Source organism: Photobacterium proteolyticum (assembly GCF_001939735.1).
GTDB lineage: Bacteria > Pseudomonadota > Gammaproteobacteria > Enterobacterales > Vibrionaceae > Photobacterium > Photobacterium proteolyticum.
In genome coordinates, this window is record NZ_MJIL01000048.1 from 115,343 (window position 1) to 173,013 (window position 57,671).

General features: G+C 51.1%; 49 protein-coding genes and 1 other annotated feature (2 of these 50 running past the window's edge). Of the genes, 14 read left to right on the forward strand and 35 right to left on the reverse strand.

The features are described from left to right. Positions 1–913: the 5' portion of a murein biosynthesis integral membrane protein MurJ gene (gene murJ / locus BIT28_RS04980; RefSeq protein WP_075762539.1), read on the reverse strand. It extends 647 nt beyond the left edge of the window; only the first 913 of its 1,560 coding nucleotides appear in the window; it begins with the start codon at positions 911–913; the stop codon falls past the left edge of the window. A gap of 209 nt (positions 914–1,122) precedes the next feature. Between murJ and rpsT the strand changes: the two genes are divergently transcribed. Then, positions 1,123–1,383, forward strand: coding sequence for a 30S ribosomal protein S20 (rpsT, locus tag BIT28_RS04985; protein ID WP_075762540.1), 261 nt, complete (start codon positions 1,123–1,125; stop codon positions 1,381–1,383). Between the two features lie 69 nt (positions 1,384–1,452). Here rpsT and BIT28_RS04990 read toward each other — a convergent pair whose 3' ends face one another. The 4 genes from BIT28_RS04990 to nhaA all read right to left on the reverse strand — a co-directional run bounded on the left by BIT28_RS04990 (position 1,453) and on the right by nhaA (position 4,301). Next, the gene (locus tag BIT28_RS04990) at positions 1,453–1,767 is read right to left on the reverse strand and encodes an ArsR/SmtB family transcription factor (RefSeq protein WP_075762541.1); all 315 of its coding nucleotides are present in this window, start codon (positions 1,765–1,767) and stop codon (positions 1,453–1,455) included. Between the two features lie 107 nt (positions 1,768–1,874). Continuing rightward, entirely contained in the window at positions 1,875–2,762 is an 888-nt protein-coding gene (nhaR, locus tag BIT28_RS04995; RefSeq protein WP_075762542.1) for a transcriptional activator NhaR, read from the reverse strand. A 113-nt stretch (positions 2,763–2,875) separates the two neighbouring features. After that, positions 2,876–3,142 carry a hypothetical protein gene (locus BIT28_RS05000; protein ID WP_075762543.1) on the reverse strand — a complete coding sequence of 89 codons (267 nt, stop codon included), beginning with the start codon at positions 3,140–3,142 and terminating at the stop codon, positions 2,876–2,878. 1 nt (position 3,143) lies between these two features. After that, positions 3,144–4,301 carry a Na+/H+ antiporter NhaA gene (gene nhaA, locus BIT28_RS05005; RefSeq protein WP_075762544.1) on the reverse strand — a complete coding sequence of 386 codons (1,158 nt, stop codon included), beginning with the start codon at positions 4,299–4,301 and terminating at the stop codon, positions 3,144–3,146. A 483-nt stretch (positions 4,302–4,784) separates the two neighbouring features. Here nhaA and BIT28_RS05010 point away from each other — a divergent pair, with 483 nt between their 5' ends. Continuing rightward, on the forward strand, positions 4,785–5,927 hold the full coding sequence (locus BIT28_RS05010; RefSeq protein WP_075762545.1) for a Na/Pi symporter: 1,143 nt from the start codon (positions 4,785–4,787) through the stop codon (positions 5,925–5,927). Between the two features lie 128 nt (positions 5,928–6,055). On the opposite strand, the gene BIT28_RS05015 is transcribed toward BIT28_RS05010, so the two are convergent. The 5 genes from BIT28_RS05015 to rppH form a co-directional block, all read right to left on the reverse strand. Beyond that, positions 6,056–6,907 (reverse strand): thymidylate synthase, encoded by an 852-nt coding sequence (locus BIT28_RS05015; RefSeq protein ID WP_075762546.1) that lies wholly within the window; start codon positions 6,905–6,907, stop codon positions 6,056–6,058. A gap of 113 nt (positions 6,908–7,020) precedes the next feature. Further along, entirely contained in the window at positions 7,021–7,827 is an 807-nt protein-coding gene (gene lgt / locus BIT28_RS05020; protein WP_075762547.1) for a prolipoprotein diacylglyceryl transferase, read from the reverse strand. Between the two features lie 66 nt (positions 7,828–7,893). Next, positions 7,894–8,697, reverse strand: coding sequence for a sulfite exporter TauE/SafE family protein (locus BIT28_RS05025; protein WP_075762548.1), 804 nt, complete (start codon positions 8,695–8,697; stop codon positions 7,894–7,896). 9 nt (positions 8,698–8,706) lie between these two features. Next, positions 8,707–10,962 (reverse strand): phosphoenolpyruvate--protein phosphotransferase, encoded by a 2,256-nt coding sequence (gene ptsP / locus BIT28_RS05030; protein ID WP_075762549.1) that lies wholly within the window; start codon positions 10,960–10,962, stop codon positions 8,707–8,709. A gap of 25 nt (positions 10,963–10,987) precedes the next feature. Next, positions 10,988–11,509, reverse strand: coding sequence for an RNA pyrophosphohydrolase (gene rppH / locus BIT28_RS05035; RefSeq protein ID WP_075762550.1), 522 nt, complete (start codon positions 11,507–11,509; stop codon positions 10,988–10,990). Between the two features lie 809 nt (positions 11,510–12,318). Between rppH and mutH the strand changes: the two genes are divergently transcribed. Then, on the forward strand, positions 12,319–12,990 hold the full coding sequence (gene mutH / locus BIT28_RS05040) for a DNA mismatch repair endonuclease MutH (protein ID WP_075762551.1): 672 nt from the start codon (positions 12,319–12,321) through the stop codon (positions 12,988–12,990). Here mutH and BIT28_RS05045 read toward each other — a convergent pair. Further along, on the reverse strand, positions 12,982–13,284 hold the full coding sequence (locus tag BIT28_RS05045; RefSeq protein ID WP_075762552.1) for a DUF6482 family protein: 303 nt from the start codon (positions 13,282–13,284) through the stop codon (positions 12,982–12,984). The two genes, mutH and BIT28_RS05045, sit on opposite strands and share 9 nt — an antisense overlap. A 192-nt stretch (positions 13,285–13,476) precedes the next feature. Here BIT28_RS05045 and BIT28_RS05050 point away from each other — a divergent pair, with 192 nt between their 5' ends. After that, on the forward strand, positions 13,477–14,511 hold the full coding sequence (locus BIT28_RS05050; RefSeq protein ID WP_075762553.1) for an NADP(H)-dependent aldo-keto reductase: 1,035 nt from the start codon (positions 13,477–13,479) through the stop codon (positions 14,509–14,511). A gap of 113 nt (positions 14,512–14,624) precedes the next feature. Here BIT28_RS05050 and BIT28_RS05055 read toward each other — a convergent pair whose 3' ends face one another. The 8 genes from BIT28_RS05055 to xerD form a co-directional block, all read right to left on the reverse strand. Continuing rightward, positions 14,625–14,870 carry a hypothetical protein gene (locus BIT28_RS05055; RefSeq protein ID WP_075762554.1) on the reverse strand — a complete coding sequence of 82 codons (246 nt, stop codon included), beginning with the start codon at positions 14,868–14,870 and terminating at the stop codon, positions 14,625–14,627. A 465-nt stretch (positions 14,871–15,335) separates the two neighbouring features. Next, a complete protein-coding gene (locus tag BIT28_RS05060; protein ID WP_075762555.1) occupies positions 15,336–16,673 on the reverse strand; it encodes a sigma-54-dependent transcriptional regulator in 1,338 nt (445 codons plus the stop codon). A 229-nt stretch (positions 16,674–16,902) separates the two neighbouring features. Then, entirely contained in the window at positions 16,903–18,177 is a 1,275-nt protein-coding gene (locus tag BIT28_RS05065; protein ID WP_075762556.1) for a dicarboxylate/amino acid:cation symporter, read from the reverse strand. A gap of 546 nt (positions 18,178–18,723) precedes the next feature. Further along, on the reverse strand, positions 18,724–20,232 hold the full coding sequence (gene lysS, locus BIT28_RS05070; protein WP_075762557.1) for a lysine--tRNA ligase: 1,509 nt from the start codon (positions 20,230–20,232) through the stop codon (positions 18,724–18,726). Positions 20,233–20,263: 31 nt separating this feature from the next. Then, positions 20,264–21,362 (reverse strand): peptide chain release factor 2 gene (prfB, locus tag BIT28_RS05075; protein ID WP_139310439.1). Its coding sequence is split into 2 segments (ribosomal slippage): positions 20,264–21,286 and positions 21,288–21,362, totalling 1,098 coding nucleotides; the frame shifts between segments, so codons are not numbered across the junction. Between the two features lie 235 nt (positions 21,363–21,597). Then, positions 21,598–23,322 (reverse strand): single-stranded-DNA-specific exonuclease RecJ, encoded by a 1,725-nt coding sequence (gene recJ, locus BIT28_RS05080; protein ID WP_075762558.1) that lies wholly within the window; start codon positions 23,320–23,322, stop codon positions 21,598–21,600. Positions 23,323–23,443: 121 nt separating this feature from the next. Beyond that, on the reverse strand, positions 23,444–24,166 hold the full coding sequence (gene dsbC, locus BIT28_RS05085) for a bifunctional protein-disulfide isomerase/oxidoreductase DsbC (protein WP_075762559.1): 723 nt from the start codon (positions 24,164–24,166) through the stop codon (positions 23,444–23,446). 163 nt (positions 24,167–24,329) lie between these two features. Further along, positions 24,330–25,226: a site-specific tyrosine recombinase XerD gene (gene xerD / locus BIT28_RS05090; protein ID WP_075762560.1), complete on the reverse strand. Its 897-nt coding sequence runs from the start codon at positions 25,224–25,226 to the stop codon at positions 24,330–24,332. A 252-nt stretch (positions 25,227–25,478) separates the two neighbouring features. On the opposite strand from xerD, the gene fldB reads away from it, so the two are divergent. Continuing rightward, positions 25,479–25,997, forward strand: coding sequence for a flavodoxin FldB (gene fldB / locus BIT28_RS05095; protein ID WP_075762561.1), 519 nt, complete (start codon positions 25,479–25,481; stop codon positions 25,995–25,997). 79 nt (positions 25,998–26,076) lie between these two features. Here the strand turns inward: fldB and brnQ are convergent, their stop codons facing one another. After that, positions 26,077–27,387, reverse strand: a complete 1,311-nt coding sequence (gene brnQ / locus BIT28_RS05100; protein WP_075762562.1) for a branched-chain amino acid transport system II carrier protein — start codon at positions 27,385–27,387, stop codon at positions 26,077–26,079. 392 nt (positions 27,388–27,779) lie between these two features. On the opposite strand from brnQ, the gene BIT28_RS05105 reads away from it, so the two are divergent. Together BIT28_RS05105 and srmB are read left to right on the forward strand one after the other, a co-directional pair. Further along, a complete protein-coding gene (locus BIT28_RS05105) occupies positions 27,780–28,496 on the forward strand; it encodes a tRNA1(Val) (adenine(37)-N6)-methyltransferase (protein WP_075762563.1) in 717 nt (238 codons plus the stop codon). 183 nt (positions 28,497–28,679) lie between these two features. Next, complete coding sequence (gene srmB, locus BIT28_RS05110; RefSeq protein WP_075762564.1) at positions 28,680–29,936, forward strand: ATP-dependent RNA helicase SrmB; 1,257 nt, start codon at positions 28,680–28,682, stop codon at positions 29,934–29,936. Positions 29,937–29,996: 60 nt separating this feature from the next. Here srmB and yaaA read toward each other — a convergent pair whose 3' ends face one another. After that, entirely contained in the window at positions 29,997–30,770 is a 774-nt protein-coding gene (gene yaaA / locus BIT28_RS05115) for a peroxide stress protein YaaA (RefSeq protein ID WP_075762565.1), read from the reverse strand. A 109-nt stretch (positions 30,771–30,879) separates the two neighbouring features. Further along, the gene (locus BIT28_RS05120; RefSeq protein WP_075762566.1) at positions 30,880–32,310 is read right to left on the reverse strand and encodes an alanine/glycine:cation symporter family protein; all 1,431 of its coding nucleotides are present in this window, start codon (positions 32,308–32,310) and stop codon (positions 30,880–30,882) included. 682 nt (positions 32,311–32,992) lie between these two features. Here BIT28_RS05120 and BIT28_RS05125 point away from each other — a divergent pair. Beyond that, a complete protein-coding gene (locus tag BIT28_RS05125; protein ID WP_075762567.1) occupies positions 32,993–33,175 on the forward strand; it encodes a DUF3545 family protein in 183 nt (60 codons plus the stop codon). An 84-nt stretch (positions 33,176–33,259) separates the two neighbouring features. Here BIT28_RS05125 and BIT28_RS05130 read toward each other — a convergent pair whose 3' ends face one another. The 4 genes from BIT28_RS05130 to nfo all read right to left on the reverse strand — a co-directional run bounded on the left by BIT28_RS05130 (position 33,260) and on the right by nfo (position 35,886). Further along, positions 33,260–33,793 carry a hemerythrin domain-containing protein gene (locus BIT28_RS05130; RefSeq protein ID WP_075762568.1) on the reverse strand — a complete coding sequence of 178 codons (534 nt, stop codon included), beginning with the start codon at positions 33,791–33,793 and terminating at the stop codon, positions 33,260–33,262. A gap of 122 nt (positions 33,794–33,915) precedes the next feature. Next, positions 33,916–34,596, reverse strand: a complete 681-nt coding sequence (gene ung / locus BIT28_RS05135; protein ID WP_075762569.1) for a uracil-DNA glycosylase — start codon at positions 34,594–34,596, stop codon at positions 33,916–33,918. 103 nt (positions 34,597–34,699) lie between these two features. Further along, positions 34,700–34,834: a hypothetical protein gene (locus tag BIT28_RS30170; protein ID WP_281251552.1), complete on the reverse strand. Its 135-nt coding sequence runs from the start codon at positions 34,832–34,834 to the stop codon at positions 34,700–34,702. 206 nt (positions 34,835–35,040) lie between these two features. Further along, a complete protein-coding gene (gene nfo, locus BIT28_RS05140) occupies positions 35,041–35,886 on the reverse strand; it encodes a deoxyribonuclease IV (protein ID WP_075762570.1) in 846 nt (281 codons plus the stop codon). Between the two features lie 361 nt (positions 35,887–36,247). On the opposite strand from nfo, the gene grcA reads away from it, so the two are divergent. After that, entirely contained in the window at positions 36,248–36,625 is a 378-nt protein-coding gene (grcA, locus tag BIT28_RS05145) for an autonomous glycyl radical cofactor GrcA (RefSeq protein ID WP_075762571.1), read from the forward strand. Positions 36,626–36,913: 288 nt separating this feature from the next. Further along, complete coding sequence (locus BIT28_RS05150) at positions 36,914–38,098, forward strand: dicarboxylate/amino acid:cation symporter (RefSeq protein WP_075762572.1); 1,185 nt, start codon at positions 36,914–36,916, stop codon at positions 38,096–38,098. Between the two features lie 131 nt (positions 38,099–38,229). Here BIT28_RS05150 and thrC read toward each other — a convergent pair whose 3' ends face one another. The 3 genes from thrC to thrA are packed head-to-tail and all read right to left on the reverse strand — an operon-like array spanning position 38,230 to position 42,937. Next, positions 38,230–39,516, reverse strand: a complete 1,287-nt coding sequence (gene thrC / locus BIT28_RS05155) for a threonine synthase (protein WP_075762573.1) — start codon at positions 39,514–39,516, stop codon at positions 38,230–38,232. 2 nt (positions 39,517–39,518) lie between these two features. Beyond that, positions 39,519–40,475: a homoserine kinase gene (gene thrB, locus BIT28_RS05160; RefSeq protein WP_075762574.1), complete on the reverse strand. Its 957-nt coding sequence runs from the start codon at positions 40,473–40,475 to the stop codon at positions 39,519–39,521. Positions 40,476–40,477: 2 nt separating this feature from the next. Continuing rightward, on the reverse strand, positions 40,478–42,937 hold the full coding sequence (gene thrA, locus BIT28_RS05165; RefSeq protein ID WP_075762575.1) for a bifunctional aspartate kinase/homoserine dehydrogenase I: 2,460 nt from the start codon (positions 42,935–42,937) through the stop codon (positions 40,478–40,480). Between the two features lie 84 nt (positions 42,938–43,021). Further along, positions 43,022–43,134: a sequence feature (Thr leader region), on the reverse strand. A gap of 287 nt (positions 43,135–43,421) precedes the next feature. Between thrA and aceK the strand changes: the two genes are divergently transcribed. Continuing rightward, positions 43,422–45,137, forward strand: coding sequence for a bifunctional isocitrate dehydrogenase kinase/phosphatase (gene aceK / locus BIT28_RS05170; RefSeq protein WP_075762576.1), 1,716 nt, complete (start codon positions 43,422–43,424; stop codon positions 45,135–45,137). Positions 45,138–45,315: 178 nt separating this feature from the next. Next, positions 45,316–45,777: a hypothetical protein gene (locus BIT28_RS05175; protein ID WP_075762577.1), complete on the forward strand. Its 462-nt coding sequence runs from the start codon at positions 45,316–45,318 to the stop codon at positions 45,775–45,777. A gap of 50 nt (positions 45,778–45,827) precedes the next feature. Here BIT28_RS05175 and BIT28_RS05180 read toward each other — a convergent pair whose 3' ends face one another. Together BIT28_RS05180 and BIT28_RS05185 are read right to left on the reverse strand one after the other, a co-directional pair. After that, positions 45,828–46,331: a putative 4-hydroxy-4-methyl-2-oxoglutarate aldolase gene (locus BIT28_RS05180; protein ID WP_075762578.1), complete on the reverse strand. Its 504-nt coding sequence runs from the start codon at positions 46,329–46,331 to the stop codon at positions 45,828–45,830. Between the two features lie 37 nt (positions 46,332–46,368). Then, positions 46,369–46,773, reverse strand: coding sequence for a DUF3293 domain-containing protein (locus tag BIT28_RS05185; protein WP_075762579.1), 405 nt, complete (start codon positions 46,771–46,773; stop codon positions 46,369–46,371). A gap of 391 nt (positions 46,774–47,164) precedes the next feature. On the opposite strand from BIT28_RS05185, the gene arcA reads away from it, so the two are divergent. Beyond that, a complete protein-coding gene (arcA, locus tag BIT28_RS05190) occupies positions 47,165–47,884 on the forward strand; it encodes a two-component system response regulator ArcA (protein WP_036816827.1) in 720 nt (239 codons plus the stop codon). Positions 47,885–47,965: 81 nt separating this feature from the next. Here the strand turns inward: arcA and BIT28_RS05195 are convergent, their stop codons facing one another. The 4 genes from BIT28_RS05195 to mnmL form a co-directional block, all read right to left on the reverse strand. Further along, a complete protein-coding gene (locus tag BIT28_RS05195; RefSeq protein ID WP_075762580.1) occupies positions 47,966–48,577 on the reverse strand; it encodes a hypothetical protein in 612 nt (203 codons plus the stop codon). Then, positions 48,574–50,940, reverse strand: coding sequence for an aerobic respiration two-component sensor histidine kinase ArcB (gene arcB, locus BIT28_RS05200; RefSeq protein WP_075762581.1), 2,367 nt, complete (start codon positions 50,938–50,940; stop codon positions 48,574–48,576). Before arcB ends, BIT28_RS05195 begins: the two co-directional genes overlap by 4 nt. Before the next feature lie 134 nt (positions 50,941–51,074). Beyond that, entirely contained in the window at positions 51,075–52,955 is a 1,881-nt protein-coding gene (locus BIT28_RS05205) for a diguanylate cyclase domain-containing protein (protein ID WP_083651736.1), read from the reverse strand. A 146-nt stretch (positions 52,956–53,101) separates the two neighbouring features. Further along, positions 53,102–54,034 (reverse strand): tRNA modification radical SAM protein MnmL/YtqA, encoded by a 933-nt coding sequence (gene mnmL, locus BIT28_RS05210; protein WP_075762582.1) that lies wholly within the window; start codon positions 54,032–54,034, stop codon positions 53,102–53,104. A 616-nt stretch (positions 54,035–54,650) separates the two neighbouring features. Here mnmL and gltB point away from each other — a divergent pair. Then, on the forward strand, positions 54,651–57,671 hold the 5' portion of the coding sequence (gltB, locus tag BIT28_RS05215) for a glutamate synthase large subunit (RefSeq protein ID WP_075762583.1). The gene runs 1,527 nt beyond the window's last position; the window shows 3,021 of its 4,548 coding nt (coding positions 1–3,021); its start codon is at positions 54,651–54,653; the stop codon falls past the right edge of the window.

The window sequence follows — 57,671 nt, forward strand, 5'->3', positions numbered from 1 at the left end:
CATGCTTGCGAGACAGGGCCGGCAGGATCACCGTGGCTATCGCAATCCCGAACAGCCCGAGCGGAAACTCCAGCAAACGGTCCGAGTAATACAGCCAGCTAATCGAACCAGTCATCAGGAAACTGGCAATGAAGGTATCAAACAGCAAGTTGATCTGGCTGACCGACACCCCGAACAGAGCCGGGATCATCAAGGTACGAATCTTTGCTACTCCGGGATCGTTCCATCCCCATTGTGGCTTGACCAGCATTCCCTCTTTATATAGGAAGGGGATCTGGAACAAAAACTGGATCAGGCCGCCCAGAAAGACCCCGATAGCCAGGCCGATTTCCGGCTGCTCCAGATTGGGGGCCAGAAACCACGCACAGCCAATGATCGCGACATTGAGAAACACCGGGGTAAAAGACGAAACGGCAAACTTACCCAAGGTGTTGAGAATCGCCCCGGACAAGGCAACAAAGGTAATGAACCATAAATAAGGAAAGGTAATTTTCAGCAGCAGGCTAGCCAGCTCGAACTTGGGGGCCGACGGTCCGTCATTTAACCAGTCAATAAACCAACCGGCACCGAACAGGGCCGTCACAACTCCTGAGCCCAGCACGCCAAACAGGGTCACGACTGATACGATAACCCCCAGGGTACCCGAGGCCCGCGCAATCAGCTGCCGGGTCTTGTCCATATCTTCAGAAGCATGGCTTTCTGTCAGTACCGGAACAAATGCCTGGGAAAAGGCTCCCTCGGCAAACAGACGACGTAAAAAATTAGGGATTTTGTTGGCAAAGAAGAAAACATCCGCCGCGGCTCCTGCTCCCATCAGGTTAGCCACCACCACATCTCGCACCAAACCCAGCACCCGAGAGACCAAAGTCATGGTGCTGACTATCAGTCCTGAGCGCAAAAGACGCTTACTCACAAAAAAAACCTCATAAAGATAGCCCAGAAAGGTGACTTACAGGGCGAAAAGCTGGTAAAATCTGCCGCCATATTAACCGTGTTAATCCGCAAGTGCCAACTCTGTTGGTTAGGCGGTTATTTGCACAAATCATTTGACAATCTTTGGTTTTGCAGGCATAGTCCTCGGCCTTAAATTGTCACCGTACCAAGAATTTGGGAGTTACACCCTTGGCAAATATCAAATCTGCTAAGAAACGTGCTATCACTTCTGAGAAACGTCGCCAGCACAATGCTAGCCGTCGTTCAATGATGCGCACTTTCTTCAAAAAAGTTATCGCTGCTATCGAAGCTGGCAACAAAGAAGCTGCTTCTCAGGCGTTCGCTGAAATGCAACCTGTTATGGACCGCATGGCAACTAAAGGCCTGATCCACAAAAACAAGGCTGCACGTCATAAAGCACGTCTAGCTGCGAAAATCAAAGCTCTTTAATTGAAGAGTTGCGATTGAGCATTAAAAAAACCGGCATCAGCCGGTTTTTTTATGTCTGAAATTCAAACCTTACGCTTCATTGGTATTTTCTGCACTGCAATACATTTTATGAAGCAGCTCGATCATCGCCCGAACTTCTTCGCTCTTTAAGCGATAGTAAACCGTCTGAGCCACTTTTCTGGTCTCAACCAATCCGTCTCGACGAAGCCATGCCAAATGCTGAGAGAGTGCAGACTGGCTCAAGCCCAGCTTGTCACTCATCATTCCCACGGACATTTCCCCTTCCAGCAAGTAGCACAGAATAAACAAACGTCGTTCATTCGCCATGGCTTTCAGCAATGCTACGGCCTTGGGAGCATTCTGCTCCATCTGCTGCAGTTCCATTCTTCCACCATTATTAAAATTAAGTTAATGCTAATGTACTTAATTTATGCCGGGTTTACTAGCCATCAATGTTGAATTTCCGTGCTAACAGCCGGAAATTAGCAACATTATTTAAACATCTTGCCGAAATCTGCCTCACAGATCTTCTTTACCGCCGGATGCATGATCATCCTCTCGGCAAAAATCACATAATACTCTTCCTTGATCTCCTTCACCCGCTTCACCTCACAGATGGTATTGGATTCAACAATCTCCATGGCATAGATAGAAGGCGCAACGAACATAGATTGGTGGTAGGAGCCGAACGCCTTCATCAGCGCGGCATCGTCAAACTCGCCGAGAATGTTCGGAGTGATCCCCTGCTGATCAAACCAGTGATGCAACTTACGGCCCATGGCGGTACGGCGCCCCGGCACCAGCAGCTTGTAATCTTCGATACAGGCAGGAAAGTTAAGCGCCTTGGCAGGCTTGGAGCAGAAAAAACTCATGGTCGATTCACCGAGCTTTTTGCTATACAGACCTGGGCTTTGGGTCGAGTCCACCGGGCAGTCTGACAAGATCATATCCAGCTTGTGCTGGGAGAGCTGCTCCAGCAACATCTCGTGGGTCGACTCATAACAGCGAAGGTGAATCCGCTCGTCTTCCGGGACCCCTTCCAGCAAGATCTTGCTGACAAGGCGCTTGGAGAGCGCATCGGCTACCCCCACTTCCAGCAACTGGTTTTCACGCTGGGTATAGTTAACGATATCCAGCATCTCGTAGCTCAGGTCAAACATCTTGTCGGCATACTTAAACACGAGCTGCCCCAGCTCGGTCGGCTCGATGTTCCGTCCGACGCGTTTGGTCAGCTTGCCCTTGAGCCTTTCTTCCAGTGCCCGGATCTGACCGGTTACCGTCTGCGGGGCCAGAAACAAGGCGTCCGCGGCTTTGGTTACCGAGCCCTGCTTGCAAACCATCCAGAAATAATAGAGGTGGTTGTAATTTAGATGAGACATCCTGTTTTGCTAACTTCCCAGATATAAAAAACCCCAGACGCGCAGCTTACGCTGTGCCTCCAGGGTCTTCAACTATAATCATCGCGGGAATGATTAAGCGAGCAAATATCTCGTCAGTTTGTCGACTGAATCGACTTTTTCTCAAACTGGACAGTCTTACGGTAGCGCTCTCCTACACGTTGCTCCAGCGCGCGTGAACGGAATGTCTCTTCCTGTTCAATCATCGCGGTGTCTTCAACGCTAGCCTTACCATGGCTAAGACCGGCCAGGTAGGCCTGACAAACTTCCGTATTACTGTTATTGATGCAACTGTCATAATCAGGTGCCGCGATGGCAGCTGAAGATGTCAGTAATGCAACGGTTAGAAGATAACGCTTCATATTATGCCTCCGTTTTTGGCAGAGAACGGCTCAGTAAGAAATAACCCAATACCGCTGATAACGTTGACCCCAACAGGATCCCTAGACGCGAGTAGGTGCTGAAGTCATCTGGTGCGCCGACAAAAGCCAGCGACGAGATAAAGATAGACATGGTAAAACCGATACCACATAGCACTGATACTGCCGAAATATGCGTAAAGCCGATGCCGTCAGGCAGCTTCGCAATTCCGCTCTTCACCGCCAGGTAGCTCGCCGAGAAGATCCCCAGCGGCTTACCAACGAGTAGACCAAGAGCAATACCAAGCGGCAGCATTGATGTCAGGCTTTCGATCGATACACCTTCCAGCGAGATACCGGCGTTGGCAAAAGCAAACAACGGCAGAATCAAGAAGGCCACATATGGGTGCAGAGCATGCTCCAGGTGCTTAAGCGGCGAGTGCTTCTCAGAGCTACCATCCTCACCCGAGAGCGGTATCGCAAAGCCAAGTACAACACCGGCCAACGTGGCATGTACACCAGATTTCAACACACTGAACCACAGAATCAGACCAACGACTATATACCAGGACAACTTGGTAACATTCTTGGCATTCATAACAAACAGTGCTGTCGTCGCCGCGAAGGCCACAGCCAATGCGATAGTAGACAGGTCGCTGCTGTAGAACAGCGCAATAATGACGATAACACCAAGGTCATCAATAATCGCCAGCGCCAGCAAGAAGGCTTTTAGCGATACAGGCACACGCGGCCCCAGCAGTGCCATCACACCTAGCGCAAAGGCAATATCGGTCGCGGCAGGAATTGCCCAACCTTTGGCTGCCATAGGATCAGAAAAGTTAAAGGCAAAATAAACCAGAGCCGGTGCAACCATTCCACCAACAGCAGCAATCGCTGGGAAGATCGCTTTCTCTTTTGTATTTAGTGCGCCTTCGATTAGCTCACGCTTTACTTCCAAGCCAATCAGCAAGAAGAAAATAGCCATCAGACCGTCGTTGATCCAATGCGATACAGAGAGACCTGCAACATAGGAATGCAACGTCCCGTTGTAAAGAGGCTCCAATGGCGAGTTCGCAACCATCATTGCGATCGCAGCAGCGATAATCAAAATAATGCCGCCGGCGGACTCTAATTTCAGAAAATTACGAATTGCATCGGTCATCGACCGTAACTCCTTTACATGAAACAAATATCACAACGAATGTGTAAATTTAGTTTAGTCGTCACACTACTGATGTGGGAAATCGTTTGTTTAGAGATTAAGACTCGGAAAAACCGAATTATTAAAGCTATAACAAAGTAATATCCGCATAATAGATTTTAAGCTGTCATAAAGCGTCTTATTTCCTACTGCCAATTTGCTCAATAGATGGAAAAAATAGCTAATTTTCACTCATTGAAGAGCAAAATATCTCGTTTATCACGATTTTCAAATAAAACACATAAACAAAATAAAAACAGCAACTTAACCCTCAAGGTAAAGAAATAATTACACTTCACCATCGTCTTTCTGGTCACAAAATAAGCACAAATTCACTTTATGACAGACAGTGTCATATTTCTGAAATATTCGATCTCTACCATCGCCTCCAGATTTCAAATAAATGAAACCCAAACGACATCTTCTTGTCATGGAGAAATGATTATGACTACCCAAGCCACTACTGCTGAGCCAATGAACAGCTCTATGCGCTGGGTCCGCTGGGCAAACCTGGCGTTCATGCTGTACGTTCTACTTGTTGCTGTCTCAATGGTCAGCAGCGGCTTTAAATGGTCGGTAGGCGAACAGGCTAAAACGCTGTTTGAATTTGCTTCCCACCCTATCGCCGGTCTGATGATTGGTCTGGTGGCAACATCGCTTATTCAGTCGTCCAGTACTGTTACTTCAATCATCGTCGGCCTTGTTGCTGGCGGCCTGCCGGTTGAGACGGCAATCCCAATGGTAATGGGTGCCAACATCGGTACAACCCTGACCAACACCCTAGTTAGCCTTGGCCATGCACGCTGCAAGGATGAGTTCCGTCGTGCGTTTGCAAGCGCAACAGTCCACGATTTCTTCAACCTGCTTGCTGTTGTGATCTTCCTGCCACTAGAAATGATGTTCGGCCTGCTAGACAAAGTATCGTCATGGCTGGTATCGCCTATGATGGATGCAGGCGATATGAGCATGAAGGGACTTAACTTCATGAAGCCACTAACCAAGCCTGCCGTGGAAGTCGTAAAGGGTCCGCTGGAAACATTTGGTAACATGGGTGGCGTCGTTCTGATTTTCATCGGTATTGCTCTGATCTTCGTAGCAATTACGGCAATGGGCAAGCTAATGCGTAGCCTGATGGTTGGCCGTGCCCGTGAAATCCTCAAGAGCGCAATCGGTCGTGGCCCGCTTCACGGTATCGCCTCTGGTTCCATCGTGACGATTCTGGTTCAGTCTTCTTCTACGACGACCAGCCTGATGGTACCGCTAGTAGGTACAGGAGTACTGAAGGTACGTGATGTGTATCCTTTCACCCTGGGTGCCAACATCGGTACGTGTATCACAGCCCTGCTGGCTGCAACGGCAATCTCTGGCGACAATGCGGTATTTGCCCTGCAAATTGCTCTGGTACACCTGTCATTCAACGTGCTGGCGACCCTGTTTATCTTTGGTATCCCGCTGCTACGCGAGCTACCACTGAAAGCCGCTTTCTTCCTGGGTGAGCTGGCGACCAAGAACAAAATGGCCGTTGCCGGTTACCTTGGCCTCGTCTTTGTTGCAATTCCGAGTACTATCCTGGCAGTGACGGCCTAAGTCCTCGCAACTGCTACCAACGGTCCATCAAAAAGCCCCGCATTGCGGGGCTTTTTGTTGTTCTGCATTTCTGTTCCGGGCAAGCAAAGTATTTCAGCAGCGAGTTTTTGTTACCCCGGGAAACAGTTTTATACAGAAAAAGGGTACCTGATTGGCTCGTGATGCTGGTAGCCCACCACTTCAAAGTCATCCATCGTCACCCATGTTTCCAAATCTTCCAGCGTTTTGATGTCTGGGTTGATATTCAGCTGAGGTGAAGGAAACGGCTCGCGTTTAAGCTGGACATCTCGCATAAGCTCCAGTTGGTCTTCGTAGATGTGGGCGTTGATGATCTTGTGGTAAGCCTGACCCGGCTTCTTGCCCGTGATCTGTGCCATTAATGCCAGCAGGGTATAGACCTGGATCTGGTTGAAGTTCAGGCCGAGCGGCACATCGCAAGATCGCTGGTAGCTGGTCAGGTACAGAGTATCACCCAGTAGCGAGAACGTGTGGGTGTGCATGCACGGGCGCAAACACCCCATCTCAAATTCGCCCGGGTTATAGAATGTCAGGATCTCGCCGCGGTCATCAATGCCCCGGCTGAGATCGTCGACAATCTTGCGCAGCTGATCGATGGTCGAGCCATCCGGCTTGCGCCAGCTCCGACCCTGAACCCCGTATACCCGGCCCATGTCATCGTGCCCCTTGCGGTGCGGGTTGTTCAGCCACGTCTGGTTGTCATTGGCATTCATGTCCCAGGTCTTGGTTCCCAAGGCCCTGAAGTCGGCGGCGTTGTCATAGCCGCGAATATAACCCAGCAACTCTGCAATAGCCGCTTTCCAGTAGCTCTTGCGAGTTGTGATCAAAGGAAACTGGTTATTTGCCACGTCATAGGTCAAGTCAGCATTTACCACCGTCAGGCAACGCTTACCGGTTCGTTCATTCTCAATCCATACACCGTCATCGACAATCCGCTGACACAGATCCAAATATTGTTTCATCATCCTGCCCGTTAATTTCTCAGCTGTACCAGTAAGGTACAATTGCGCTTAATATTATCAGAATACAAAAAAGGCAGCACCCTTGAGTACTGCCTTGGTCAAAACGTCTGCGCTTACGCGGTGGTATTTCTCGGCTGCGTCTTATACGCCCACAGCATCATCAACAAGCCACCAATCACCATCGGCAAAGACAGGATCTGCCCCATGCTGATCCAGCCGCCAAACAGCCCCAAATGGGCATCCGGCTCACGGAAGTACTCGACGATAAAGCGGAAGCTGCCGTAACCGAACAGGAACAGTCCCGACACCGCACCGGCAGGGCGCGACTTGCGAATAAACAGATTCAGGATGATCAGCAATACCAGGCCCTCGAGGAAGAACTCATAGAGCTGGGACGGGTGGCGCGGTAGCGGTCCGCCAGTCGGAAACACCATGGCCCATGGTACATCCGTAGTACGTCCCCACAATTCACCATTGATAAAGTTGCCCAAGCGACCAACCCCCAGACCAAACGGCACCAGTGGTGCGACAAAGTCTGCTACGTTGAAAAAGGTTCGCCCGTGCTTATAGGCATACCAGAACATCGCGGTAATGACACCAAGCAACCCACCATGGAATGACATGCCGCCCGTCCATACCTTAAACAGATAGAGCGGATTATCCAAAAACAGGTCGAAGTTATAAAAGAGCACATAGCCGATACGCCCACCAAGGACGACACCGAGGAAGCCTGCAAACAACAGGTCGCTGACCTGCTCCCGGGTCCAGCCGCTGCCCGGCTTGTCCGCCCGGCGGTTGGCCAGCCACATGGCAAAGACAAACCCCAGCAGATACATCAAGCCGTACCAGCGTATCGCTAGCGGGCCAATCTCAATCAAAATCGGGTCAATGTTTGGAAACGTCAAATAACCTTGGCTCATTCAATCTATCTCAGAAAGCAGGGAGGAAAGAAAACGCACCGTTTGCGCTCTTCCCGTCCTAATCAATTATCCCAAAAACATCTCCAAGCTGATAAACAGCAAGAAGACGGCAAATATCTTTTTCAATGTCATGGTCGGCAAACGGCTGACCAAAGCAGCACCATAACGGGTCGTGATCATTGAGGTCATTACAATACCAAGCAATGCCGGAAGATACACATAGCCAATACTCATCGGCGGCAGCGTCTCGTCACCGAGGCCAGTAGTAATAAATCCCAACATTCCCGCTACCGCAATCAGTGCCCCCGACAATGAGGCACTGCCGATCGCGCGGCGCATTTCAACACCATGCAAGCTGAGGTAAGGCACGGTCAACGACCCTCCGCCAATCCCGGCCAGACTCGACACAACCCCAATGACCCCGCCACTGCATACCGTCGCCATTGGCCCGGGCAGAGGACGCATACTGGTAAATCGCATCGACGCCAACATTTGCAATGCCAGCAGCAGCACAATTACTGCAAAAATTCTCGGCAACAGTGCCGTCGGCACCAGCTCGGCAATCACGCTACCGCCAAGGCCGCCGATAATCACCCCCGGCGCCAGTGTTTTCACAATCGAAAAATCAACATTTCCCAGTCTGATGTGATTACGGGCCGACGAGCCGGAGGTCAGTACAATACTGGCCAGCGAGGTTGCCAGTGCAATATGCATTACCAGCTCACTGCCGATCCCTGCCCGAGGCAACAGCCATACCAGTGCAGGCACCACCACCAGTCCGCCTCCGATACCGAGCAAACCAGCCAGCAAGCCAACGCCACTGCCTAGGACCAGGCACATGGCAAACAACCATAACGCATTATCTATCATTTTAACCTACTACTTACCGGCACGGATAAAGCCCCCCAAACCGCGCTCGTCAACAAACTCCGTTGTTTGGGCACGTACATCATCAGCGAATGTCGCCTGCAAAGCAAATTGGCTTAACTGCTCCATTTCGCTCACCGAAATATGTCGCAAAATATACTTAATCCGGGCAACATTGCGGGTGTTCATACTCAGTGAACGATAGCCCATTCCCACAAGCAACAGCGCTCCAATCGGATCACCGGCCAGTTCGCCACAGACACTAACCGGGATATTCAACCCCCGGCTGGTATCGATAATATGCTTCATGGCATGGAGCACGGCCGGATGCAATGCATCATAGACACTCGCAACCCGGGAATTGTTCCGGTCAACGGCGAGTAAATATTGCGTCAGGTCATTGCTGCCGACCGAAATAAAATCGACCTTTCCTTTCAGCGCCGACAACTGGTACAAAATCGACGGAACCTCGATCATGATACCGATCCTAGGCCGCTTCAGTACCTGCCCTTGCTCTTCGGCATATTTCGCCACTTCGACAAAGGCACGCTCGATCAAGGCCTTCGACTCATCCAGCTCGGCAATGCCGGATATCATCGGGAGCAAGATATCCATATTCTCCAGGCCGATACTGGCCTTGAGCATGGCCCTGACCTGGATCAGAAAAATTTCGGGATGATCGAGCGTAAAGCGGATTCCACGCCAGCCCAAAAAAGGGTTATCCTCTTCAATAGCCAGGTACGGCAAAGGCTTGTCGCCCCCGACATCCAGGGTCCGCATCACCACCTGCTTATCACGGTAGGTCGATAAGATAGCCCGGTACTGTACCGTCTGCTCTTCTTCCGACGGAAAGCTACGCTGCAACAGGAAAGGCACTTCGGTTCGATACAGCCCGACCCCATCAACGCCCTGATTCACAGCAATACTGGTATCTGCGCTCAAACCTGCATTCAGATGTATATGAATCCGTTGATTATCCTGGGTATAGGATGCCTTGCCGATTTCCTCCTCGACCGTTTTGGTCAGCTCGTCTTCTTCCTTGAGCAACCGGTTATATTCTGCGAGAACATGCCGGCTGGGGTTAACCAGAAAGTCCCCCCGGTACCCGTCAACAATAACCTTGCAGTTGTGCACTTTCTCGGGAACAAAGTCGACTCCCATAATCGCTGGCAAACCCAGCGCCCGCGACAGGATCGCGGCATGAGAGTTGGCAGCACCTTCCTGGGCAACAACCGCTGCCAGTTTGTCCCGCGGAATACTGGCCAGCATAGCCGCTGTCAGCTCGCGGGTCAGCAAAACAATCGGCTCATCCCACTGGTGCTCGGTGACATCATCATTATAAAGGAAAAACAACAGGCGCTGGCCCAGCTCGCGTATATCCTGCGCCCGCTCTTTGAGGTAATCGTCTTTCATGTTGGCAAAGCGGTCGGAATATGCCTCGACCACCTGACGGATCGCCCACTCAGCCTGATCGCCGGCGGCAATTTTGGCAAACAGATCTTTGCGCAGCATCGGATCATTGAGCAGGTGGCTGAACAGGTCAAAGATAGCCAACGTCTCTTTGTGTAAGTCGCTGTCAAAACGCTTACGCAACCGGCGGAATTCGGCACTGGCAAGCTCAATCGCGATGCTTAGCCGTTCCTGCTCTGCCTCCAGATCAAGGCAGGATGCCGGTGAGACCTGTTCCAGCCGAGGCTGGTTATCATCCCACCAGGCACGGGCTACCGCCACCCCGGTCGAGGCAGCCGAGCCAATCAGGTGTAGGCCGTCACGTTGATCCGGCCACATTCCCTGGGCCTTGGCATGGGCAAGGATCACCGCCAGCTGCGCCGCCAGCGTAACCATAAAAGACTCTTCGCTTTCATCAAATTCGCGTCGCTGCCGCTGCTGGATAACCAAAACACCCAGCACCTGGCGCTGGTGAATAATGGGAGTGCCAAAGAAAGAACCAAAAGACTCCTCGCCAATACCGGGAAAGAGTTTGAAATGGGGGTGATGTCGGGCATCGGCAACATTGATAGGTTCAGCGCGGCTGCCGACCAGCCCCACCAGCCCTTCACCGAAAGCCAGCTGAATCTGGTAGTGGGGCTTGGTGAGTCCCTGCGTCGCCATCAGGGTATACTGCTGTCGCTCGTGATCGGCAATATAGACCGAACAACAGTCTGTCTTCATTGCCCGGCAGGTACTGACAACAAGCTGATCGAGCGCTTCAATCAAACTTGGGGCGCTTGCGACTTTTTCAACAATTTCTCTTAGCTGCGTCAGCATAGTAAACCTTATCCGGTATCCTGAGTTATCCCCGCTTGCCTCTGCGCTTCATCTTGCGCTCTTTTCTCTCTTTGAAAGGCATGGCCATTGCCGCGAACTCCTTAAGCGCTCGCCGGTAGACATCTCGCTTAAAAGACACGACCTGTCGAACCGGGTACCAGTAACTCACCCAACGCCAACCATCAAACTCAGGCGTGCTGCCACGCTGCATATTCACCTTTGACTCATCACATTCCAGGCTGAGCAAAAACCATTTTTGCTTTTGCCCGATACAAACAGGTTTAGAATCCCACCTTACAAGACGCTTCGGTAATTTATAACGTAGCCAATGCCGGCTTGACGCCAAAATTCGGACATCTTTCTTGGTAAGCCCTACTTCCTCATACAGCTCGCGGTACATGGCTTGTTCTGGGGTTTCCCCCTCATCAATGCCGCCTTGCGGAAACTGCCAGGAGTGTTGTCCATATCGTCGAGCCCAGAATACTTGGCCATGGCTATTACAGATCACAATCCCTACATTAGGGCGGTATCCATCGCCATCAATCACTGGACGACCTCAAGTATAAATCTCTATTAGCAGTGATTTTTTCACAGACGATGCAATGGGTAAACAAACATTCTAATTAATAACCGTTTTTTCCTACCTAGCACTCAGTTTCTGGATAACTTCGAATAGCCGAGGAGTTTATAAACAGACAAATGAGACCTATGCCACATTTATACACGCTTTCTGTGGATAGATTTGTGCAGAAGCTCTATTTCAGCCTGATTCAAGCCAGCTTTTGTTTCGTGCCATTTTAAAACACACATCAGAGACAACAGATAAAAACATATAAAAACAACAAATTAAATAATCACACAAAACAAAGAAACCATGATATTGAATGATCATCCACACCGAAAAAACAGATCGGTCAAAGATCAACCAACAACGCGTTTATCCACATCTCCCGCAGCCAACTGCTGATTTATCACCCAGCACAACGGACAAAATACCAACAAACACCTGGATAAATAACCAGATGGCGAGAAATTAAAATATTTATCCAATTATCCTGTGGATATCTTTGTGAAAGATCCTTACATTTTGCTTGTATAACCCTCTTACAACTAAGCCAAGCAGCAAACTGCAGTCAATATAGCTAATTTAAAATTGATATTTTTCAATATCTTAAAAGAATCCCCCATAACCTTATGTGATGATCATCCACTCCGGGCCATTAGGATCGTGCATAAATTGACCAGCCTTTTATTCACAGTTGCCCAATCCTTTCCCATACTCTTATCAGCATAGAGAGGCTATGCTAGTATGCTCGGCATCAGCGACTATTCACCTTAGAGTACCTTCGTACCGATATGCGTCCAACTCCCCAGACAGAGCAAGAACTCCTTAGCCGCGCCCATGAGCTGGCAGGGTTGTCACTCGGCGAACTCGCCCAGGAGGCAGGTATTATCACCCCTCCCGATCTAAAGCGAGACAAGGGCTGGGTCGGTCAATTGCTGGAGTGGCACCTCGGCGCCACCGCTGGCAGCAAGCCCGTGCCGGACTTTATCGAGCTGGGTATCGAGTTGAAAACGATCCCGATCGGCTATAACGGCAAGCCGCTGGAAACCACCTTTGTCTGTGTGGCCCCGCTCATTGGCCTTCAGGGCCTCAATTGGGAAAATAGCCATATCCGCCATAAGCTGGCCAAAGTACTGTGGATCCCTGTGGAGGGTGAGCGGGATATTGTGCTGGCCGATCGCCGCGTTGGTTCTCCCTTGCTTTGGAGCCCATCCCCGGACGAAGAGCAGCGCTTACGCCGGGACTGGGAAGAATTGATGGATATGATCGTGCTCGGCCATGTCGAGAAAATTACAGCACGCCATGGCGAGATCCTGCAGCTTCGGCCAAAGGCAGCCAACAGCAAGGCGCTAACCGAGGCCTATGGTGCCGACGGACAACCGATAAAGACCCTGCCCCGCGGCTTTTATCTCAAGACCCACTTTACCGCAGAGCTGCTGGAACGTTATTTCATCTTACAGTGAAATTGTCATGTCTTCCCGGCAGTCAGAAACCTTTCCGTCCGGAGAAAACTCATCATAGGGATCCGTCACCCGCAGTATCACCGAGGTGATCCCCAGCGGACGGAGAAGATCCTTGACCTGCTCGATGGACTGGAAGCGGACCATTTCGTCGTTATCGTCCTTCAACGGCTCAAGCTGATGCTTAAACTCCACTTCCATCAGATAGTCCGAGCAACCGGCATAGCTGGTCACAATGCATTTAGGGACTTTGCCATCATCAACTTTAAGCCAGTGCTTCAACTGCGATAGTTTCATTATAGCTCCTCGGATCCTTACCCTGACGATCAAACATTATTGTTATATCAGTCTATAACTATGTGCCACGTTAACCATATCGGCAAGGTGAAACCGATAGCTTCCCCAACAAGCCCAGCATCAATGCCGGCCTTCTCACCCACGGACAGACAGGTTATATTCAATAGATAGCAATCAGTCCAAGGAGGGCTTATGGAATATCATCGACTCCCCCACTCATCGCTCGACGTCAGCAAAATCTGTCTCGGCACCATGACGTTTGGCGAGCAGAACAACGAATCGGAAGCGCACAGCCAGCTAGATTTCGCGTTTGAACGCGGTGTCAACTTTATTGATACCGCCGAGATGTATCCGGTTCCGCCGACGGCCGACACGCAGGGACTGACCGAAACCTATATCGGTAACTGGCTAGCCAAATCCGGCAAGCGAGACAAAGTGGTACTGGCCACCAAAGTGGCCGGCCCAAGGGGACTTCCTTATATCCGTGACAATATGGCACTGGACCGCCGCAATATTCACGATGCCGTCGAAACCAGCCTCAACCGGCTGCAAACCGACTACATCGATCTCTACCAGCTTCACTGGCCGCAACGGGAAACCAACTGCTTCGGCAGCCTGAACTACCAATACGCCGACGATCACTCCGGCGTAACGCTGACCGACAGCCTGGAAGCCCTGGCCGAGCTGGTCCGAAGTGGAAAAATCCGCTATATCGGACTCTCCAATGAAACTCCGTGGGGCGTCATGTCATTTCTTCGCCTGGCCGAGAAGCACAACCTCCCCCAGGTCGTCACTATCCAGAACCCGTACAACCTGCTTAACCGCAGCTTCGAGGTCGGGCTGTCGGAAATAAGCCATCACGAAGGCGTCGAACTGCTTGCCTACTCCCCCTTGGCATTCGGTACGCTAAGCGGCAAATATCTCAATGGCGCACGGCCGGACGGTGCCCGTTGCACCCTGTTCGAGCGATTCTCTCGCTACTTTAATCCGCAGGGGCTAGCCGCCACCCAGGCCTATATTGATGTCGCCAACAGGCACGGCCTGGATCCTGCCAAGATGGCACTCGCCTTCGTCAATCAGCGTCCTTTCGTCGCATCGACAATTATAGGTGCCACCAACCTCGAGCAGCTTGAGGCCAATATCGACAGTATCAGCCTCACGCTCGGCAGCGAGGTACTAGCCGATCTGGAAGCTGTCGGGATCACTTACTCCAATCCATGCCCGTAGGCACCTCCGTTTAATCCTTTAGAAATGCAAAGCCCCCGTCAGACGGGGGCTTGATAATATATGCTTTAGCAATTACGCCTTGCTCGCTACGCTGTTAGAACAAGGCGTTACCGTTATGTCACGAGTCTAGACTTATACTCTCGCCTAAGGTGACGGATCATACGACCGGCCTTATCGGACAACAGATAGTTGTCCACCCGGTAGTCTTTACCCACACCGATATCTTGCAGCAAGTGCTCAGACAGGTGAGGGATATCCAGACGGATCCGGCGGTGTGCGCGACGCCAGGCGGCATCCTCACGATGGACATCAAGACGAATTAACAAAACTGCGATACGTAAATAGACAGATTGGCGCATAGTAGTGCTCTCCATTAAATAGATAATAGGAGGGACACGGATACTGCCGTAGTAAGCTGACAACTTGACTCGCCGCGACAGATATCCGCGGCCCATTTACACAGCGAATTGCTGTTAGTGGTTGGTGTGCTTCAAGAGATCACCAGCAGGACGCAGACATTTCAAGATACTGATAGTCATCATGTTTTCCTCCTGGTAATAAATAAGAAAGGGATAAAGTTGGAGTAATTTTAACCAGCTAAGCGAATAAAACAAGCATATATTAGCACTTAATTGCATAAAAATACTTTATGCTGAGATAGCAGCCCCAAACATGGATATCCGCCGGAGATAGCGCCTTTCTGGTGAATAAAGCAGCATAAAACAATCACTGCTTTTTATACAAAAGGGAGGTTTACCTTTATCCTCAATCGATTAAGGCTAGCAGCAAACAATAAAAGCGCCCAGAGGCGCTTTTGGCAATCATCAGCTTTGTCGAAAATGCCGAGGAGGCGGCACCAGGTCATGCTTGTTCAGCAACCGATACATCGTCGCCCGCGATACCCCCAGTTCACGGGCAGCGGCAGAGATCTGGCCTTTGTTATTTTCCAGTACCGATAACAACGCACAGCGCTCAGACTCCTCACGAATCGTCTTCAGACTCTGCTTGTCATCGCTCAGCCGCGGGAGATCCAGATGATCGACTTCAATAACCTTGCTCTCCGCCAGCAGTATCGCCCGCTTCAGCTGACTGATCAGTTCACGGACATTGCCCGGCCACGGATAGCTCAATATCAGTTTCTGCGCTTCGTCCGACAAGGACTTGGCCATACTGTTATATTGGCGGGCAAACTTCAGCAACAAGTACTCCGCTAGCAGCACGATGTCTTCCCCTCTATCCCGGAGAGCCGGCACAGCCAGGCCGAGGACGTTCAGGCGATAATACAGATCCTCGCGTATTTTACCTTCGGCCAGTAACTCTTCGAGCGTATGACGGGTTGATACAATCAGGCGAAGATCCGATGTTACCTGCCGCCCGCAAACTGTCGTAAAGCAGCCATCCTGTAATAAGCGCAATAGCTCTTGCTGGCGCTCATCATCCAACATGGAGATTTCATCAAGAAATAATACCCCTTTATCGGCGGCCCCGAAGCAACACCGACCTGCATTGCTTAGGCTTCCCTCGTCAATCAACCAGGACGCATTGACTGATTCGCAGCTAATGGTAACAAAGGCTCCCTTGGCCCGAGTCGAGGCCTGATGGATCGCCTGGGCTACCAGCTCTTTGCCCGTCCCAATTTCCCCCTGCACAAATACCGGCATATCAGCGGCAGCCATACGTTTCACCTGATGGCGAAGCTTTTTCATAACGGCAGTATTGCCCTGCAGCCCATGCTGGCCGAACTGTCCCAGCTCCGGCCATACCTTGCGTTCAAGTCTCAGCATCCCCAACTGGTGGCCGATGGTTTTGAGCAGTTGGGACTCAGGGACAGGAGAGGTAAAATAGTCGATACAGAAGTTAACGATAAACTGACAGGTCGCCTCGGTATCCAGTTGCTCTTCACGGACCAGAGCCAGCCAGCGTGCCTGCTTGTTGCGGTTTACCACCCCGGCAATACCATTGAGGCTAAAATTATCCAGCGTCAGATCAACCACCCCTATACAGGGGCCCACCTCCAATAGCAGCGACTCGGCAGTTCGAAGATCACTGCAGCGATAGCAACGCCAGCCCGCCTGTTCCAAGGTCGTAATCCAGGGTATATTGTCCCCTCCTAGAACGATTAATGTTCCCAGGGCTGAAGCTCGCTTCAATTCTGTCTTCATTCCGTTACCGCCTTTCCATCTGCCAGTACCCAAACATCAAATCCGGTTGCGAACGGCTTTGGCCTATCGTTGTAAAAAACTCTGCTTATTTGATGATAAGTCGCTCTCGCAAAATAATGCAACTCGTTTACTATTATAATCAATATCTTGGCAATGGTTTCACATTATTTATCGTCCCAAAACGCAAAAAGCGCCCGAAGGCGCTTTTAAATCATCATCTTACTGTGAGTTAACTCACTGTTACCGTCTCAGGCTGAGCATCGTTTGCTTCGACACCAATCTCATTTTCGCTCTTTGCAACAATGGTATTGACAGCGGTATCACCGACTACGTTCGAGCTGGTACAGAACATATCATTGATACGGTCAACAGCAGCAACAATCGCCAGGCCTTCAGGTGGCAAACCTAGTTGGTGAAGCAGTACGCCGACCATTACTACACCGCCGCCCGGTACACCACCTGCACCGATAGACAGAAGCAAAATGGTCAGTCCCAGAGTAAACAGGTCAGCGCTGTTGATTGGCTGGCCGAACGCATTCGCGACAAAGATAGTGGCCAACGCAATGTAGATAGACACACCTGACATGTTCATGGTCGCACCTAGCGGCACACCGAAACCTGCAACAGACTTAGATACACCAATCTTGTCTGTCAGGGTACGCATTGTCACAGGAATCGTCGCGTTAGAACTTGCCGTTGATAGCGAGAACAGGATTTGCTCGCGAGTATGACGCAGGAACTGAGCCGGCTTGATACCCGTTGTCAGGCCAACCATCATTGGATAGAAGAAGAAAATCCAGAATACCAGCATCGCAACAACCAGCGCGACATACCCAGCTACCGACATCAGCGTATTGGCATCCAGCGTTGCACCTAGCTGAATCATCAGGGCAAATACACCATATGGTGCCAGACCCATTACCAGGCCAACCAGCTTCATCATGATTTCGTTTGCCATCTTGAATGTCTTGATGGCAGGGCCACCACGGCTATCAAGCGCCTGAATTGCAAGACCTGTCAGAATCGCCATGAAGATAATCTGCAGCATATCTCCACTTGCAAAAGCTTGTACTGGGTTACTTGGTACGATGTTAACAATCAGTGAGAAAATATCGGGTGTTTCAGTGGTTGTCAGAGTAACCGTTTCTGATACCGTCCCGGCAAGGTTCGCGTCAGCGCCTGGCTGGAAAATCATCCCAACCGTCAGTGCTGCGGTGATCGCAATAATGGTATTAATAATGTAAAGACCAAAGGTTTTACCACCCAAGCGACCAAATGCCGTAATGTCTTTCAGATCAACGATACCGCAAACGATCGAGACATATACCAATGGCACAACCAGTAGTTTGATCAGTGATACGAACATACCGCCAGCACCTTCAGCCAGGCCAAGTACATAGGTATCCATCAGTGTCACGCCGTTAAACAGGTACTGAATCGCGGTACCTATAATCAGGCCAGCAAATAGGCCTGCGAATATTTTTCCTGATAGCGATTTCTTCATCGTCCATCTCCAGTAGGTTGTGCTTGTTAATGTTTCGCTTACTTCCTGTTCCCACTGTTCCTCGTGGGTTGGGCGACATTTTACACAGTTAAATCCAACTGAAAAGAACAAATTTTACAAATAAACTACAATTAAAACACAAAATTAAACACTATTAGATCAGACAAATCACAGCACAACAAACTAATCCATTTAGATATCTGTAACTTATAGGCACGAGGAATAGAATAAAATTCGCAGAATATCATTCTGTTAAGACGGTTGAAAAATACTGTTAATGTGAATCCAATCACACACAATAATCCACTATAGGAATAAAAAGTGAACATTTTCCACTATTGGAAATTGGAGGGAAGGGAAATAGCCAATGACGCTATACGGAATTTCATGAGGATCCCTTTTAGTTATTGATTGCGTGTATTATTTGGATGCAATGATACACAAACACAATGCAACAAGGGACACTTGACAGTATAAATTGCTGATACACTACATAAAAAAAGCCACCTTTACGGTGGCTTTCGATAATTAAGCTCAGCTTAGCGCTTACTGGCCGTTCTGCGGACGCATTGCCGGGAACAGAATCACGTCACGGATAGTGTGCGTGTTGGTGAACAGCATCGCCAGACGGTCGATACCAATACCCTGGCCCGCTGTCGGCGGCAGACCGTGCTCCAGTGAAGTGATGTAGTCAGCATCGTAGAACATTGCCTCGTCATCACCTGCATCTTTCGCTTCTACCTGTGCCTTAAAGCGCGCATCCTGGTCCTCTGCATCGTTAAGCTCAGAGAAGCCGTTCGCCACTTCACGGCCGCCAATGAAGAACTCAAAGCGGTCAGTGAAAAACGGATTGTCATCGCTACGGCGTGCCAGTGGCGAGATATCTGCCGGGTAGCCCGTGATGAAAGTCGGCTGGATCAGTTTAGGCTCAGCTGTTTCACCGAAGATTTCCTCAAGCAGCTGACCACAAGTCCAGAAATCTTCTACTTCAACGTAAACAGACTTGGCAATAGCAACCATCAGCTCGCGGTTCTGCAGATCTTCTTCTGTCAGCGCCTGGATTTGCTCATGGTTCGGGTTATAGTGCTTGATTGCCTCGAACATGCTCATACGAGTGTATGTGCCGCCAAACTCAACCATTTCGTCACCGTAAGGCATAGACGTCGAGCCCAGTACCTCTGTCGCAACGGCTGACAGCATCTCTTCGGTCAGATCCATCAGATCTTTATAGTCCGCGTACGCCATATAGAATTCCATCATAGTGAATTCCGGGTTGTGACGTGGCGACAGACCTTCGTTACGGAAGTTACGGTTGATTTCGAACACGCGCTCAAAGCCACCAACAACCAGACGCTTGAGGTACAGCTCAGGAGCAACACGCAGGTACATATCGATATCCAGCGCATTATGGTGAGTGATAAACGGACGTGCTGTTGCCCCACCCGGGATCACGTGCATCATCGGTGTTTCTACTTCCATGAACTGCTTAGAGACCATGAAGTTACGGATAGCCGTTACCAGCTTAGAACGGATGATGAAAGCGGTACGAGACTCATCGTTCACAATCAGGTCAACATAACGCTGACGGTAACGCATTTCCTGATCCGTCAGGCCGTGGAATTTCTCAGGTAGAGGACGTAGCGCCTTAGTCAGCAGCACGTACTCGTTCATGTTCACGTAAAGATCGCCTTTACCTGACTTATGAAGTTCACCTTTCACACCGATGATGTCACCGATGTCCAGACCTGAATATTTCTCTTTCAGCTCTTTCTGAACCGTTTTATCTGCATAAGCCTGAATGCGGCCAGACACATCCTGAATCGCCAGAAATGGGCCACGTTTAGCCATTACACGGCCAGCAATTGCAACCACGTTGCCCGCTTCCGCCAGTTCTTCTTTAGATAACTCGCCGAATTTAGCCTGCAGGTCTGCCGCTAGGCTATCGCGACGGAAATCATTCGGGTGGCCGTTTGCCTTACAGTTGTCGCGGATCATATCCAGTTTCGCGCGACGTTCGGCTATCAGCTTATTCTCATCTTGTACTTGATCTGTCATGGTGAACCCTTAAATAGTTAACCGAACTCGGTTACAGACCTGATTTCAGGCTAGCTTCAATAAAACGGTCTAAATCGCCGTCTAGTACCGCTTGGGTATTTCGATTTTCTACCCCGGTACGTAAATCTTTAATTCGGGAGTCATCCAGAACGTAAGAACGGATCTGACTGCCCCAGCCGATGTCAGACTTAGAGTCTTCATTGGCTTGCTTCTCAGCATTTTGCTTTTGCATCTCAAGCTCGAACAGCTTCGCTTTCAGCTGTTTCATCGCCTGATCCTTGTTCTTGTGCTGAGAACGGTCGTTCTGGCACTGCACCACGGTGTTGGTCGGAACGTGAGTAATACGAACCGCCGATTCGGTGGTGTTAACGTGCTGACCACCCGCACCTGACGCACGGTATACATCAATACGCAGATCGGAAGGGTTGATCTCGATAGCGATGTTGTCATCCACTTCCGGGTAGATAAACGCTGAGGCAAATGAAGTATGGCGACGGCCGCCCGAATCAAATGGCGACTTACGAACCAGGCGGTGAACACCGGTTTCCGTGCGCAGCCAGCCGTAGGCATACTCACCGCTGATGCGGACCGTCGCAGACTTCAAACCTGCCACTTCACCTTCAGAGACTTCAATCACTTCTGTCTTGAAGCCCTTGGCATCAGCCCAGCGCAGGTACATGCGCAGCATCATCGATGTCCAGTCTTGCGCCTCGGTACCGCCCGAGCCCGCCTGAAGATCGATATAACAATCAGACTCGTCATGATCGCCGGCAAACATACGGCGGAACTCCAGCTTGGCCAGCTTGGCTTCCAGCTCTGCCAGTTCCGGTTCGATCTCGTCAAACGTTTCCTGATCGTTTTCTTCTACCGCCAGCTCAAGCAGACCTTCGACGTCTTCAACGCCCTGATCCAGCTGATCGATAGTATCAACCACAGCCTCCAGGGCTGCACGTTCTTTACCCAGAGCCTGAGCACGTTCTGGCTCATTCCATACATCTGGTTGCTCTAGTTCTGCATTGACCTCTTCTAGACGCTCACTTTTGGCATCATAGTCAAAGGTACCCCCTAAGGACATCAGTACGTGCTGACACATCCTCAAGTCGGTTTTTAATAGGATTAATCTCGAACATTGCCACTCTTCATAGCCGAAATGGACGTAACCGGAGGATTCTATCGAATTGTTGATAGAATATACAGAGCAGAAGAAAGGTTATCGGTGAATTTATTTTATAAGCACGGTCACAGAAACAGTGTCGTCACCAGCTTGAAATATTTTCTTTACCCGCTAGGGCATCAGAAAAAGAGTGAATGGGATCACAGGGCAGAAAACCGGCTTTCTACCCTAGGCTAATTACTACTGCAATGCTACTGCGCCTCGATATGTTCAACCATCAACTGAGCGCTGCAGTTTCCCCGGAACTCATTGACATCCAGGCGATATACCAGCTGAACCTGCTGGACAGAGGCATCCGGCCAGCGACGGATATCGATATTGAAAGCAATCCCGTCGATAACATTGCCACCGTCAATAGGCTCTAGCATCATTTTGAGATGCTTGCCCCCCACCAGTTTCTGGTGCAGAAGGCGAAACTTACCGTCAAACATCGGCTCGGGAAACTGCTGTCCCCACGGACCGCCCGAACGCAGCAGCTCGGCCGTTTGCAGATTAAGCTCGTTGCGATTCAGCTCGCCGTCAGTCAACAACACGCCCTTCAGGGCATCTTCATCCAGCTCGTTACGCACCGCCTGATCGAACGCCTTGCTAAAGACCGCCAGCTTATCTTCGGGAATGGTCAGCCCGGCCGCCATGGCGTGGCCGCCAAACTTGGTGATCAGTCCCGGGTTTTGGGTATCAATCAAATCAAGAACGTCGCGCATATGCAGGCCGGGAATCGAACGACACGACCCTTTGATATCGCCGCTTCCGGCATCGGCAAAGGCAATCACCGGCCGGTGGTACAACTCCTTGATCCGAGATGCCAGGATGCCTATCACGCCCTGGTGCCAATCGCGCTGGAACAGTGCCAGGCCATAGGGCATATCTTGCTGGTTGAATTTAAGGCGCTCACAAATAGCCAGTGCCTCTTCTTTCATACCATGTTCGATTTCCTTCCGGGTCTGGTTGAGGGCATCCAGCTCCGAGGCCATTCGCCGCGCCGCCTGGATATTGTCGCAAAGCAACAGCTCGACCCCGAACGACATATCGTCAAGCCGGCCTGCCGCGTTGATCCGCGGCCCGAGGGCAAAGCCCAAATCACTCGAGACCAGCCTGGCCGGATCCCGGTTGGCCACTTCTATCAGCGCCCGGATACCCGGTCGGCACTTTCCGGCACGGATACGCTGCAGCCCCTGATGGACCAAAATACGATTGTTGCCATCCAGCGCCACCACATCGGCCACCGTCCCCAGTGCCACCAAATCCAGCAGTTCAGCCAGGTTAGGCTCAGCAATCCCCTGTTGGGCAAACCAGTCCCCCTGTCGCAGCTCGGCCCGTAAGGCCAGCATCAGGTAAAACGCCACCCCGACGCCGCAAAGTGACTTGGACGGAAAATCGCACTCGTGCAAATTTGGATTAACAATCGCATCGGCCTGCGGCAACTCACTACCCGGCAAGTGGTGATCGGTCACCAACACCTGCATTCCCTTAGCCTTGGCCGCAGCGACTCCCGAAATCGAGGAGACGCCGTTATCCACCGTCATGATCAGCTCGGCCCCCCGCTCCTCTGCCTGGGCGACCACCTCCGGGCTCAACCCGTAGCCATCATCAAAACGGTTAGGAACCAGGTAGTCGACATTACTACAGCCCAGCATCTTTAACGCCAGTACCGACAATGCCGAACTGGTTGCGCCATCAGCATCAAAATCACCGACGATAATAATTCGACGGTTATCCGCCAGTGCCGACACCAGCAGCTTGACCGCCGGTTCAATACCGTGGAGCCGGTTAAAGCCCAGCAATCCCCGGGCACCACGCTCAAGATCAGCGTCTCCGGCCAAACCTCGGCTGGCGTATATCCGCTTCAGAAGCGGGTGGATAGCATCGGAAAAACCGGCGGTATCTGCCGGGGGACGGCGTTTTATTTCAATCATAACAAGGCTAAGTCTATGCTGGTTTTTGAGGGGTTAATGCTAGGCATTATAGGCGCTACGCCAAATATAAAAAACCCGAATTCGATTTCTCGAATTCGGGTTGTTTGATCGGTTAATACAGCTAGCTACGGCTGTCCAGCATCTTTCGCAACATACCCGCAGGCTGATAGCCCGGAAGCATCGTCCCGTCTTCCAGCACCATTGCCGGTGTCCCGCTGACGCCCATCGCTACGCCTAACTGATAATGCTTGCGCACAAGATCTTCGCGCTGGGCAATGCCGGTAATATCGAACTGACCATTTTTCGCCTCGTCCATTGCCTTGGCAGTGTCTTTGGCTCCCCAGATAGCACTCATTTCCGCAAAGTTGCGTGAGCGCTCGCCACCACGCGGGAAGGCCAGGTAACGGATGGTAATACCGGCATCGTTATAGGCCTGCATTTCGTTATGCAGCTTGCGGCAGTAGCCACAGCTGGTATCGGTAAATACAGTAACGACATATTTCTCGTCTTTGGCCGGGTAGACAATCATCTCGCCTTCCATACCTGCCAGCTTGGCCTTGTTCAACTTGGCCATTTTTTGCTCGGTCAGATTGACCGGCTGGGCACTATCGTTATGGTATAGCTGACCTGCAAGGAAATAGTTACCATCATCAGAAACATAAATAATTCCGCGGTCTGTCACCACCTCGTTCAGACCGGCAAGCGGCGATGGTGTGATAGAGACCGGGGCCAACCCCAGGCCACTGAGTTTCGTCTTGATTGCAGCATCATCAGGCTTAGCCGCTGCTGTAAAAGCAGTCAGTGCTACAGCAGTTGCAAGAATCGTACGGCCAAAAAAGTGCATTCGACTATTTCCTTTCAGCAAAATTATGGATAACCAATAAGACCAGTAAGAGTCCAAAAATCTTTCAGAGTTCAAATAATAAATCGACTCTTCCAGTATAACGACCCCAGGTAATAAGCAACCAGTATATCGTATTTTATCGCTTTCCCCCTACGGATGATTATTACGCCCGCGGGTGATGGGTTTCATGCAGCTGCTTGAGACGCTCTGTCGCCACATGGGTATAGATTTGCGTCGTCGAGAGATCGCTGTGGCCAAGCAGCATTTGGACTACCCGCAGATCAGCCCCGTAATTGAGTAAATGTGTGGCAAAAGCATGGCGCATTACATGGGGAGAGAGCTTGTCCGAGTCGATACCCGCCAGTACAGCATAGTGTTTGATCCGGTGCCAGAAAGTCTGACGCGTCATCTGCTTGGCACGCTTACTGGGAAAGACGACATCGGAGCTTTTCTCGCCCAGCAGTTGCGGACGGCCACTCTCGATAAACTGTTCAATCCAATCAACGGCATTTTCCCCCATCGGCACCAGCCGCTCTTTGCCGCCTTTACCAGTGACGCGCACCACGCCCTGGCGCAGGCTGACATTTTCCATCGTCAGGCTGACCAGCTCGGTCACACGCAGTCCGGTGGCATAGAGCAACTCCAGCATCGCCTTGTCCCGTAGTTCTATCGGATCGTTGGGATCGGGTGCATCCAGCAGCGCATCCACCTGCTCTTCGCTGATATCTTTCGGCAGACGCTTGGGCAGTTTCGGACTGACCAGCATCGCGCTGGGATCATCCTCGCGAATTTTCTCCCGGTGGAGGTATTGGTACAGCCGCCGAATGGCTGACACCATCCTCGCCCTGGAAGTCTGCTTATAGTCAGCATCAAACAACCATTGCTGGTAACGCTGCAAATCATCGACCGACACCTTTTCCAGGCTCAGTTTTTCCTGCTCGATCCAGCGGCACAGCTTGCTCAGGTCATTGCGGTACGAAGCCAGGGTATTGTCAGATAGCCCCCGTTCCATCCACATTGCATCAAGAAAGCGTTCAATGAGCGTTTCGTCGTTTTCCACCACAACCTCTAACCAATCGACTAATCCATCCAACTAACACATGGATAAATACACAGTAGTTTGTGCCATAGTAGTCTATTTCAGGACAAAAGTAACTTGTCATTTAACCACGAATTCCCAGGCACCTAGATTGACAAAACCGCTTATTCCCAGCCTGACGCCAGCAGGCCCTACACAGCATTAGTCAACGGGCGCTAACCTAGGTAAAATCCACGCTATTGTTCTAATGCAAAAACCAACTGGACTAGCAGCATGAAAATTGGCTTATTTTACGGCTCAACCACCTGTTACACCGAAATGGCATCAGAAAAAATCCGTGACTGTATCGGCGCGGAGCTGGTCGAACTGCATAACATCAAGGAAGCAGCGCTCAGCACCATGAACGATTTCGACATGCTGATCCTGGGTATCTCGACGTGGGATTTCGGTGAGCTGCAGGAAGACTGGGAAGCCGTCTGGGAGCAGCTTGACGGGCTGAAACTGGAAGGCAAGACAATTGCCCTGTTCGGGCTCGGCGATCAGGAAGGCTATACAGAGTGGTTCCTCGATGCGATGGGCATGCTGCACGACAAGCTGGTTCCTACCGGTGCACACTTTGTCGGCTACTGGCCCAACGAGGGTTATCAGTTTGAAGCCTCAAAGGCCCTGACCGAGGACCACAAGTTCTTTGTCGGCCTGGCTCTGGACGAGGACAGCCAGTATGAACTCAGCGACGACCGTATCACCCAGTGGTGCGAGCAAATCCTGACCGAGTATAGCGAAACCCTATAACCTTGTTCTCCAGATAAAAAAACGGGATGCCATGGCATCCCGTTTTTATTGATACAAGCTGCGTTGATACTGGCTGCAATTAAGCAGTCTGAACGTTTTGCTGCTTAGCCTCACCGCCAATGAAGCGGGAGATAACCAGTGCTGCTGTAGTCGGTAGTACCCAAGCCATACCAAAGTCAAACAGTGGCAGAATGTTCAGCGCCGACATATCGATTCCCATGAACTTCGCCGCGTCGATCAGGCTGAAGATAAAGGAAACAAGCAGTACGATACGGTAGGCCGCACGCGGATTTGGCATCCACTTGCGAACGAACGTCAGCGCAACCAAAGCGACCGCTACCGGGTACAGCGCAAACAGTACCGGAATTGACAGCGCAATCAGCTGGTTCAGGCCAACGTTAGCAATCACGGCACACACGACAGCCAGGATCACAGCCCACTTCTCGTAAGACAGCTTGGTCAGCGAGCTGAAGTAGTCAGAACACGCACTGATAAGGCCGATAGCCGTTGTCAGACAGGCAAGCAGCACGATGGTAGACAGGATCATCTGACCAACCGGGCCGAACAGTGCCTGAACGTACACCGCCAGGATAGCACCGCCGTTGTCAGCACCCGCCGCTACTGCCGAGCTGGTTGCGCCCAAGTAGAATAGCGAGATGTAGACAAACGCCAGACCTGCCGCGGCAATCACACCGGCATAGATCAGGTAGGTACAGGTTGCCTTCTCGTCAGTGATACCCTTCTTGCGGATAACATCAACAATCAGCATACCGAACATCAGTGCCGCAAAGGTATCCATGGTGTTGTAGCCTTCAAGGAAACCTTTGGTGAATGCCATCTCGGCGTAGTCACCCTGCGCCGCCAGGATCTCGCCCTGTGGGTTAACAAACACGGCAATTGCCAATACCACCAGCACAGCAAACAAGGCCGGCGTCAGGAATTTACCGATCATGTCAATCAACTTGCCGCGAGACCATGCAAAGAACAGTGCAACAGCAAAGAAAATCACAGAGAAGACAGTCAGGCTAGTCTGTCCGGCGTCGGCAATAAACGGCTTAACAGCCATTTCGTATGCCACAAGACCTGTTCGCGGTGCTGCAAAAGCGGGACCAATAATAATGAAGATCAGCACGGCCATCAGGGTTGCCACTTTCGGCGGCAAGTCGCGAGTCAGTCCATTCCAGCCACCACCGGCAACCGCAACGGCAATAATAGCGATAAGTGGCAGACCTACCGCGGTAGATAGGAAACCGAACATAGCCGGTAGCATGTTTTCACCAGCAGACAAGCCTGCCTGAGGTGGAAAAATGATGTTACCTGCGCCTAAGAAGAACGCAAAGGTCATAAAACCCAGCGCCAGTATATCTGTAATCTTGAGTGATTTATTCAAACTGCACCTTCCACTCGATGTTTGTATGATGTGTTTACATATTTAGAATTATTTGTCACAAATTACTTATTGCTAAATGTGACATGTATCGCAGCATAATGAAGAAAAAGAGAACAATAAGCAACCACCCAGTGAAAAACACCACAATCTTTGGCTACCAACCTTAAAAACCAGCACAACAAACCAAAAACAAAACCCAGCAGGGCATATAAAACTAACAAAATAAGAATATAAAAAAGATAAAAAATAGCATTAATAGCTAGGCAACAACAAATTAACAAAATTAAAAAACTCTACCGTTACACACTTAGTGGCTATAATGCTGCTCTCATGCGACCAGCAGCCAATATACCGACTGCTCAGGTGAAATGGCTTAACTTAGTGGAGATAAAATGGCAAAGGGCTTTACTTTCAAACAGTTCCACGTTGATGATTTTGGCTGCGGGATGCCAGTCAGTACCGACGGGGTGCTGCTGGGAGCCTGGGCAGAGCTCAGCCAGCACGGCCAGATCCTCGATATTGGCACAGGCAGCGGTCTGCTGGCATTAATTGCCGCCCAGCGTACCGCCGCTAGCGCCCCACAGATCGTGGCTATCGAAATTGATCCTACGGCCGCCAAGGCCGCCAGTCAGAATTTCATCCTGTCACCATGGTCAACGCGTCTGGAATGTATTGAGCAAGATGTCGAGAGCTGGGCAGCCCGGCAGCCAAGCGGCAGCTTTAATACTATCGTCTGCAACCCGCCGTATTTTAACTCGGGCTTGAAAGCTGACTGCAAATCAAGAGCGACAGCCCGTCATACCGACAGCCTGTCCCACCCGGCACTACTGGCTACGATCCGCCACTTGCTCTGTGATACCGGCTCGGCCAACCTGATCCTTCCCGAGCACGAAGGCCACCAGTTAGTCAAACTGGCACCAGCATACCAGCTATCCTGCCGCCGGCTATGCGAAGTCCGCAGTACGGAGAAGAAACCTGTCAGCCGTCTGCTCATCACCCTCTCTCGCCAGCCGGGCGACCGGGAGACTGAGCAGCTCTCCATCCATCACCAGGGGCAGTATTCCGAGCAATTCTCCGCCCTAACCCGTGATTTTTACCTTAAGCTTTGACCATCTTGCCGGGGCGCCTGCGGCAAGATGACTTTTATTCCGAAGTTTTTATACTTTAATCGGTGATACTTGCGGCAATAATCTCTATAATGCCGCCCCTTATATCAATGCCTCGTACCATTACTCTCCGCATGTTTTCGAGTAATGGCTGGCGTTAGTCTTAGTCCCGAGGAGAGATGACTGGTGAGAGACTTTACCGAATTAGAGTTAGATAGCGAGCTATTAACAGCGATTGAAGAAATCGGCTATAACCGTCCGACCGTCGTTCAAGCCCAGGCCATCCCTCATGCCCTGGACGGTAGAGACGTTCTTGCTTCCGCTCCGACCGGTACCGGAAAAACGGCCGCCTTTCTTCTGCCTATGCTTCAGCATCTTCAGGACTTCCCGCGCAAAAAGCCGGGACCTGCCCGTGTACTGGTACTAACCCCGACCCGAGAGCTGGCGATCCAGGTAGCCGATCAGGCCCGTGCCCTGGCGAAATATACCAACCAGAAAATCTTCACCATCACTGGCGGTATCTCCTACGACGAGCATGCGGAGCTGCTAGGCAAGACTCAGGACATCGTGGTAGCCACGCCGGGACGCCTGATGGAATACATCGAGGCCGAACGCTTTGACTGCCGGGCGATTGAATGCCTGATCCTGGACGAAGCTGATCGAATGCTGGATATGGGCTTCGGCAAAGTTGTCGAGCGCATCAACAACGAATGCCGCTGGCGTCGCCAGAGCCTGTTGTTCTCGGCCACCCTCGAAGGCAAGGGCGTACGCGAGTTCTCGACCACAATTTTGACCGATCCTGTGGAAGTCAACGCCGAGCCGTCTCGCCGCGAGCGCAAGAAAATTCACCAGCTCTACCTGCGCTGTGATGATATGCCTCACAAGCTGGCATTGCTTGAGAACATCCTCAACCAGCAGGCCGAGCGCAGCATCGTCTTTATCAAAACCCGTGAGCGCCTGGCTGCATTGCGTGATCAGCTGGCAGCCATGAATATCAAATGCAGCTGGATCCAGGGTGAAATGGCGCAGGCTTCGCGCAACAATGCGATTGCCCGCTTCCGCGATGGCGAAGTCAACGTTCTGCTGGCAACGGATGTCGCCGCCCGTGGTATCGACCTGCCGGACGTAAGCCATGTCATCAACTTTGACATGCCGCGTACTGCCGACGTCTACCTGCACCGTATCGGCCGTACCGCCCGCGCAGGTAAGAAAGGCAATGCAATTTCGCTTATCGAGGCGCACGATCAACCAATGATCGAGCGTGTCGGCCGTTATATGAAGGAAGAAGTGCCGGAGCGATTTATCAGCGGATTACGCCCTGCAAGCAAAAAGGCGAAAACGGTGAAGAAGAAAAAGGTGAAAGTCGACAAGAAGCTCAAGGCAGCCAAACAGAAGAAAGTGGCCAAGAAGAAAAAGAAAGCAGCAAAACCAGACAGCAAATAAACAGAAAAGGCAGGGAATTCCCTGCCTTTGCTTTATCTGGCAAGTCATCGAGGCTGCTCGCTACTGCTCCTCGCGCTTGAAGACCAGCTCTTTGTCTGTCGATTCCGCCGGTACAAAATAATACCCAGCCACATCAAACTGCTTCAGATCTTCCACCGAGTTAATCTTATTATCAATAATATAGCGGGCCATCATGCCACGCGCTTTCTTGGCATAGAAGCTAATCACCTTGTAATTGCCGTTCTTGCAATCCTTGAATACCGGGGTGATCAGCTGGGCATCCAGCTTCTTCGGTTTCACCGACTTGAAGTACTCGTTCGAGGCCAGGTTAACCAGTATCTTGTCACCCTGCTCGGCCAGCGCGGCATTCAGCTTGTCGGTAATGATATCGCCCCAGAACTGGTACAGGTTGGTGCCTCGCGGATTGGCAAGCTTGGTTCCCATTTCCAGGCGATACGGCTGCATCAAATCCAGCGGGCGCAGCAACCCGTACAAGCCTGATAGCATGCGAAGATGCTGCTGGGCGTAGGCAAAACCTTCTTCAGTCAGGGTTTCTGCTGCCAATCCGGTATAGACGTCACCTTTGAAGGCCAGAATAGCCTGACGTGCATTCTCGGTCGTAAACTCCGGCTGCCATTCAGCAAAACGGGCCGCATTCAACCCGGCGATTTTGTCACTGACCTTCATCAGGCTGGCTATGTCCATCGGTGTCAGTTCCCGGCACACCTCGATAAGCTCGGCTGCATGATCGGTAAGCGCTGGCTGGGTATAGGTCTGTGTTGCCAGAGGCGATTCGTAATCAAGTGTTTTTGCTGGAGAAACCACAATTAACATAAGGCTTTATTCCCATTAAGGCTAACTGCACGAAAGATTAACACTGATGCAAAAAAAAACCACGCGATAGTCGCGTGGCTGTGGTTATTTTTCTGATAGGCAGGGCCAATCAGCGTTTGTCAGACTGATCCCAAATCCCTTCTTCCAACTGGGCATGCAGCTCCGGATAGTCGTTACTATCGAACGTCGGCACTTTACCCAGCGACAACTGCTTGTTGTAGTCCCGGGCCAGCTTTACCACGGTGCCCGACAACAGCACGATGGCAATCAGGTTGATGATTGCCATCATCCCCATTGAGACATCGGCCATCGCCCACACGGTCGGCAGATCCGCCACGGCACCAAACATCACCATCCCCAGTACCACGATCCTAAATACCGTCAGGCCCGCTTTATGGTTATGCTCGAGGAAGATCAGGTTGGTTTCGGCATACGAGTAGTTGGCGACCAGCGAGGTGAAAGCAAAGAAAAAGATCGCAACGGCAATAAAGACCGAGCCCCAGCTTCCGACCTGCGAGCTAAGCGCACGCTGCGTCAGCTCGATACCGGTGATTTCGCCGTGTGGTACATACTCACCAGACATCAGAATAATCGCGACGGTTGCCGAGCAGATCACTATGGTATCCATAAAGACCCCGAGCATCTGCACATAGCCCTGCGAGGCCGGGTGAGGCGGGTAGGGTGTCGCAGACGCCGCAGCATTGGGCGCCGAACCCATACCGGCTTCATTGGAGAACAAGCCACGCTTCAGACCATTGATCATGCCCTGGGCAATGGAGTAGCCCAGCGCACCCGAGGCCGCTTCTTCGAGGCCAAAGGCACTGCGGAAAATCATCAGTAAGACATCAGGCAGCTTGCCAAGGTTGGTAAACATAATAAAGAGTGCCAGCACCAGATAACACAGCGCCATTGCCGGTACCAGGATCTCTGCGGTACGCGCTATCGCCCGCAGGCCGCCAAAAATGATGACTCCTGCCATCAGCACCAGCACCACGCCGACATAAGTCGGATTCCAGCCAAATGCCACATTCATCGCCAGGGTAATGGAGTTGGCCTGTACCGAGTTAAACACCAAGCCGAAAGCAATGATCAGGAAGATCGAGAACACCACCCCCATCCAGCGCATGCCGAGACCTTTCTCCATATAGTAGGCAGGCCCGCCCCGGTAGTTGCCGTCATCATCACGTGTCTTGTACAGCTGTGCCAGCGCACTCTCGGCAAATGCCGTTGCCATTCCCAGCATGGCAATCAGCCACATCCAGAAAATGGCACCCGGTCCCCCGAGAGTCAGAGCCACCGCAACCCCGGCCATATTGCCGGTTCCCACCCGTGCAGCCAGACTGGTACACAGTGCCTGAAAGGAAGAAATCCCTGCCTTGTCCGATTTACGGCTGTTCTTCATGACGCTGAACATATGGCCGAAATGCCTGAACTGAATAAACCCCAAGCGATAGGTGAAAAAAATACCCACCCCAATCAGCAGGTAGATGAGCACGGAGCCCCATAACAGATCGTTTAGAAAATTAATCTGGCTTGACACGTATACCCCTCAAAAATGATAGAAAGGACTATTTCCAGCACGTTTTCCAATGGTGCTGAATATAATCAAAAAAATAGTAGGGTTGCCTGTTTTTACAACCTTCGTCGTTCTTTTTTATGCGGTAATTGACAGGTAGACAATTCGCTCAATCTCACGATTATGCGCTACCTGAATGCAGCTCATCAGTGTTGTATCACTGCAGATGGCATATGATCATGCAAAGATATTGGTGAAAAATCAATATGCACAGCTGGAATACAAGCGCATTAACGCCTTACCGATAAGCACTATATTCAAATGCTTAAATGAAAATTATTAACAATTTCAATGAATAGTGACAACACCACTACCCTGCCCTAGCACGCCATTTTCGCCTTTTCGTTATCCTGCCGCATATTCTCCTGTCCAGTACCAGTTAAACTTGCTTGTACGATGGATATTGGCTGAGAAAGCAATAATACTCTCCAGGCACAGTCCAATTTGGACAGCCTGAAAAGCACTTCTTTTCCTTCGATCATTTGAGTTCAAAATCGACCATTTTTTAATCAACCAGGTGCTAACTGCGAAGTAGCACTCATAAAAAGTTCATAAATACATAACAAATGCGAAACAGGTCAATTTTATTTTAATTGCCGATATGATATTTAATTAGTGACCAATCTGGTAAGGAAAGAGGTGCTTTATGGATAGCTTTGCATTCGATGACATTCTTGCAACAGATACACCGCGCCGTGCTGCACGCAGCAAACCCGTCAAGCGTAAGTGGCGTGAAATTGAAGCTCTCAAGGACAAGCAGAGACTTCGTAAAGAATTAGAAGATATTGATATGTTCCGCGACTATTCCGACGATATCGATATCAGTTAATTCACTCTTCGACACTAAAAAGCACCGGTTTTTTGCCGGTGCTTTTTTCTATCCGCTCAGAGAGCCTGTCTGAACTTTAGCGAACTACACGCTCAGTCGTTCTGCCAGGTTGCGGTAACGCTCTGACACCTTGTCTCCGAATAGCGGATCACAATCGCACTCTTGGTATTCAGCCGATACGGCAATCCAGTCTTCAGCCGTAAACGTTTTGCGGATCAAAGGAAGAACATGTTTTTCCTCAAACTCCAGGTGGGCTTTTTGCCTTGCCACGAAAGTATTGAGTTTCTCGGCAAAGACATCAAGGGGGATCACCGCATCCATCAAGATCATGTCCACGGCATCGGCGAACTCATGGGTTAGCTTGGCCAGTTCCTTATGTTCGGCTTCCAGGCTTTGCATTTCGCCACAACTTGCATAATGGGACTGATAATAGCGATACAGCAGATCTTCTTTCGGGTGATGGCAACACTCAGCGTGCTTTTGCAAATATTCGACGATGTCTTTAATCAAACTGTAATTCACCGGTTGGCCATTCTGAATCGCAACCAGCTTCTGCTTCAGAATGTTCAGCAGCCGGTTAATATAGCCATGCTCGGTATGAATGCTTTCCAACATCATAGCTCCCTCCCAAATATTCTTCCTTAAACATTATTTTGAGTGTAAGCCGAAGTGGGCAAAGTCGCTTTGATCCTGATTATTTAACAATCAATTTAGTTACAAAAAGTTCACATTCCACCCAATCAGATACAATCATCTAACTTCCAATCTATTGCTGGTTTATTCATCTGCCCAAGCAACATATTGGTCTGGGAGAAATGCTTGCAGCCAAAGAATCCGCGATAAGCTGACAGCGGAGAGGGGTGAGCAGAGGTCAGGACATGGTGTTTGTCAGTGTTTATTCTCTTTCCCTTTTTCTGTGCATGCGATCCCCATAACAGAAAAACCACCCCGTCAAGCTGTTGATCCAACTCTTCAATTACCCGGTCGGTAAACGTCTCCCAGCCAATTTTGGCATGTGAGTGCGCTTTGCCCTGCTCGACGGTGAGAACAGTGTTCAGCAGCAACACGCCCTGGCGTGCCCAGTGCTGAAGATAACCATGCTGGGGTATCGAAAAGTCAGGGAGATCGGTGGCCAGTTCTTTATACATATTGGCCAAGGAAGGCGGTGTTTTGATACCGGGACGTACAGAAAAACTCAAGCCATGGGCCTGATCCGGACCATGATATGGATCCTGACCGAGTATAACCACTTTGACATCTTCAAACGGCGTGGTATCAAAAGCACTGAAAACATCTTGCTCGGGAGGAAAGATCACTTTCCCGGCTGCACGCTCGGCAGCGACAAACTGTTCGATATGCTGAAAATACGGCAGCTCTCGCTCCTGGCGAATAAGCGCCTGCCAGGTCATCACTTGGTTCATGGCTTGCTCCTGATACTAAACTAAGCCGCTTATTTTAATCCCCTTTCAGCGAATAATAAAATACGGCCACCCCTCAGGAGCAATCACTCAGCCCCCTCACAGCCTACTTCTGCTCGGGCGTATGATGGTTATGGTGTTGAGTCGGTGTCCGCCAGTGACCTCGCCCCTGAACAGGGCGGTTCGCCTGGGGAAACCGCATTGTATGGCCAATATACAAGATCATCATGTCGGTATTCATAATAGCCTCCAAGGCCTTTCTACAAATAAAATTAGGTTCATACCAAGCTATGAAAGATCGATGCCAAAAAATCAACAAAGAGAAATAGCTCTTACTAATCAATTATTTGTATTTATGGCAACTATATTTAATACCGAAGCGGACCGCACCCAATACGGGCAAATGCTCGATTTAGGTGCGACCGCGTACTGCAAAAAGATGCCGGCCTATTGCGGCACAAACGAGCGAAGCGTATTGATCTCTTGCTGCCAGATCTCCGGGTTAATGGTCTCTAAGACCAGCGGAATACCGTCAAAACGCTGATCCTGCATCAGAAACCGAAAACAGTCCCAGCCAATCTCTCCTTCACCAAGGCTATGGTGACGATCAAGCCGGCTTCCCAGCCCTCCCTTAGAATCATTCAGGTGCATACCGCGCAAATAATTCATACCAACCACCTGGTCAAACTGAGCAAACGTTGCTTCGGTTGCCGCTTCGGTACGCAGATCATAACCGGCGGCAAACGTATGGCAGGTATCGATACACACCCCGACCCGTGTCTTGTCTTCGACCTGCTCAATGATTTCGGCGAGGTGTTCAAATCGCCAGCCCAGGTTACTGCCCTGACCGGCGGTATTCTCAATCACGGCAACAACGCCAGGGACTTCCTGATGGGCTAAATTAATAGACTCTGCAATCAATGCCAAACAGTCACGCTCAGAAATCTTCTTTAGATGGCTCCCCGGGTGGAAGTTAAGCAGGGTCAGCCCCAGTTGTCGGCAGCGCTGCATTTCATCAATAAACGCATTACGTGACTTTTCCAGCTTCTCTGTTTCCGGCGCCCCTAAGTTAATCAGGTACGAGTCATGAGGCAAAATGGCATCCGGTGAAAATCCGTATTGCTGGCAACGTGCCTTGAACGCCAGGATCGTGTCCTCTTCCAACGGCTTTGCCACCCACTGGCGCTGATTTTTGGTAAAAAGTGCAAATGCATTTGCGCCTATGTTGGCGGCATTTTGCGGGGCATTAAATACCCCACCAGCGGCTGATACATGCGCCCCAATTAACTTCATTGCTTTACCTTCTACTACTGTGTTGTTGGTGGTGAACAGCGTTACTTTCAAACGTTTTCCACTACAAAATGATCTGATACTGGCCACATTATTACGACCATTTAAGGTTATACACCCTGCAATTTGTTGTAATTTTACTACATTTGATCAATTCAAATAATTTTGAATATATAAAATATAGATAAATAACCAATAAATATAAAGCTTAATTGACCTAGCTCAAAAAAACAGCCCTAGTTAATTCAAGGTTTTTTGTGGTAAATTGATCTAAATCAATACCAATTTTAGGTTAACGAGATATATAATACCCAGCTCGACACAAAATCGAAAAAATTAACGACATCCTTCGGAGGAGTAAGTCATGATCACAGGTATTCAAATCACCAAAGCTGCAAACGACGATCTACTGAATTCAATTTGGCTGCTGGACGGCGAAAAAAATGAAGCGCGTTGCGTAAGTGCAAAAGCGGGTTTCGAGGCCGATCAAATCGTTGCTACTTCTGATCTAGGCGACATCGAGTACCGCGAACTGCCAATCGAAGCACCAGCAAAAATCGAAGGCGGTCAACACCTGAACGTTAACGTTCTTAAGCGTGAAACACTGGAAGATGCAGCCAAGCACCCAGAAAAATACCCACAGCTAACCATCCGTGTTTCTGGCTATGCGGTACGTTTCAACTCGCTGACAACTGAGCAGCAGCGCGATGTTATCGCTCGCACCTTTACTAACAGCCTATAATCGCTGCTAAGTAATCGATAATAAAACGGCACTTCAGGTGCCGTTTTTGTCTCTCCCGATCAGTCATTTCTGCCCCAAACTTATCAATATCCCTTCTTTTGTTTAGTTTATATTCAACTACAAACACACAACAAGTTTGATATATACATCTCACTTCCGATCAAAACTTAGACACTTTCACCAAAAAGTGGGTACATTGTCAGCATTGACTGCCAACACCAACTCTTGGTTTAGCAGACAATTTCAACTGATGGAGTCATTCAAACACACATCTCAGGAGCCAGCTTAATGAAGTTAATACTAAAACTAATTACAGGTATTTTGGTCGGTATCCTACTCGGATTTTTTGCCCCCGATGCAATCATTCGTGTCCTGCTCACAGTGAAGCTACTCGGCGGACAGCTCATTGGATTCACAATCCCCTTAATTATCCTTTTCTACATCACCAGCGGTATTGCCAGCCTGCCCAAAAACTCCGGTTCGCTATTAGGTAAAACCGTCGTACTATCATATGGTTCCACCATCATTGCCGGTAGTCTGGCCTTTCTCGTCGCCAGCCTGGTTATTGCCGGCCTGCCCGAGCCAGCCGCAGCCGCCTCGGATGCATCAGAAAAACTCGCTAGCTATATCAACCTGGAAATTCCTCCGCTCTTCGGAGTCATGACAGCCCTGGCTACCGCCTTCTTGTTTGGCCTTGGCATCAGTATTACCAACAGCACGCAACTGAAAGCCCTTGCCGAGGAAGGGCGCGGCGTCATCGACCTGCTGCTGGCCAAAGTGATTATTCCACTGCTACCGTTCTATATTGCCGGCGTCTTTGCCGAAATGTCAGCCGAAGGCACGGTCTTTACTACTCTGAAAACCTTCGGCGTAGTACTGGCACTCGCCATTTTCATGCACTGGGTCTGGATCATGATTCAGTACACAATTACCGGCCTAGCCGTCGGCCACTCCCCGGTAAAGCTGATCAAAAACATGCTACCGGCTTATTTCACCGCGATTGGTACGATGTCTTCTGCCGCAACGATCCCTGTTACTCTGCGTCAGACCAAGGCAAATGGCGTCGATGACTCCATCGCCAACTTCACAATCCCACTGTGTGCCACCATCCACCTGTCAGGCTCGACCATCACGCTGGTTACCTGCTCAACGGCTGTCATGGCACTGAGTCAGCATATTGCCATTCCGTCATTAATGGATATGCTGCCGTTTATCATGATGCTGGGTATTACAATGATTGCCGCACCGGGTGCGCCGGGTGGTGCCGTAATGGCCGCGCTGGGATTGATGGCAAGCATGCTTGGATTCGGAGAGGCAGAACTAGCTCTTATGATAGCCCTATATATGGCTCAGGACAGCTTCGGTACCGCCTGTAACATTACCGGGGACGGTGCTATTTCCCTGTGGGTTAATAAATTTGCCAAGCGACAGCCTGAGACAGAGTCAGCCCCGCAAATCCAAGAAGAAAGCTAAAGTCGATAACACAAAATAAAAAAGTAATAGAAAAGGTAGCCGGAAAACTCATACTTTCCCTTGGCTACCTTTCTTTTTATTGACTCTTGTCGGCTCTCGGTTATCCAGCTCCTGACAACAATAAATAAATCTTAATCCTGGACGCTTCTCAGCACCGCCTTCAGCTGTTCAAAATCATTATCACGCTCTAGCGACAGCAGCTCCATGGCATTGTGCTTAGCCAACGGTGCCGGCAAGTCGATGTCTTTTTCAAGGATCTCGTCAACCACTTCCTTGAATTTCGCCGGATGGGCCGTACACAGGAACATACCGGTTTCGCCCTCTTCAAGCTGCTCGTTCAGGATTCGATAGGCAATGGCACCATGCGGTTCACACAAGTAGCCTTCGGCATCCATCTGGCGTAGCGTTTCAGCCGTCTGCTCATCAGTGACCGCGCCATAGCCCAGCTCATCAAGTCCCCAACCTTTTAGCTTGCAAAGCTCTTCGATACGCGGCCAGTTGTTTGGCTGGCTCACATCCATCGCATTGGAAATCGTCGGGACCGTCGGTGCCGGTGCCCACTCGCCATTTTGGAGGTAACGTGGCACCGTATCGTTGACGTTGGTCGCCGCAATAAAGCGCTTAACCGGCAAGCCCAGAGATTTAGCCAGCAATCCCGCAGTGAGGTTACCGAAGTTACCGCTAGGCACTGCAACCACCAGGTTGTCGCGTTCGGCTTTAGGCAGCTGCGATACCGCCTCGAAGTAGTAGCAAATCTGGGCCATCAGACGGCTAATATTGATGGAGTTCGCCGAGTTAAGGCCCACTTCCTGGCGCAGTGCTTCGTCGTCAAATGCCTGCTTCACCAGCGCCTGACAGTCATCGAAAGTACCGTCTACCGCCACGGTGCTAATATTGCCCCCCAGAGTACAAAACAGCTTTTCCTGCAACGGGCTGATCTTGCCTTTCGGATACAGGATCACTACCTTGATGTTGTCCATTCCATAGAAGGCATGGGCCACGGCCGCTCCCGTATCACCCGAGGTTGCAGTAAGAATAGTGATCTTGCCGTCGCTGTCTGTCACTGCAGCCAGTGACTGGGCCATAAAACGACCGCCAAAATCTTTGAACGCCAGCGTCGGGCCATGAAATAGCTCAAGGGCGTACACCCCGTCTTTCACCTTGGCAACAGGTGCCGGGAACTGAAAGGCATTGCCAACCATCTGGGCGACGGTTTCATCAGCGAGCTCTTCTCCAATGAAGGCCGAAAGGATCTTGCTGCTTCGGCTGACAAAATCCATCTCCAGCAAGGCATCAACATCGCCCAGTTCCGGTAGCTCAGAAGGGAAAAAGAGTCCCTGGTTGCGCCCTAGACCCTGACGAACTGCCTGGCCAAACGAAACCTGTTCCTGATGTTCTTTTAGGTTATACAACTTCATTGTTATAGCTCACTTCCTGTTACTTTTGATCCCTGCTCGTCAAGACGACAAACATGAACGAATCCATCTTCATTCTGAACATAATGTTCTTCGAGCCAACGTGCAATACGTTTGGCCACCTCAATGTCATTACAGACACTGAACATGGTCGGGCCCGAGCCGGAAATACCGCTCGCCAAAGCGCCGGCTTCCAGAGCGTACTGGCGCGCTTCGGCAAAGCCCGGCAGCAGCCTTTCGCGATACGGTTCCGCTACCACGTCCTTAATCATGGTGGCAGCCAGTTCAGGCTGCTGTGAATGGCAGGCGTGAATAAAGCCCCCCAGATAACGGCCATGAGCAATAACATCCTGGCGGCGGTACTGCGACGGCAAAATTGCACGTGCCTCTGCCGTCGGCACCTTGATGCCGGGGTAGGCCATCACCCAGTACCAGTCATCAAAGCACGGCACTGACTGACTGATGATCCCCAGCTCTTCCACCATAAACTGCAGGCCACCCAGATAGCACGGTGCCACATTATCATAGTGCAGGCTGCCGGAAATCTCTGCCTCCATCTCGCCCATCAGAGCCAGCAGCTCTGTCTCGTTCAGTGGCATATCGTGGTAACGGTTGAGTGCATCCAACGCGGCAACCACCGAACAGGCACTGGAGCCCAGCCCCGAACCAATCGGCATGTTCTTCTCAAGCGTCATAGCAACGGGCTTAAGTTGTAGCCCTTTCTTGTCCAGCTCACGGCCATAGACCTGCCAGCAGCGGTAGACAATATTTTCCTCGGCCACCTGAGGCAGTTTGGCGACAAAATTCCCTACACACGCCAACGAAAACGGCTGATCGCCAGCAGCTACCTTGACCCGGTCGCCAAGCAAGGAGCCATCGACCGGAGACACAGCGGCCCCCAGTACGTCAAAACCGACACTCACATTGCCAATCGATGCTGGCGCATAAACTACAACACTCATTGTTAGACTCCTAGCTTCCAGCCTAATGTACGCATCAAATCGGCAAACACACCGGCGGCAGTTACTTCGGTACCGGCACCATAACCGCGCAGTACCAAAGGAATTGGTTGATAGTAGCGGCTGTAAAATGCCAGGGCATTTTCACCGTCCTTGATTTTAAACATCGGATCATCCGGGTTTACAGCGGCAATTTTCACCGAGCAGCGGCCGTTGTCAATCTCACCGACATAGCGCAACACCTTACCTTCTTTGGCGGCATCAGCTGACAGCTGGCCAAAGTAGGCATCAGCTTCGGGCAAACGGGCCATAAAGTCATCAACCGAGCCTTCGGCATCGAAGCCCGGCGGCAGCGCCTGCTCGACCACGACATCATCCAGCTCCAGCGACAGCCCGGCTTCTCGGGCAAGGATAAGAAGCTTACGGGCAACATCCATACCAGACAGATCATCACGTGGATCCGGCTCGGTAAAGCCATTATTGCGCGCGACAGTCGTTGCTTCACTAAAGCTCATGCCCTCGTCCAGCTTACCGAAGATGTAGGACAATGAGCCAGACAGAATACCCGAGAAACGCTCTAGCTCATCACCGGCCGCCATCAGGTTTTGCAAGTTCTCGATAACAGGCAAACCTGCACCCACCGTAGTGTCATACATGAACTTACGGCGAGTCGAACGTGCAGCCTGACGTAGCTGATGGTAGTAGGCCATGCTGGCAGTATTGGCTTTCTTGTTCGGGGTGATCACATGGAAACCCGCCGCAAGGTAATCGGCATATTGCTCGGCGATGCCCTGATCGGAGGTGCAGTCGATGATCACCGGATTGATAATATGATGACGCTGCACCAGTTGGATCATCCGTGCCAGGCTCAGTGGCTCACTGGCCTGTCCCATCAGATCACGCCAGTTGTCCAGCGGCAGGCCGTTGCTATCAAGCAGCAGGCCACTGCTGTTTGCCAACCCGCAAACCCGGATCACAATGCCGTTGTCAGCCAACTTCTCTTGCTGACGACGTACCTGATCCACCAGCTCGCCGCCGACACCGCCGACACCAATCACGAAAACATCAAGGAAATGCTTACTGTTAAACAGGTTCTCGTGACAGGCCTTGACCGCTTCGGAGACTTTGGCCACCGGGATCACTGCCGAAATGGCACGCTCCGACGAACCCTGCGCAATTGCGATAATATTGACGTCGACCTCTGCCAGCGAAGTGAAGAAACGCGAGGCCACACCGCGAGAAGTACGCATACCGTCACCGACCAGGGTCACGATAGCCGAGTCATCAAGAAACTCGACCGGCTCCAGCAGGCCTTCTTTGAGCTCCAGTTCGAAATTGTTCTGCAAGGCCTGCTGCGCAGTCACCTTGTCTTCGCTTTCAATACAGAAGCTGATGCTGTACTCCGAGGAAGACTGGGTGATCAAGACAATTGACACACCAGCAGCCGACATCGCACCAAAGACTCGCGCTGCCATGCCGACCATGCCTTTCATCCCCGGACCGGAGACATTGACCATAGTCAGATCTTTCAGCGTCGTAATGCCTTTGATATCCAGCTTGTCTTCACCGGTGTCCAAGCCAATCAGGCTACCGGCACCCTGCGGGTTGAAACTGTTTTTGATCAGGCAGGGAATGTGGAACTGGGCAATCGGTGCAATTGTTTTCGGGTGCAGTACCGAGGCGCCGAAGTAAGACAGTTCCATGGCTTCCTGATAGCTAAGAGACTTGAGCAGCCTGGCATCCGGTACCAGACGCGGGTCGCAGCTGTAAACACCGTCAACATCGGTCCAGATTTCACAGCATTCGGCGCGCAGACAAGCTGCCAGAACCGCCGCAGAGTAATCCGAACCGTTTCGTCCCAGCGTAACCAGCTCGCCTTTCTCGTTACCGGCAGTAAACCCAGGCATGATATGGACATGGCCCTCGGCCAGCGGATCTTGCTTGAAGTTATTGGTCGAGACTTCGATATCAACATGGGCTTCGAGGTAGTCTCCATGGGCAAGCAGGCGCTCGACAGGGTTGATCAGGCTGGCAGGCTGCCCCTTGGCTTCCAGCATGGCTTTCATCGCCACAATAGACAGGCGCTCACCCTTGCTGATCACTTTGGCATAGACATTGTCCGGACACAGGCCCAGCAGTTTCATGCCGTGTACATACTGTCTTAGCTGGCCCAGCGAGCTGGCTAGCTTGGCATCAAGCAACGCCTTGTCAAACTTCGGTTCCAGTTCCAGCAATCCAGCAAACAGCTCTTTGAATACCGCTTCCAAATCGGCAATCTGCAACTCAGCCTCTCCAGTACTGACAGTACTTTCAATAACCGAGACCAACTTGTTTGTGACTTTGCCCGGTGCCGACAGCACCACCGACACTTCACCCTGCTGGGCATTGTTGGCAATGATATCTGCTGCCCGTGAAAAACGGTCCGCATCTGCCAGTGATGAACCACCAAATTTTAATACTCGCATTCCCTACTCCAACTTCCTGATTCACTGACGACCGAACTGCATAACTTGCACTGGTGTGAGCAAACAATATTCCAAATTAAAAGGTAAAAAAAAGCCCGCACTTTTTGAGTGCGGGCTTTTTCTCAAATCTTATGCGTATCAGCCCGCCCCAACACGCATGGTGCCGGTAATAATAATGGTGGTGGTAGTGCTGATCGCTGAAAACATAATAGCCTTAGGTTTAGCCAATATTCTGTATTACTTAACGTTTACCTGATTCCACAGACCGAGTCAACAAGCTTTTTTGCTTTTCTCGAATAAGCTGCTAGCAAATAGGTGACAAAACACCCACTTTATCAATCGCTAAAAGGAATAAAAAACAGGGGATAGATTGAAGTTAAGCGTGCACCGTTGCATAGTAGTGTTTATGATGAATAATAATTAGCCAGATTTGAGACAGAAAATTTAAATTCTCTGTCTACTCTTTAGTTCGGAGGGATCCCGAATGGCAGCAGTAATGGAACAGCTAGTAGCCCACACAATCTTGCAAGGCTTTGATGCCATGTACGGCCGATTCCTGGATGTCACCGCCGGTGCCCAGGAACGTTTCGAAAGCCAAAACTGGCCTGCCGTCCATCAGGCGCTCAAAAAGCGGATCAGTTTTTACGATCACCATGTCGGGCTGGTCACCAGCCAGATCCAGATCATGCTCGGCGAGCGTTATGCCAACCGGACCTTTCTCATGGCAGTAAAATCTGCCTACGAAGATCTCCTGTTAGACTACCCGCGGTATGACATTGCAGAGAGCTTTTTCAATTCCGTCTACTGCCGGATCTTCGAACACCGCAACATCAACCGGGACAAACTGTTCGTCCACAGCTCGCAGGAAGGCCGAATTCCGACCTACCCGACCTCGCTCACTCGCATCTACAATAATGGGAACGGGCTGAAAAGCGTCCTCGAAAGAATGCTGGACGACACGCCGTTTACCTTGAGCTGGGAAGACAAAAATCGAGATATTGACCTTATTGTCCAACGGCTGCAGAACGATCTGGGTGCCACACTAGGCAACGCTCCGGTCATAGAAATGATCCGAGAACCCTTCTACCGCAACAAGGCGGCCTACCTGATCGGCCGGATTTATCTCAACGATAACCGTACAGTACCGCTGGTATTGCCCGTGCTCAATAACAGCAGCAGGGAGCTGTATATCGATGCCTGTCTGTTCCATGTCGACAACGTCAGCATTATCTTCGGCTTTGCCCGCTCCTACTTCATGGTCTATGCCCCAGCCCCTGCCGCTCTGGTTCGTTTTCTGGCCGAGCTGATCCCCAACAAGACCAAAGCCGAGCTCTATACCGCTATCGGCTGTCAAAAGCATGGCAAAACCGAGCTATACCGGGAGTTTCTCCACCACGTAGAACACTCCGACGATCAGTTTATTTCGGCCCCGGGGATCAAGGGAATGGTGATGTCCGTGTTCACCCTGCCCTCGTATGACTTTGTGTTCAAAATCATCAAGGACAAGTTTGCCCCGCAAAAAGATATCTGCCATGCCACGGTCAGGGAGAAATACAAGCTGGTCAAGGAGCACGATCGGGTAGGCCGGATGGCCGATACCCAGGAATACCGCAACTTTTCTTTCGAACGTCACCGGTTCAGCGATGAGCTACTGGAAGAGCTGCTCGAGGTGGCTCCGTCGATCATCAAGGTCACGGATGATCAGATCATCATCAAGCACCTGTACACCGAACGGCGCATGATCCCGTTTAATATCTATATCGAGCAGGCCGATGAGCAGGATCTTCGCCACGCCGTCGATGAATACGGCAAGGCCATCAAACAACTGGCTGCGGCCAATATTTTCCCCGGCGACATGTTGTTCAAAAACTTTGGCGTCACCCGGCACAAACGGGTGGTGTTCTACGACTACGATGAAATTAGCTATATGACCGAAATGAACTTCCGCAAGATCCCGCCTCCCCGCTACCCGGAGGATGAGATGGCAGCCGAACCCTGGTACAGCGTGGGAGTCAACGATGTCTTCCCGGAAGAGTTTCGGACATTTTTATTGATCAACCCGACCGTCAGGGCCTTGTTCAATGAACTTCACAGCGATCTGTTTGAGGCCAGCTACTGGCAGCAGCTGCAGCAAAATATAACCAATGGCCAGTATGAGGACGTGTACCCCTATAGCAACAAACAGAGGCTTAGAAAGTAGATCCAGGAGCGGATCCTTAAAGGACAGATAACAAATTTGGTATGCTGAATCTCTCATAAGAGCAATTAATGCGTACCAATCTTAAGAATTCTGTCCTAATATTGACAAGACTGACTATGAATAGCGCAGCATAAAAATAGAACCATAAACAATAACAAGACACAGGGATGGTGGCGCAATGAAAAACTTGCTGATCACAGTTGCCCTGCTGGTAGTGGCATTACCAACAACAGCAGCAGAAAAAGGACTCTTTAGCCTGATCGGACAGGATGGCGATTCTTCCGGTTGGTTTATGTCGTCACAGTCTAAAAGTGCCGAGCAGTTCGATGTCTGGCAGATCGACAGCGGCTATGCCTATTCCTTGAGCGATAACACCGAGCTCTATCTCAGTACCCGTCTTAAATCAGGCAACCATACCCAATCAGCCACCCGAGGACTACTCTCCGGGGTAAAATACAGTTTTACGCCGAAAATCAGCCTGCAAAGTGCATTAACTTCTGAAACTGTTCAGAAAGACACCGTGATGGGAGTAGAATTGTCGAGTCAGTACGAGGTCACCGAACGGGTCAACCTTCATGCGACTGTAGACTACGAGGCACTGGAACAAATCTACCAACTGGGCATCGGGTTTCGTTTCTAGCCCCCTCCGCCCATTTAGCTCGACAGTGGTCGACGGTGATAACGGTTAATTTACTCCTCCGCATCAAGAAACGAGAGATCCAACGGCCTCTGGCTGAGTAAAATCCCGTTCAGATCGGCATACAGCATATCCCCCGGATACACCATGGTATGGGCAACAGTCAGGGTGACATTGCGATCGCCGGTTTGCCTTTTCTCCGTTTTAAGCGGACAAGTCGCCAGCGCCTTCACCCCGATATCCATCGTGGCCAGGGTGCCTACATCGCGGGCTGCACCATTCACCACGATACCCTCCCAGTTATTCTGCTTCGCCAAAAGTGCGAGCTGATCCCCCAACAAGGCGAAGCGGCAGGAGCCATGACCATCGATAAACAAAACTTTGCCGGTGCCGTCTTCGGAGACAATATCTCGTACCAGGCTGTTATCCTCGAAGCAGCGCAGAGTCACCACTTCGCCATAATAGACCTTTCTGCCACCGTAGTCCTGCATTGTCAGAGGTAGCCAGCGAACATCCTGTCCATAGCGATCACACAAATCGGGTAGTAAATCTAGCATCACAATCTCCTTTGTCTTCAAAGCAAGTACCACACCTCTACTCAGTGTAGAAAAAGTCTTTGATTTCACCCAGTTTTGTTATTGCTACATCTGTCATCAAGGCCGGCACCAGACGCAGTTCCCCCTGCTCAACCCAGTAAAATGCATTCTGCTGCCAGCGGCATGCCAACTGCCGAGCCTCTGCCACCGTGATATCGGCGGCAAAGCCAATCTCCTGCCAGCTACCGTCCGGCGCACTGGTTGTCACCCTTTGTACCCCATTTGTCATACTTAGGAGCTCAATTTTCAGTAATTCGTTCCGTTTTAGGTTGTCAGGGTTATTAAGAACAATGCTTCTGGGATTAAATGCTGTTAGAATTGCAAAGCGAGGGTAAACAGGGTGTTGCTCGGCTTTGAACAAAATAGCCTGGTAGCTACACCACAACGAGATGTTTTCACACATTTTCAGTATTACCTTCAGTGCGACGTAGTATTTTGTAGCTAATGTTAAACAAACTGAAGACTCGTAAAAGCATTCATTCTGTTTGATATAAATCAAGAAAGCGCCAAAAAGCAGTCACGAAACAAAGCCGCAATATTGTTAGCGAGCTGTTAAGTGCATACAATCGTCGCCATCCCACGGAGATTGTAGCCAATGCCCCTAATTTTCGGGCTTTTTCAGTACAGATTGTAAGATAACATCTTGCTGAATAAAGGATGGCGTACCAAACAGGCAGTTTTCAGCTTAGAAAATGTATTTTGTCCAATACTTTGCCTGTATGTGAATTTTTTTTATAGAATTTAACTATTCTGTTTTTGACCAGATTCCGTTTTTAGAAATTTAGGTACTGCCAATGCAAACCCCTCACATTCTAATTGTAGAAGACGAGCACGTAACACGTAATACCCTGAAAAGCATCTTTGAGGCAGAGGGTTATACTGTATTTGAAGCAAACGATGGTGCAGAGATGCATCAGATGCTGTCTGAGCACCCTGTTCACCTAGTTATCATGGATATCAACCTGCCGGGTAAAAACGGCCTGCTGCTGGCACGCGAACTGCGCGAGCAAGGCGATATGGCACTGATGTTCCTGACTGGCCGTGATAACGAAGTTGACAAGATCCTGGGTCTTGAAATTGGTGCTGATGATTACATCACCAAGCCATTCAACCCGCGTGAACTGACTATCCGTGCCCGCAACCTGCTAACCCGTGCGATGAACCAAGGTTTACCAACCGAGGACAAGCGCCTGGTTGAGCGTTACGAGTTCAACGGCTGGTCTCTTGAGATCAACAGCCGTTCATTGGTGAGCCCTAGCGGCGACCAGTTCAAGCTGCCACGCTCTGAGTTCCGTGCCCTGCTTCACTTCTGTGAAAACCCAGGCAAGATCCAGACCCGTGCCGAGCTACTGAAGAAAATGACAGGCCGTGAGCTGAAGCCACACGACCGTACAGTTGACGTTACGATCCGTCGTATTCGTAAGCACTTCGAATCTGTTGCCGATACGCCAGAGATCATTGCTACGATCCACGGTGAAGGCTACCGCTTCTGCGGCGATCTGGACGAAGAGTAATTCGTTAACTCGCCCCCTAAAAAAAGGCTCCATTCGGAGCCTTTTTTGCTGACGGTAACCCGGCCTAAATAACCGCTGAAACTAGAATGCCTCTCCCAACTCCACATCGTGCTGGACAATGATGTGCTCAGCCCCTCCGAGCAAAAAGATCACCGCAATATCGACCCGGCTGCCCGGCGCCCACTCAGGCCCTTCACGCAATACCACTTCCAGTGTCAATTCACCCTCTGCACGTATCTCAAGGTTATCTTTCACCAGCCACTGCTTGCCCTCACTCTCAAGTAGCACCTGGAAGATATCGATTCCCTTGGGCAAGGTTTTCATCTCACTTGTCTGCAGCTTCACAGACGCATGCAACCGGTTGGACGGCTTGGTACCGTCATCACCGATAAGCGGCATGCTGTTTAACCACAAGTCACTGCTAAGACTCACCGTGGTATCCTCGAAAGTCAGCTCAGTAGGCGACTGCCAGATATCGGTCGCCAACGGAACCTTGCCCGGTTCGGAATCCGGTTCTGCTTCCTGCTCAGGCTCAACAGACCCAGCAGTCTCGGCCTCAGGGGCGTCTCCTTCAGTGACAGGAGCCTGCACCTCGGTATCAGGCTGTGTAGCCTCATCCGTTTTCTCGGGCTCTGAGCAGGCAGCCAGCAGCAGACTGCCTACGAGCAACGGAGCGTATTTCAGCTTCATCATGATTTCTCCTGACTTGCCAGCCAGCCTTTAAGCACATTCAGATCGTTCTGGTAACCGTCCTTGATTTCATCGACCCAGTCATTGATGTTCTCCCACCAGGCCGGCAACTCTGGCGACTGTGCTTTCTGGGCAACCTGCTGGATATGTTTCAATCCGATAGATCCCGCCGCCCCTTTGATTTTATGCGCCTCAAACTTGATGCCGTCTTTGTCCTTGGCTGTCATATTGGAGTCGAGGATCTCAATATACTCCGGCATTTTCTCCTCAAACATCGCAATGCTGTCGTAGACGGGTTTGGTGCCAACAATCTCAACATAGGAGCTCAGCATCTCAAGATCCAGCAGCTGATTCACCATGTCCTCGCTCAAACCCGTATTTTCCGGCTCCGGTTGCAGGTCTTCCATTTCCTCATCCTCATCAATTGGGCAGGTCAGCACCAGACGCTGGATCACCTCCGTAATCGCTTTCACGCTTAGCGGTTTGCTCAGCGCATCGTCCATCCCCTTTTCCAAGTACTCAGCTTTATCCTTGATGACATTGGCCGTTAACGCAACAAGGGCAGGCAGATAGTCATACCTCTCCCGCAATATTCGGGCAATATCAAACCCGGACATATCCGGCAGCTGAATATCAAGCAATACCAAATCATAGGCTTCGGGATCAAACTTCTCCAGCGCCTCGTCGCCGCGCATCGCGATAGTCACCTCATGGCCGAGACTCTCCAGCAGCGCCTTGGCCACCGTAATATTCAGCTCAATATCTTCCACCATAAAGATATTCAGGCTGACCTGAGGTGTAGCTGGCATCACCTCTTCCTCTTCCACTTTCTCGACCAGCGGCACGCGGATGGTCACGGTGAAGGTACTGCCCTCGCCTACCTCGGAGGACACCGTAATATCCCCGCCCATCATCTGGACCAGCTGGCGCGACACGGCCAGACCGATACCGGTCCCCACCGCGTGAAGGTTGTCACTGCCTTCCTTGACCTGGTAATACATCGCAAAGATCTTATCGAGCTCAGATGCCGGAATACCAATCCCGCTGTCTTCCACCTCGAAGGTGATCTCGGCCTGCTGATCAACTATCTCACTGCTGACCGACAGGACCACTCCGCCATCCTTGGTAAACTTGGTCGCGTTGCTCACCAGGTTCCACAGCACCTGACGCAGGCGAGTACTGTCCACCTCGATACAACGCGGTAAATCCGTCAACCGTTCGAGATCAAAACGCAATCCTTTCTGTTCAGCCATCAAGCCAGAAATGTTTTCCATCTCCACGACAAACTCTTCGAAGTCGAGAGGTTTTGGCAGCAGCTCCAGACGACGGCGATCGGATTTATCCATATCGATAATGTCATTGAAGATATTACCCAGCGTAATGGCACTGACATGGATCGTGCGCATGTAGCCGCGCTGCTCTTTATTCAGGCGCGTTTCCAGCAACATGCGGCTAAGCCCGACAATACCGTTGAGCGGGGTGCGCAGCTCATGGCTGATTGTCGATATAAAGGCTGTCTTGTCCCGGCTAGCCTTCTCCTGTGCATCCTGGTACTGCTTGCGCTCGGTAATATCGCGGCCAAAGCCCATCAGCCCCAGACGACGGCCGTCGCGGCTGTAAAAAGGTACTTTCCGCAACTCGAAAATAGCCTTGCGGCCATCCGGGTATTCCAACCACTGTTCATAGGTCAGCGAGACACTCTGGTTAAAGACCTGCTGATCGGTTTCGACGATCTTGCTGGCCACCTCCTCGCTATACACATCCCACGGAGTCAGCCCTACCAGCTGCTTCTCGGTTCTGTCCGTCAGCTCTTCCATTGCCCGGTTACAACCGGAAAACTGGCCTTTTTCATTGCGGTAGTAAATCAAATCCGGGGACGCATCGAGAAAAGACTTCAGCAACGCACTCTGCTCAGCCAACTCAAGCTGGGCGTTCTCCCGCTGGTAGACTTCATTTTCCAGATCCTGCATCGCCACCTGGCGGGCTTCCTCGGCTTTTTCCCGCTCTTCAATCTCGAGGTTCAGCTGAGAAATATTATCCTGCAACTGCTTGTTGAGCTGCATATCCCGCGAGCGCATTTCCTCCAGCTTGGTCACCAGCTTGGACAAACGCTGGCGCGAGTCTTCCAGTTGATCAACAACAACCGACAAGAAGTACACCGCCCACGGCGTGATAAGCAGGCCAAAAAAGACCGAGCGTACAATATCAATATCATGTACCTCGCCCTGCAACACCAGGGTGACGCCTACCTGTACGACAACGGCCAGGGCCACCAGGGCCAGCGCCAACAACAAACTGAACCGTACGATGCCGAGCTTAACCAGCAAGTCGACATAGAACTGGGCCAGCACTTTGATTTGTTTCATTATTCATTCCTACCAATGAAAGGCTGCAACCATGATAATCGTCCCGGCGGCAGAACCAAAGGATTCGCCCCACAGATATACCATTTATAGAAAAGCCTGCAAGAGCAGGCTTGGTTGTCCGTTGATCTATCGTATTAACAATCGCTGTCAGACATCGACATAGTACAGTTGCGTCCGGCCGCCTTGGCCTTATACAAGGCAACATCCGCCATTTCGACCAAATCACCGTAATCCTGGGTGGGAAGCGGGATAATAGTGGCAACGCCCAAACTGACTGTCAGCTTGGTATCGACATCGGAATAGTGGTGATTGATCCCCTTTTCCGCCATATGCCGATGGACTTTCTCGGCAACCACCTCGCCACCTCTGATATCGGTATTGGGCAGCAAAAAAGCAAACTCTTCGCCGCCATAACGTGCAACCTCGTCCGTCTCGCGCCTGACGACCGAGCGGAAGACTTTCGCCACTTCACGCAAGGCAAAATCGCCTTGCTGGTGACCATAGTTATCGTTGAACGCCTTGAAGTTATCGATATCACAAAGGATCAGGGTCAGCGGCTTCTGTTCCCGTATATGGCTATGCCAGAGCTTGCGCAGCTGCTCGTCAAAGCTACGCCGGTTGGCGACCTTGGTCAGGCTGTCGACAAAACTCATCTCCTGCAGTTCCATTATCGCATCGGCCAACTGCTGCTCAGCCATCTTGCGTTCCGTCACGTCACGGGCCATCACCAGTACCCCGGCGGTTCCATCCGTCGGATCGCGATAGGGCGACTTCACCACTTCATACCAGACAGGGGTGCCGTCCTCGAGAATCACATAGTCATCCATTTTTTGGGCCACGCCATCCCGGAGCACCTGCTGATCAGTTTCCTGAAACAGTTCCCACTTATCCGGCTCAAGTACCTCGTAGGCCGCCTTGCCCAATAGCTCCTCCTGCCTGAAGCCAAGCGAGCGGGCAAACGGCTCATTGCAGCCGACATAAATGCCGTGCTCATTATAGAGGCCAATAGGATCCGTACTGGCGCTCATGATGGTATCTAGCAACGTATTGCGCTGGGCCAGAGTCTGTTCGGTGATCTCCCGCTTCTCGATTTCCTGTTTCAGGCTTTCCTGCATCTCGTGCCAGTCTGTCACATCGTGGCTGATACTCAAGGTGCCGATCGCCTCACCGTTGTCACCGATCAGCAAGGTTTTGTTGGTTTCCAGCAGGCGGCTGGAGCCATCCGGTGCCGTGGTCCAGGTATGGCTTGAGGTGTTCGTCGTGTTCACACTCTCTTCGTCATCCATTACCCCCTCGCTGACCCGTCCACGCCAGAAACGATCAAAGGCTCTATTAGTCCCGATGATATGACCAGTCTTGTCCTGGAAGTAGACCAACTCGGACAACGAGTTCAAGACCTGCTGGAAGACCCGCTGTTCTTGCTCCAGTTTGGCTGCCGAGGTCAGTTTCTGGGGTTTGACGATAAACAGCAGCCAGGCAGACAGCCATTTATACCTCACCGGCTGGCCAGATACCGTCAGCTTCAGCGTCCGTCCGCGGGCAAGGTGTAACTCTTCGCTCACATTGCGAAAACCGCGACGAAAAGGGAACGGACGCAAAAAATCGAACATCATTTGCGCGCTGATTTCATCAGGGTATAAATAGCGGCCACCCAGCTTGCGGATCCCAAGTAATTCACGACAGCTTTTATTACCGTACAGCAAGGCACCGTCTTTGCGCCGGATGATGGCAACAGCTACCGGCATATGGGTCAGGGAAGCGTGCAGCTTACGAAAGGAGGAAGAGTCGAGATGGTGCAACAGCAATACGATCAGCCCCCCTCCGACAATGATGACCATCAGCACCAAGGTAAAAACGAGAATAGAGCTATTGAGGCTGTCGACTGTTTCCAGTGCTAACCCCGGAAACGGAGCAAGAAGACAGGCAATGGCAAAAAAGAGGCGTGTCGGTGCCTGGAGGGGTATCCGGCATAGTTCCCGGAGGAAACTCCCTGTATTTTTCCGGTTGTACGTCATCGAGGTCCTTTGAATACCAGAAGCCCTTAACTGGCGTTCAGGGCTACGGGCTGAATCTAGAGCAATGGCTGGCAGCATGCTATTAATTGAATATTTACTTATTAGGCTCCTGCTAATCTACCATATTTCTACTTTCTACCAAGATCCTACTTAACAGGCTGATAAACAAATGGCTGGTCCAGGGCACTTCCCTGAGCGCCGGCCTGATCAAGGCGGCGGCCAATTTCCGTCATCGCCAGCCAGCGGTTCTCGCACCAGGTAGGCGCCAGCAAAGTCGGACGTCGGGCACTGGCGGAAACGCGGTGATACACCACCTCCGGCGGAGTCAGGCGGATCATCTCCGCGGCAATATCGCTGTAGCACTCCAGGCTGATCTCATCCAGCCTGCCGGCCTTCCAGGCCTGCCCCATCTTGCTTCCCTCGACAATGTGCAGCGGATGCAGCTTGATACCGTCAGTACCTGCCGCGACAGTGCGTACAATCGTATCCAGGTTGTCCGCCTTGCTGTCACCCGGCAACCCGACAATCAGGTGGGTGCACACCTTAATTCCAAGTGCTCTGGCCCGCTTGGCAATGTTCTCGTAACAGGCAAAGTCATGACCACGGTTGATCCGCTTCAGGGTCTTGTCATTGGCGGTCTGCAGTCCCAGCTCGAGCCAGATTTCATAACCCTGCTGGTAATAGCCGGCCAGTAGCTCAAGGACCGCATCCGGCACGCAGTCAGGTCGGGTACCGACACACAGCCCGACAATATCAGCCGCTTTCAACGCTTCTTCGTACATTGCCTTGAGAGTCTGCACCTCGGCATAGGTGCTGGTGTAGGCCTGAAAGTAAGCCAGATAACGCTTGGCTCGATTAACCTCCCCGGCACGCTGGGCAAGCTGTTGCTGGATAGGCAGGTATTGCGCCTGCTCATCGGCAAACGAGGCAACATTGCAGAAAGTGCAACCACCACGGCCAATTGTGCCATCACGGTTTGGGCAGCTGAAACCGCCATGCAGGGTGAGTTTGTGTACCTTCTCTCCGTAGCGGCGTTGTAAATCCTGTCCAAACGTATTGACTAGCTCGTGCAACTGCATCATGTCACCTAAGGGGTAAAAGAAAAAAGCAGCGCAGACTAACACCAATTGGTCTGCCAAAGTTTGTGCCAAAGCAATAAACTTCGCTTAATCCCGCTTGCTGTAGCACTCCTACAGTGTGTTGACATAAAACTACAAAACTAAATCCGTCCAACAGCCTATTAACCACACTTGTAGAGCGGTTAATTCATATGGAAAATTTCCGCTTATTCATAGTGAGAACCATTATCGAATAAAAAATCAATAAATGGCTCTATAAATTCATATGGCTAGCGATTTTATGCTAGGCGACCGCCATTTTTTGTTGGTAATTAACTAATCAAAATTGTAGGATAGTTACAGCTGTGTGCAATTTATGAACAATAATTGTGACGTTTTCACCCCTAAAAATAGTGATTTATGTCACCACCTCTAAGTAGTCGTAGAACTTTTGCAAACCAGAGCAAGGGTGCTACAGAATTTAGTTTGCTAATGATTCGAAACATCATCCCACAGCAAACACGCGTTTCACCGGCTGGACAGGAGTCCATTTAACACCGGTCGCGATGCCAAAAAACAAATTAGGGATAACTCAGTCATCAGGATTGATGTCTGTTGAAACTGGAAGGAAGTATCTATGACAGATCAAGAGCTTAATGCTCAGGGACTTTACGTGCCTGAATTGGAGCACGATGCCTGCGGTATCGGCTTTGTGGCCCACCTGAAGAACCGCAAATCCCATGAAATTGTAACCCAAGCCCTTGATATGCTTGCTCGGATGGAACACCGTGGCGGTCAGGGTTGCGATCCATGCAGCGGTGACGGTGCCGGTATTCTGCTACAGAAGCCCCACGAATTTTTACTGGAAGAAACCGTCAAACAGGGCATTAAACTCCCATCGTTTGATCAGTACGGTGTCGGTGTGGTGCTCTTTCCAAAAGATGAGTACAAACGCCAGCAATGCCGCGATATTCTAGAGCGCAACGCCAAACGCCTGGACCTTGAAGTCATCGGCTACCGTGTACTGCCCGTTGACAACTCAATGATCGGGGACGACCCGCTCAGCACCGAACCACAGTTTGAGCACGTCTTTATTACCGGCGGTGCAAACCTGGATCCAGCCGTTCTCGAACGCAAGCTGTATGTACTGCGTAACTACACGGTACGCGTCTGCCTGGAAAGCATCTCCAATATCGGTGATGATTTCTACATCAACTCGCTGTCTTACAAGACACTGGTATACAAAGGCCAGCTAACCACAGAGCAGGTTCCCCAGTACTTCCTGGATCTGCAAAACCCGACCATGGTGACGGCACTGGCGCTGGTACACTCGCGCTTTTCGACCAATACCTTCCCGAAATGGCGTCTGGCCCAGCCTTTCCGTTACATTGCCCATAACGGTGAAATCAACACCGTGCGCGGCAACCTGAACTGGATGAAGGCGCGCGAAGCGATCCTAGAATCAGACCTGTTCAGTCAGCAGGAAATCGACATGCTGCTGCCTATCTGTCAGGAAGGCAGCTCGGATTCATCAAACTTTGACATGGCACTGGAGCTCCTGGTGCTTTCTGGCCGTAGCCTGCCGCATGCCCTGATGATGCTGATCCCGGAAGCGTGGCAAGAAAACAAAAACATGGATCCGAAGCGTCGTGCATTCTACCAATACCATGCCAACGTCATGGAACCGTGGGATGGCCCGGCATCGGTATGTTTCACCGACGGTGTCCAGGTAGGTGCAACCCTTGACCGTAACGGTCTGCGCCCTTCTCGCTATACCGTGACCAAGGACGATTTTCTGGTCATGGCATCAGAGTCCGGCGTGGTTGAAATCGAACCGGAAAACGTCCAGTTCCGTGGCCGTCTGCAGCCGGGGCGTATCTTTGTCGCCGATCTGGAACAAGGCCGCATCATCTCTGACGAGGAAGTCAAAGACAGCATTGCCTCGGCGCAGCCATACGAGCAGTGGGTTAAAGACAACCTGCTAACGCTCAAGGCCCTGCCTGAAGCGGATAACATGCACCATCAGCCAACACCTGAACGCCTGCTTCACCATCAGCAAGCCTTCGGTATGAGCTCGGAAGAAGTCAACGATATTATCGTTCCGCTGGCAAAAACCGGTTACGAGCCACTCAGCGCCATGGGTGCCGACTGGCCGCTGGCCGTGCTTTCGCACCAGTCCCAGCACCTGTCGAACTACTTCAAGCAGCTGTTTGCCCAGGTGACCAACCCGCCGATCGACCCGATCCGCGAGCGCATGGTCATGTCCCTGAACACCTACCTGGGTAAAGATCAGAACCTGCTGAGTGAAACGCCTGAGCACTGCCAGAAGGTTGAACTGGAATCACCGGTTCTGTCCAATGCCGAGCTGGAAAAACTGCGTGCTATCGATAACGAGCACCTGCAGGCCAAAACACTGGATATCGTATTCCGTGCCAACGGCGAGCAGGGCAAGCTTGAGCGCGCACTGAAGCGTATCTGCCAGTACTCGGAAGATGCGGTTGTCGACGGCTACTCGATCATCATCCTGACTGACCGTGCCGTTAACTCAAACCATGCAGCCATCCCGGCAATGCTGGCAGTCGGCGCAGTTCACCACCACCTGATCCGCAAAGGCCTGCGTGCCAAGTGTGACATCATCGTCGAAACCGGTGATGCCCGCGAGACGCACCACTTTGCGACTTTGGTCGGCTACGGTGCCAACGCCGTTAACCCGTATCTGGTTACCGAAACTCTGGTTGACCTGCAGAACAAGCGCAAGCTTGATCCTGAAGTATCGACCGAAGAGCTGTTCAATAACTACCGCAAGGGCGTTAACGGCGGTCTGCTCAAGATCTTCTCGAAAATGGGGATCTCGACCCTGCAGTCCTACCACGGAGCCCAGATCTTCGAAGCGCTCGGGATCAGCAAAGCCGTGGTTGATAAATACTTCACCGGTACCGTTTCCCGGATCCAGGGTCTGACTATCGATGATATCGCCCAGGAAGTCCTGATCCGCCACCGTGTCGGCTATCCGACCCGCGAGATCCCAATCCAGATGCTCGATGTCGGCGGTGTCTACCAGTGGAAGCAGCGCGGCGAGAAGCACCTGTTTAACCCGGAAACGATTTCCCTGCTGCAGCAATCGACCCGTAACAAGGATTTTGCCCAGTTCAAGCAATACGCCCATGAAGTTGACGCGCAAGGCGACAATGCCGCCACCCTGCGTAGCCAGCTGGAGTTCATCAAAAATCCGGCCGGCTCGATTCCGCTTGCCGAGGTAGAGCCTGCTGAGAATATCCTCAAGCGCTTTGCCACCGGGGCAATGAGCTTCGGCTCCATCTCCTACGAGGCGCACTCGACCCTGGCCGTGGCAATGAACCGCATTGGCGCGAAGTCAAACTCGGGCGAGGGCGGTGAAGATCCGACGCGTTTCGAGAAAAAAGACAACGGAGACTGGGAGCGCTCTGCCATCAAGCAGGTCGCATCAGGCCGCTTCGGGGTAACCTCCTACTACCTGACCAACTCTGACGAAATTCAGATCAAGATGGCACAGGGTGCCAAGCCGGGTGAAGGCGGTCAGCTACCGGGCGACAAGGTCGATGACTGGATCGGGGCAACCCGTCACTCCACGCCGGGTGTCGGCCTGATTTCGCCACCGCCGCATCACGATATTTACTCG

Excerpts from the sequence above, each read along its gene's own strand:
- BIT28_RS05065 (WP_075762556.1), bottom strand. The coding sequence starts at position 18,177 with ATGAAGAAATCGCTATCAGGAAAAATATTCGCAGGCCTATTTGCTGGC.
- yaaA (WP_075762565.1), bottom strand. The coding sequence starts at position 30,770 with ATGTTAATTGTGGTTTCTCCAGCAAAAACACTTGATTACGAATCGCCT.
- fldB (WP_075762561.1), top strand. The coding sequence starts at position 25,479 with ATGAAAATTGGCTTATTTTACGGCTCAACCACCTGTTACACCGAAATG.
- lgt (WP_075762547.1), bottom strand. The coding sequence starts at position 7,827 with ATGAGCCAAGGTTATTTGACGTTTCCAAACATTGACCCGATTTTGATT.
- thrA (WP_075762575.1), bottom strand. The coding sequence starts at position 42,937 with ATGCGAGTATTAAAATTTGGTGGTTCATCACTGGCAGATGCGGACCGT.
- BIT28_RS05060 (WP_075762555.1), bottom strand. The coding sequence starts at position 16,673 with ATGAAGACAGAATTGAAGCGAGCTTCAGCCCTGGGAACATTAATCGTT.
- mutH (WP_075762551.1), top strand. The coding sequence starts at position 12,319 with ATGCGTCCAACTCCCCAGACAGAGCAAGAACTCCTTAGCCGCGCCCAT.
- BIT28_RS05015 (WP_075762546.1), bottom strand. The coding sequence starts at position 6,907 with ATGAAACAATATTTGGATCTGTGTCAGCGGATTGTCGATGACGGTGTA.
- BIT28_RS05195 (WP_075762580.1), bottom strand. The coding sequence starts at position 48,577 with ATGATGAAGCTGAAATACGCTCCGTTGCTCGTAGGCAGTCTGCTGCTG.
- dsbC (WP_075762559.1), bottom strand. The coding sequence starts at position 24,166 with ATGCACTTTTTTGGCCGTACGATTCTTGCAACTGCTGTAGCACTGACT.
- nfo (WP_075762570.1), bottom strand. The coding sequence starts at position 35,886 with ATGAAGTTAATTGGGGCGCATGTATCAGCCGCTGGTGGGGTATTTAAT.
- aceK (WP_075762576.1), top strand. The coding sequence starts at position 43,422 with ATGGCAGCAGTAATGGAACAGCTAGTAGCCCACACAATCTTGCAAGGC.
- thrC (WP_075762573.1), bottom strand. The coding sequence starts at position 39,516 with ATGAAGTTGTATAACCTAAAAGAACATCAGGAACAGGTTTCGTTTGGC.
- BIT28_RS04990 (WP_075762541.1), bottom strand. The coding sequence starts at position 1,767 with ATGGAACTGCAGCAGATGGAGCAGAATGCTCCCAAGGCCGTAGCATTG.
- BIT28_RS30170 (WP_281251552.1), bottom strand. The coding sequence starts at position 34,834 with ATGAATACCGACATGATGATCTTGTATATTGGCCATACAATGCGGTTT.
- lysS (WP_075762557.1), bottom strand. The coding sequence starts at position 20,232 with ATGACAGATCAAGTACAAGATGAGAATAAGCTGATAGCCGAACGTCGC.
- grcA (WP_075762571.1), top strand. The coding sequence starts at position 36,248 with ATGATCACAGGTATTCAAATCACCAAAGCTGCAAACGACGATCTACTG.
- nhaR (WP_075762542.1), bottom strand. The coding sequence starts at position 2,762 with ATGTCTCATCTAAATTACAACCACCTCTATTATTTCTGGATGGTTTGC.
- BIT28_RS05205 (WP_083651736.1), bottom strand. The coding sequence starts at position 52,955 with ATGACGTACAACCGGAAAAATACAGGGAGTTTCCTCCGGGAACTATGC.
- BIT28_RS05045 (WP_075762552.1), bottom strand. The coding sequence starts at position 13,284 with ATGAAACTATCGCAGTTGAAGCACTGGCTTAAAGTTGATGATGGCAAA.
- BIT28_RS05025 (WP_075762548.1), bottom strand. The coding sequence starts at position 8,697 with ATGATAGATAATGCGTTATGGTTGTTTGCCATGTGCCTGGTCCTAGGC.
- BIT28_RS05130 (WP_075762568.1), bottom strand. The coding sequence starts at position 33,793 with ATGATGTTGGAAAGCATTCATACCGAGCATGGCTATATTAACCGGCTG.
- arcA (WP_036816827.1), top strand. The coding sequence starts at position 47,165 with ATGCAAACCCCTCACATTCTAATTGTAGAAGACGAGCACGTAACACGT.
- BIT28_RS05125 (WP_075762567.1), top strand. The coding sequence starts at position 32,993 with ATGGATAGCTTTGCATTCGATGACATTCTTGCAACAGATACACCGCGC.
- nhaA (WP_075762544.1), bottom strand. The coding sequence starts at position 4,301 with ATGACCGATGCAATTCGTAATTTTCTGAAATTAGAGTCCGCCGGCGGC.
- BIT28_RS05055 (WP_075762554.1), bottom strand. The coding sequence starts at position 14,870 with ATGCGCCAATCTGTCTATTTACGTATCGCAGTTTTGTTAATTCGTCTT.
- thrB (WP_075762574.1), bottom strand. The coding sequence starts at position 40,475 with ATGAGTGTTGTAGTTTATGCGCCAGCATCGATTGGCAATGTGAGTGTC.
- BIT28_RS05050 (WP_075762553.1), top strand. The coding sequence starts at position 13,477 with ATGGAATATCATCGACTCCCCCACTCATCGCTCGACGTCAGCAAAATC.
- BIT28_RS05000 (WP_075762543.1), bottom strand. The coding sequence starts at position 3,142 with ATGAAGCGTTATCTTCTAACCGTTGCATTACTGACATCTTCAGCTGCC.
- BIT28_RS05105 (WP_075762563.1), top strand. The coding sequence starts at position 27,780 with ATGGCAAAGGGCTTTACTTTCAAACAGTTCCACGTTGATGATTTTGGC.
- BIT28_RS05185 (WP_075762579.1), bottom strand. The coding sequence starts at position 46,773 with ATGTGTGAAAACATCTCGTTGTGGTGTAGCTACCAGGCTATTTTGTTC.
- ung (WP_075762569.1), bottom strand. The coding sequence starts at position 34,596 with ATGAACCAAGTGATGACCTGGCAGGCGCTTATTCGCCAGGAGCGAGAG.
- ptsP (WP_075762549.1), bottom strand. The coding sequence starts at position 10,962 with ATGCTGACGCAGCTAAGAGAAATTGTTGAAAAAGTCGCAAGCGCCCCA.
- BIT28_RS05175 (WP_075762577.1), top strand. The coding sequence starts at position 45,316 with ATGAAAAACTTGCTGATCACAGTTGCCCTGCTGGTAGTGGCATTACCA.
- BIT28_RS05150 (WP_075762572.1), top strand. The coding sequence starts at position 36,914 with ATGAAGTTAATACTAAAACTAATTACAGGTATTTTGGTCGGTATCCTA.
- mnmL (WP_075762582.1), bottom strand. The coding sequence starts at position 54,034 with ATGCAGTTGCACGAGCTAGTCAATACGTTTGGACAGGATTTACAACGC.
- BIT28_RS05010 (WP_075762545.1), top strand. The coding sequence starts at position 4,785 with ATGACTACCCAAGCCACTACTGCTGAGCCAATGAACAGCTCTATGCGC.
- recJ (WP_075762558.1), bottom strand. The coding sequence starts at position 23,322 with ATGATTGAAATAAAACGCCGTCCCCCGGCAGATACCGCCGGTTTTTCC.
- arcB (WP_075762581.1), bottom strand. The coding sequence starts at position 50,940 with ATGAAACAAATCAAAGTGCTGGCCCAGTTCTATGTCGACTTGCTGGTT.
- BIT28_RS05180 (WP_075762578.1), bottom strand. The coding sequence starts at position 46,331 with ATGCTAGATTTACTACCCGATTTGTGTGATCGCTATGGACAGGATGTT.